At 53.3% G+C, this 56,705-nt stretch carries 56 protein-coding genes, 1 other RNA gene and 1 other annotated feature (1 of these 58 running past the window's edge); of the genes, 33 read left to right on the top strand and 24 right to left on the bottom strand.

Annotation, left to right across the window (positions count from 1 at the left end; translation table 11 throughout):
• Positions 1-129, top strand: the 3' end of a protein-coding gene (exaC, locus tag ACPUC8_RS21310) for an acetaldehyde dehydrogenase ExaC (RefSeq protein WP_494927266.1). The gene continues 1,392 nt to the left of window position 1, outside the view; only the last 129 of its 1,521 coding nucleotides appear in the window; the start codon falls outside the window, past its left edge; its stop codon occupies positions 127-129.
• A gap of 36 nt (positions 130-165) precedes the next feature.
• Positions 166-1,200: an alcohol dehydrogenase AdhP gene (gene adhP, locus ACPUC8_RS21305; RefSeq protein WP_197063315.1), complete on the top strand. Its 1,035-nt coding sequence runs from the start codon at positions 166-168 to the stop codon at positions 1,198-1,200.
• A gap of 109 nt (positions 1,201-1,309) precedes the next feature.
• On the opposite strand, the gene ACPUC8_RS21300 is transcribed toward adhP, so the two are convergent.
• The 8 genes from ACPUC8_RS21300 to ACPUC8_RS21265 all read right to left on the bottom strand — a co-directional run bounded on the left by ACPUC8_RS21300 (position 1,310) and on the right by ACPUC8_RS21265 (position 10,121).
• Positions 1,310-2,674, bottom strand: coding sequence for an MFS transporter (locus ACPUC8_RS21300; RefSeq protein ID WP_039330041.1), 1,365 nt, complete (start codon positions 2,672-2,674; stop codon positions 1,310-1,312).
• A 130-nt stretch (positions 2,675-2,804) separates the two neighbouring features.
• Entirely contained in the window at positions 2,805-3,692 is an 888-nt protein-coding gene (gene cyoE, locus ACPUC8_RS21295) for a heme o synthase (RefSeq protein ID WP_039330043.1), read from the bottom strand.
• Positions 3,693-3,705: 13 nt separating this feature from the next.
• The gene (locus tag ACPUC8_RS21290) at positions 3,706-4,035 is read right to left on the bottom strand and encodes a cytochrome o ubiquinol oxidase subunit IV (protein WP_034828092.1); all 330 of its coding nucleotides are present in this window, start codon (positions 4,033-4,035) and stop codon (positions 3,706-3,708) included.
• Positions 4,035-4,649 carry a cytochrome o ubiquinol oxidase subunit III gene (locus tag ACPUC8_RS21285; RefSeq protein ID WP_038648564.1) on the bottom strand — a complete coding sequence of 205 codons (615 nt, stop codon included), beginning with the start codon at positions 4,647-4,649 and terminating at the stop codon, positions 4,035-4,037. Before ACPUC8_RS21285 ends, ACPUC8_RS21290 begins: the two co-directional genes overlap by 1 nt.
• The gene (cyoB, locus tag ACPUC8_RS21280) at positions 4,649-6,631 is read right to left on the bottom strand and encodes a cytochrome o ubiquinol oxidase subunit I (protein WP_039330047.1); all 1,983 of its coding nucleotides are present in this window, start codon (positions 6,629-6,631) and stop codon (positions 4,649-4,651) included. The genes ACPUC8_RS21285 and cyoB overlap by 1 nt, the downstream gene beginning before the upstream one ends.
• A gap of 4 nt (positions 6,632-6,635) precedes the next feature.
• Positions 6,636-7,562 (bottom strand): cytochrome o ubiquinol oxidase subunit II, encoded by a 927-nt coding sequence (gene cyoA, locus ACPUC8_RS21275; protein ID WP_039330050.1) that lies wholly within the window; start codon positions 7,560-7,562, stop codon positions 6,636-6,638.
• Positions 7,563-8,001: 439 nt separating this feature from the next.
• Positions 8,002-9,489 (bottom strand): muropeptide MFS transporter AmpG, encoded by a 1,488-nt coding sequence (gene ampG, locus ACPUC8_RS21270; RefSeq protein ID WP_039330051.1) that lies wholly within the window; start codon positions 9,487-9,489, stop codon positions 8,002-8,004.
• A gap of 53 nt (positions 9,490-9,542) precedes the next feature.
• Positions 9,543-10,121, bottom strand: a complete 579-nt coding sequence (locus ACPUC8_RS21265) for a lipoprotein (protein WP_039330053.1) — start codon at positions 10,119-10,121, stop codon at positions 9,543-9,545.
• A 268-nt stretch (positions 10,122-10,389) separates the two neighbouring features.
• Between ACPUC8_RS21265 and bolA the strand changes: the two genes are divergently transcribed.
• The 9 genes from bolA to ACPUC8_RS21220 all read left to right on the top strand — a co-directional run bounded on the left by bolA (position 10,390) and on the right by ACPUC8_RS21220 (position 20,773).
• Positions 10,390-10,704: a transcriptional regulator BolA gene (gene bolA / locus ACPUC8_RS21260; RefSeq protein WP_039330055.1), complete on the top strand. Its 315-nt coding sequence runs from the start codon at positions 10,390-10,392 to the stop codon at positions 10,702-10,704.
• Between the two features lie 302 nt (positions 10,705-11,006).
• Positions 11,007-12,311 (top strand): trigger factor, encoded by a 1,305-nt coding sequence (gene tig, locus ACPUC8_RS21255; protein ID WP_039330057.1) that lies wholly within the window; start codon positions 11,007-11,009, stop codon positions 12,309-12,311.
• Between the two features lie 335 nt (positions 12,312-12,646).
• Positions 12,647-13,270, top strand: a complete 624-nt coding sequence (gene clpP / locus ACPUC8_RS21250) for an ATP-dependent Clp endopeptidase proteolytic subunit ClpP (protein ID WP_013508134.1) — start codon at positions 12,647-12,649, stop codon at positions 13,268-13,270.
• A 127-nt stretch (positions 13,271-13,397) separates the two neighbouring features.
• The gene (clpX, locus tag ACPUC8_RS21245) at positions 13,398-14,669 is read left to right on the top strand and encodes an ATP-dependent protease ATP-binding subunit ClpX (RefSeq protein WP_039330061.1); all 1,272 of its coding nucleotides are present in this window, start codon (positions 13,398-13,400) and stop codon (positions 14,667-14,669) included.
• A gap of 187 nt (positions 14,670-14,856) precedes the next feature.
• A complete protein-coding gene (gene lon, locus ACPUC8_RS21240; RefSeq protein WP_039330062.1) occupies positions 14,857-17,211 on the top strand; it encodes an endopeptidase La in 2,355 nt (784 codons plus the stop codon).
• Between the two features lie 213 nt (positions 17,212-17,424).
• The gene (gene hupB, locus ACPUC8_RS21235; RefSeq protein ID WP_034828113.1) at positions 17,425-17,697 is read left to right on the top strand and encodes a nucleoid-associated protein HU-beta; all 273 of its coding nucleotides are present in this window, start codon (positions 17,425-17,427) and stop codon (positions 17,695-17,697) included.
• A 237-nt stretch (positions 17,698-17,934) separates the two neighbouring features.
• On the top strand, positions 17,935-19,803 hold the full coding sequence (gene ppiD, locus ACPUC8_RS21230) for a peptidylprolyl isomerase (protein ID WP_494927265.1): 1,869 nt from the start codon (positions 17,935-17,937) through the stop codon (positions 19,801-19,803).
• Between the two features lie 140 nt (positions 19,804-19,943).
• Positions 19,944-20,267, top strand: coding sequence for a ComEA family DNA-binding protein (locus ACPUC8_RS21225; RefSeq protein WP_039330065.1), 324 nt, complete (start codon positions 19,944-19,946; stop codon positions 20,265-20,267).
• A 101-nt stretch (positions 20,268-20,368) separates the two neighbouring features.
• Complete coding sequence (locus tag ACPUC8_RS21220) at positions 20,369-20,773, top strand: acyl-CoA thioesterase (protein ID WP_039330066.1); 405 nt, start codon at positions 20,369-20,371, stop codon at positions 20,771-20,773.
• Between the two features lie 129 nt (positions 20,774-20,902).
• On the opposite strand, the gene queC is transcribed toward ACPUC8_RS21220, so the two are convergent.
• Both queC and ACPUC8_RS21210 read right to left on the bottom strand, forming a co-directional pair.
• Complete coding sequence (queC, locus tag ACPUC8_RS21215) at positions 20,903-21,598, bottom strand: 7-cyano-7-deazaguanine synthase QueC (protein WP_039330068.1); 696 nt, start codon at positions 21,596-21,598, stop codon at positions 20,903-20,905.
• A 26-nt stretch (positions 21,599-21,624) separates the two neighbouring features.
• Positions 21,625-23,340 (bottom strand): SgrR family transcriptional regulator, encoded by a 1,716-nt coding sequence (locus ACPUC8_RS21210; RefSeq protein WP_058972248.1) that lies wholly within the window; start codon positions 23,338-23,340, stop codon positions 21,625-21,627.
• Between the two features lie 93 nt (positions 23,341-23,433).
• On the opposite strand from ACPUC8_RS21210, the gene cof reads away from it, so the two are divergent.
• Positions 23,434-24,255 carry an HMP-PP phosphatase gene (gene cof, locus ACPUC8_RS21205; protein WP_039330071.1) on the top strand — a complete coding sequence of 274 codons (822 nt, stop codon included), beginning with the start codon at positions 23,434-23,436 and terminating at the stop codon, positions 24,253-24,255.
• A gap of 151 nt (positions 24,256-24,406) precedes the next feature.
• On the opposite strand, the gene ACPUC8_RS21200 is transcribed toward cof, so the two are convergent.
• Complete coding sequence (locus tag ACPUC8_RS21200; RefSeq protein ID WP_494927264.1) at positions 24,407-25,447, bottom strand: PLP-dependent cysteine synthase family protein; 1,041 nt, start codon at positions 25,445-25,447, stop codon at positions 24,407-24,409.
• 116 nt (positions 25,448-25,563) lie between these two features.
• Here ACPUC8_RS21200 and ACPUC8_RS21195 point away from each other — a divergent pair, with 116 nt between their 5' ends.
• The 5 genes from ACPUC8_RS21195 to amtB all read left to right on the top strand — a co-directional run bounded on the left by ACPUC8_RS21195 (position 25,564) and on the right by amtB (position 31,508).
• Complete coding sequence (locus ACPUC8_RS21195; RefSeq protein WP_039330073.1) at positions 25,564-26,025, top strand: Lrp/AsnC family transcriptional regulator; 462 nt, start codon at positions 25,564-25,566, stop codon at positions 26,023-26,025.
• Between the two features lie 24 nt (positions 26,026-26,049).
• Positions 26,050-27,819: a SmdA family multidrug ABC transporter permease/ATP-binding protein gene (locus ACPUC8_RS21190; RefSeq protein WP_039330074.1), complete on the top strand. Its 1,770-nt coding sequence runs from the start codon at positions 26,050-26,052 to the stop codon at positions 27,817-27,819.
• Positions 27,812-29,587 (top strand): SmdB family multidrug efflux ABC transporter permease/ATP-binding protein, encoded by a 1,776-nt coding sequence (locus ACPUC8_RS21185; RefSeq protein ID WP_039330076.1) that lies wholly within the window; start codon positions 27,812-27,814, stop codon positions 29,585-29,587. The genes ACPUC8_RS21190 and ACPUC8_RS21185 overlap by 8 nt, the downstream gene beginning before the upstream one ends.
• Positions 29,588-29,846: 259 nt before the next feature.
• Positions 29,847-30,185 carry a P-II family nitrogen regulator gene (gene glnK / locus ACPUC8_RS21180; protein ID WP_007886947.1) on the top strand — a complete coding sequence of 113 codons (339 nt, stop codon included), beginning with the start codon at positions 29,847-29,849 and terminating at the stop codon, positions 30,183-30,185.
• A gap of 33 nt (positions 30,186-30,218) precedes the next feature.
• Positions 30,219-31,508 carry an ammonium transporter AmtB gene (amtB, locus tag ACPUC8_RS21175; protein ID WP_039330081.1) on the top strand — a complete coding sequence of 430 codons (1,290 nt, stop codon included), beginning with the start codon at positions 30,219-30,221 and terminating at the stop codon, positions 31,506-31,508.
• A 70-nt stretch (positions 31,509-31,578) separates the two neighbouring features.
• Here the strand turns inward: amtB and tesB are convergent, their stop codons facing one another.
• Positions 31,579-32,442, bottom strand: a complete 864-nt coding sequence (gene tesB, locus ACPUC8_RS21170; protein WP_039330082.1) for an acyl-CoA thioesterase II — start codon at positions 32,440-32,442, stop codon at positions 31,579-31,581.
• 205 nt (positions 32,443-32,647) lie between these two features.
• Between tesB and ACPUC8_RS21165 the strand changes: the two genes are divergently transcribed.
• Positions 32,648-33,205: a YbaY family lipoprotein gene (locus ACPUC8_RS21165; RefSeq protein ID WP_039330083.1), complete on the top strand. Its 558-nt coding sequence runs from the start codon at positions 32,648-32,650 to the stop codon at positions 33,203-33,205.
• Between the two features lie 207 nt (positions 33,206-33,412).
• On the opposite strand, the gene ACPUC8_RS21160 is transcribed toward ACPUC8_RS21165, so the two are convergent.
• Complete coding sequence (locus tag ACPUC8_RS21160) at positions 33,413-33,724, bottom strand: MGMT family protein (protein WP_039330084.1); 312 nt, start codon at positions 33,722-33,724, stop codon at positions 33,413-33,415.
• Positions 33,725-33,901: 177 nt separating this feature from the next.
• Between ACPUC8_RS21160 and ffs the strand changes: the two genes are divergently transcribed.
• An RNA gene (gene ffs, locus ACPUC8_RS21155) (signal recognition particle sRNA small type) lies at positions 33,902-33,998 on the top strand.
• A 129-nt stretch (positions 33,999-34,127) separates the two neighbouring features.
• On the opposite strand, the gene hha is transcribed toward ffs, so the two are convergent.
• The 3 genes from hha to ACPUC8_RS21140 form a co-directional block, all read right to left on the bottom strand.
• Positions 34,128-34,346 (bottom strand): hemolysin expression-modulating protein Hha, encoded by a 219-nt coding sequence (gene hha / locus ACPUC8_RS21150; protein ID WP_034828137.1) that lies wholly within the window; start codon positions 34,344-34,346, stop codon positions 34,128-34,130.
• A 24-nt stretch (positions 34,347-34,370) separates the two neighbouring features.
• Positions 34,371-34,748 carry an Hha toxicity modulator TomB gene (gene tomB, locus ACPUC8_RS21145; RefSeq protein WP_021185827.1) on the bottom strand — a complete coding sequence of 126 codons (378 nt, stop codon included), beginning with the start codon at positions 34,746-34,748 and terminating at the stop codon, positions 34,371-34,373.
• A gap of 146 nt (positions 34,749-34,894) precedes the next feature.
• A complete protein-coding gene (locus ACPUC8_RS21140) occupies positions 34,895-35,248 on the bottom strand; it encodes a hypothetical protein (RefSeq protein WP_039330085.1) in 354 nt (117 codons plus the stop codon).
• 341 nt (positions 35,249-35,589) lie between these two features.
• On the opposite strand from ACPUC8_RS21140, the gene ACPUC8_RS21135 reads away from it, so the two are divergent.
• The 3 genes from ACPUC8_RS21135 to ACPUC8_RS21125 are packed head-to-tail and all read left to right on the top strand — an operon-like array spanning position 35,590 to position 37,982.
• The gene (locus tag ACPUC8_RS21135) at positions 35,590-36,246 is read left to right on the top strand and encodes a metal ABC transporter ATP-binding protein (RefSeq protein ID WP_039330086.1); all 657 of its coding nucleotides are present in this window, start codon (positions 35,590-35,592) and stop codon (positions 36,244-36,246) included.
• A complete protein-coding gene (locus ACPUC8_RS21130) occupies positions 36,243-37,082 on the top strand; it encodes a metal ABC transporter permease (RefSeq protein WP_039330087.1) in 840 nt (279 codons plus the stop codon). The genes ACPUC8_RS21135 and ACPUC8_RS21130 overlap by 4 nt, the downstream gene beginning before the upstream one ends.
• Before the next feature lie 21 nt (positions 37,083-37,103).
• Positions 37,104-37,982, top strand: coding sequence for a metal ABC transporter substrate-binding protein (locus tag ACPUC8_RS21125; RefSeq protein ID WP_494927263.1), 879 nt, complete (start codon positions 37,104-37,106; stop codon positions 37,980-37,982).
• A 44-nt stretch (positions 37,983-38,026) separates the two neighbouring features.
• Here the strand turns inward: ACPUC8_RS21125 and ykgO are convergent, their stop codons facing one another.
• The 4 genes from ykgO to ACPUC8_RS21105 all read right to left on the bottom strand — a co-directional run bounded on the left by ykgO (position 38,027) and on the right by ACPUC8_RS21105 (position 42,947).
• Complete coding sequence (gene ykgO / locus ACPUC8_RS21120; protein WP_008103894.1) at positions 38,027-38,167, bottom strand: type B 50S ribosomal protein L36; 141 nt, start codon at positions 38,165-38,167, stop codon at positions 38,027-38,029.
• Between the two features lie 14 nt (positions 38,168-38,181).
• Entirely contained in the window at positions 38,182-38,439 is a 258-nt protein-coding gene (locus ACPUC8_RS21115) for a type B 50S ribosomal protein L31 (RefSeq protein WP_494927262.1), read from the bottom strand.
• 150 nt (positions 38,440-38,589) lie between these two features.
• The gene (locus tag ACPUC8_RS21110) at positions 38,590-41,739 is read right to left on the bottom strand and encodes a multidrug efflux RND transporter permease subunit AcrB (protein ID WP_058972245.1); all 3,150 of its coding nucleotides are present in this window, start codon (positions 41,737-41,739) and stop codon (positions 38,590-38,592) included.
• A gap of 17 nt (positions 41,740-41,756) precedes the next feature.
• Positions 41,757-42,947 carry an efflux RND transporter periplasmic adaptor subunit gene (locus tag ACPUC8_RS21105; RefSeq protein ID WP_058972244.1) on the bottom strand — a complete coding sequence of 397 codons (1,191 nt, stop codon included), beginning with the start codon at positions 42,945-42,947 and terminating at the stop codon, positions 41,757-41,759.
• Positions 42,948-43,089: 142 nt separating this feature from the next.
• Here ACPUC8_RS21105 and acrR point away from each other — a divergent pair, with 142 nt between their 5' ends.
• Positions 43,090-43,728, top strand: coding sequence for a multidrug efflux transporter transcriptional repressor AcrR (gene acrR, locus ACPUC8_RS21100; protein WP_039330092.1), 639 nt, complete (start codon positions 43,090-43,092; stop codon positions 43,726-43,728).
• Positions 43,729-43,785: 57 nt separating this feature from the next.
• Here the strand turns inward: acrR and rsmS are convergent, their stop codons facing one another.
• From rsmS to priC, 3 genes are read right to left on the bottom strand one after another with little or no spacing between them, the layout of a single operon-like run.
• A complete protein-coding gene (rsmS, locus tag ACPUC8_RS21095) occupies positions 43,786-43,935 on the bottom strand; it encodes a pleiotropic regulatory protein RsmS (RefSeq protein ID WP_064511454.1) in 150 nt (49 codons plus the stop codon).
• Positions 43,936-43,943: 8 nt separating this feature from the next.
• Positions 43,944-44,189 (bottom strand): GlsB/YeaQ/YmgE family stress response membrane protein, encoded by a 246-nt coding sequence (locus ACPUC8_RS21090; protein WP_039330093.1) that lies wholly within the window; start codon positions 44,187-44,189, stop codon positions 43,944-43,946.
• A 51-nt stretch (positions 44,190-44,240) separates the two neighbouring features.
• Positions 44,241-44,753, bottom strand: a complete 513-nt coding sequence (gene priC, locus ACPUC8_RS21085) for a primosomal replication protein PriC (protein ID WP_494927261.1) — start codon at positions 44,751-44,753, stop codon at positions 44,241-44,243.
• A gap of 57 nt (positions 44,754-44,810) precedes the next feature.
• Here priC and ACPUC8_RS21080 point away from each other — a divergent pair, with 57 nt between their 5' ends.
• From ACPUC8_RS21080 to htpG, 6 genes are all read left to right on the top strand, one after another.
• Positions 44,811-45,191, top strand: a complete 381-nt coding sequence (locus ACPUC8_RS21080; RefSeq protein ID WP_494927260.1) for a DUF454 family protein — start codon at positions 44,811-44,813, stop codon at positions 45,189-45,191.
• A 153-nt stretch (positions 45,192-45,344) separates the two neighbouring features.
• On the top strand, positions 45,345-45,896 hold the full coding sequence (apt, locus tag ACPUC8_RS21075; protein WP_039330096.1) for an adenine phosphoribosyltransferase: 552 nt from the start codon (positions 45,345-45,347) through the stop codon (positions 45,894-45,896).
• Positions 45,897-46,182: 286 nt separating this feature from the next.
• Entirely contained in the window at positions 46,183-48,162 is a 1,980-nt protein-coding gene (gene dnaX, locus ACPUC8_RS21070; protein ID WP_494927259.1) for a DNA polymerase III subunit gamma/tau, read from the top strand.
• Positions 47,504-47,565: a sequence feature (DnaX frameshifting element), on the top strand. (Overlaps the previous gene by 62 nt.)
• A 52-nt stretch (positions 48,163-48,214) precedes the next feature.
• Positions 48,215-48,544: a YbaB/EbfC family nucleoid-associated protein gene (locus ACPUC8_RS21065; protein ID WP_031377860.1), complete on the top strand. Its 330-nt coding sequence runs from the start codon at positions 48,215-48,217 to the stop codon at positions 48,542-48,544.
• Positions 48,544-49,149 carry a recombination mediator RecR gene (gene recR, locus ACPUC8_RS21060; protein WP_007886897.1) on the top strand — a complete coding sequence of 202 codons (606 nt, stop codon included), beginning with the start codon at positions 48,544-48,546 and terminating at the stop codon, positions 49,147-49,149. The genes ACPUC8_RS21065 and recR overlap by 1 nt, the downstream gene beginning before the upstream one ends.
• Positions 49,150-49,307: 158 nt before the next feature.
• Positions 49,308-51,182 carry a molecular chaperone HtpG gene (gene htpG / locus ACPUC8_RS21055; RefSeq protein ID WP_039330105.1) on the top strand — a complete coding sequence of 625 codons (1,875 nt, stop codon included), beginning with the start codon at positions 49,308-49,310 and terminating at the stop codon, positions 51,180-51,182.
• Between the two features lie 104 nt (positions 51,183-51,286).
• On the opposite strand, the gene ACPUC8_RS21050 is transcribed toward htpG, so the two are convergent.
• A complete protein-coding gene (locus ACPUC8_RS21050; RefSeq protein WP_039330099.1) occupies positions 51,287-52,156 on the bottom strand; it encodes a LysR substrate-binding domain-containing protein in 870 nt (289 codons plus the stop codon).
• A gap of 190 nt (positions 52,157-52,346) precedes the next feature.
• Between ACPUC8_RS21050 and ACPUC8_RS21045 the strand changes: the two genes are divergently transcribed.
• The 4 genes from ACPUC8_RS21045 (at position 52,347) to ACPUC8_RS21030 (ending at position 56,484) form a co-directional block, all read left to right on the top strand.
• Positions 52,347-53,177 (top strand): DUF6024 family protein, encoded by an 831-nt coding sequence (locus tag ACPUC8_RS21045; protein WP_039330100.1) that lies wholly within the window; start codon positions 52,347-52,349, stop codon positions 53,175-53,177.
• A gap of 152 nt (positions 53,178-53,329) precedes the next feature.
• The gene (adk, locus tag ACPUC8_RS21040) at positions 53,330-53,974 is read left to right on the top strand and encodes an adenylate kinase (protein ID WP_039330101.1); all 645 of its coding nucleotides are present in this window, start codon (positions 53,330-53,332) and stop codon (positions 53,972-53,974) included.
• A 191-nt stretch (positions 53,975-54,165) separates the two neighbouring features.
• Complete coding sequence (hemH, locus tag ACPUC8_RS21035) at positions 54,166-55,125, top strand: ferrochelatase (RefSeq protein WP_039330102.1); 960 nt, start codon at positions 54,166-54,168, stop codon at positions 55,123-55,125.
• Positions 55,126-55,182: 57 nt separating this feature from the next.
• Positions 55,183-56,484, top strand: coding sequence for an inosine/guanosine kinase (locus ACPUC8_RS21030; protein WP_039330103.1), 1,302 nt, complete (start codon positions 55,183-55,185; stop codon positions 56,482-56,484).
• Positions 56,485-56,705 lie beyond the last annotated feature (221 nt).

Raw genomic sequence — 56,705 nt, 5'->3', positions numbered from 1 at the left:
CACGCGGCATTCGGTGGCTATAAGCAATCGGGCGTGGGACGCGAGACCCACAAAATGGCGCTGAGCGCCTATCAACAAACCAAAAATCTGCTGGTCAGCTATGGCACTGCGCCTTTGGGCTTGTTCTAAGTCCGCATCCGATCAAATGGAGAGAGAACGATGAATATGCAAATCAAAACCACCATGAAAGCTGCTGTCGTCAAAGCCTTCGGCGAGCCGTTAGTGATTGAACAAGTGCCGGTTCCACAAGTCGGGCCGGGCCAGATTTTGGTGAAAATCGCTGCTACCGGCGTGTGCCATACCGACCTGCATGCTGCAGAGGGTGACTGGCCCATCAAGCCCAACCCGCCTTTCATTCCGGGCCACGAAGGTGTCGGCCAGGTGGTGGCGCTGGGTGAGGGCGTGAAACATCTTAAACTGGGCGATCGCGTCGGCGTGCCATGGCTGTATTCAGCTTGTGGTCACTGTGAGCACTGTCTCGATAGTTGGGAAACGCTGTGTTTATCGCAGCAGAACGCGGGTTATTCAGTGAACGGCAGCTTCGCGGAATACTGCCTGGCGGATGCTAACTACGTTGGCATTATCCCGGAAAATATCGATTACAACGAAATCGCGCCCATTCTCTGCGCCGGTGTGACGGTTTACAAAGGCCTGAAAATGACCGACACCAAACCGGGTGATTGGGTAGTGGTATCGGGCATCGGTGGCTTAGGGCATATGGCGGTGCAGTACGCGGTGGCGATGGGGCTGAATGTCGCTGCGGTTGATATCGACGATGAGAAGCTGGCGTTTGCTAAGCGCTTGGGTGCCAGCGTGGTGGCCAATGCTAAGAACGTTGATCCTGCGAAAGTGTTCCAGGAAAGTTTTGGCGGCGCACACGGCGTGCTGGTAACGGCGGTTTCGCCTAAGGCCTTCGAACAAGCGATTGGTACCATGCGTCGCGGCGGGACCATGGTGCTGAATGGTCTGCCACCGGGTAAATTCGACCTGTCGATCTTCGATATGGTGCTGGATGGTATTACAGTGCGTGGTTCAATTGTTGGCACGCGTAAAGATTTGCAGGAAGCGTTGGATTTCGCGGGTCGTCATAAGGTGAAAGCGAACGTCGCGGTCGAACCACTGGTCAATATCAACGATATCTTTGCTCGTATGCACGCTGGCAAGATTGAAGGGCGTATTGTGGTGGATATGTCGTTGTAAGGATTGGCATGCTCTGGCATCCCGATGTCGCTATCGTGATGCCATTTAACCGAAGCGGCGCGATTTATCGCGTAATAAATTGCGTCGCTAAGGTTTGTTTTATCTCAAATTAACAGCTGGCGAGCAGCGCTTCGATTTCGACGCGGCTCGTCACTTTACTGTCTATTTTGATGTACGCGCTCTTCTCTTCCGGCACGATAAACACCGAAGAAACCCCCGGTTGTGCTTTCAGACGCTTCTCCAGGTTAGGGACTGCTAACACGTTATCACTTAACACCATACGCAGACTGCTGACATAGGGTGGCTCCTGCATCGACATCGCCACAAACAGCCACGCTGCTGCCACAATCGCACCCACCAGAAATACCGTCTGCGCATCAAAGTGGCCAAAGATCCAGCCGCCCATGCTGCCGCCAATCGCCACACCAATAAACTGGCTGGTGGAGTAAATCCCCATCGCGGTACCTTTGTAGCCTGGCGGTGACTCTTTACTGATCAGAGAGGGCAGAATCGCTTCCATCAGATTAAAGGCAAGGAAGAACAGCTGTACGCCAATCACCAGCGTCCAGAAATGACCCTCTGCACCCCAGAGTACAATTTCCGCGATCAGGATCATGGCAACACAGCCGACAAACACACGTTTCATGCGGCGTTTGACTTCGGCATAAATTATGAAGGGCACCACAGCAACAAACGCCACCAGCATCGTCACCAGATAAATCTTCCAGTGCTCAGAAGCCGGAAGGCCGGCTTGCTCAAACTGACCCGGCAGGGCGACAAAGCTCGACATCAGCAAAATGTGCAGGCAGAGAATGCCGATGTTCAGCTTTAGAAGCTTTGGATTGGCGAGTACCGCGCGGATGCTGCCTTTGACCATGCCTGATTCACGGTTCAATACGTGATTAGGCGCGTTGGGTACCACCAGCAGCGTAATGACGATGCCGAGTGTGGCAAGGATGGCAATCATCCAGAACAACGCATGTAAGCCCAGCGCATGGGTAACGATCGGGCCGACAACCATCGCAATAGCAAAGGTCACGCCGAAGCTGATACCGATAAACGCCATCGCTTTGGTGCGGTTCTGTTCACGGGTAAGGTCGGAAAGCAACGCCATGACAGCCGCGGCAATCGCGCCTGAGCCTTGCAGCGCACGGCCAAGAATCACCCCCCAGATGGAGGTGGTCATGGCAGCAATGACGCTACCGAGAACAAAGAGCAGTAATCCGCCAACGATGAGCGGCTTACGGCCGACACGATCGGAGAGCAGACCAAACGGAATCTGAAACACGGCTTGTGCCAGACCATAGATACCAATTGCCAGACCAATTAAGGTTTCACTGGCTCCCTGCAACGCCATGCCATAGGTGGTGAGTACTGGCAGGACCATAAACATCCCCAACATGCGCAGGGAAAATACTGTACCTAAACCCCATGTAGCCCGAAGCTCTACTGGCGTCATTTTATTGTCGTTCATGTTTACCTCAAAATTAAGCTGCGCCCATTTTAGGCAGCAGGGTAGGGCGGGTAAAACATTTGTTCTTAAGCAGTGGTAACAAAAAGAAAGGGCGCGAAATTCGCGCCCTTTCTGGATTTGCGGAGCTGTATTACCAGACGTACGTCAGTAAGTCTTTTGAGGCCGGTGTCATGAAATCAACCGACATCATCACGCTCAGTGCAGTGATAGCGACAATAGAGAACACGAACAGTTTACGCGCCCAAACTTTATCGTTTGAGGTTTTGTATCCTGAAAGTGCCATGCCAAGCCACCATACGCTCACTGCCGCAGCAACCACCAGATACTTGTAGCCGGCATAACCGCCAAGTGTCAGCATCAGGGTCGCAATCATAAACGCCAGGATATACAGCGTAATATGATTTTTAGCGACCGAAATGCCTTTCACCACCGGCAGAACCGGAATGTTGGCAGCCTGATAATCTTTGAAGCGGAAGATCGCAATCGCGTACGAGTGCGGCATCTGCCACAGGCTAAAGATAGCCAGTAAGATCAAGGCGCCAGCATCAAACTGGTTGGTGACTGCGCAGTAGCCAATCACTGGCGGCGCTGCGCCAGAAAGGCTACCAATCAGTGTGCCGTAGACGGAATTACGCTTCATGTAGAGGCTGTAAATGCCGACGTACACCACGAAGCCCATCACCGCCAGCCACATGGCCAGCGGATTAGCACCGAAATACAGCAGCGCAAAGCCAGCAATACCCAATGCGGTTGCATAAACCAGGCTTACTTTCGCCGAGATCAGGCCTTTGACCAGAACACGGTTCCGCGTTCTCTCCATCTTGATGTCGATATCACGGTCAATCACGTTGTTGAAGACACAACCTGATGCGACAACCAGTGATACGCCCACCAGCGAATAGAGAAACAGGGTGTAATCAATGCTGCCCTTGGAGGCCAGCAGGAATCCACCGATCACAGAAATTAAATTGCCGAAAATAATTCCTGGTTTTGTTACTTGCAGGTATTGCTTAATCATTACGTGTGACTCTTTAGTCGGCCATCATGTTGTAGTTGAGGTTCCACATGATCCACAGTGAGCCGACGACAACAATCAATATAATGAGTGCTGAGAAGACAATCGCCACCATGTTCCAGCCACCTTCTGACTTGCTGTCTAAGTGCAGGAAGTAGACCAGGTGCACCAGCACCTGAACCACTGCACACACCAGAACCACACCCAGAATTGTGCCGTGTGATGCGCCGCCATCCATTACCATCCAGAACGGAATACCGGTCAGGATGATAGAGAGGATGAAGCCGATCATGTAGGACTTCACGCTACCGTGAGAAGCGCCATGTTCGTTAACTGAATGACTCATTACATGGCTCCCATCAGATAGACAACGGTGAATACGCAAATCCACACCACATCCAGGAAGTGCCAGAACAAGCTCAGGCACATGATACGGGTGCGGTTGGTTGCAGTCAGACCACGTTTAGAGATCTGGAACATCATCACTGCCATCCAGATCAGGCCAGAGGTCACGTGCAGACCGTGGGTACCGACCAGCGTGAAGAACGCTGACAAGAAGCCACTGCGGTCAGGACCAAAGCCTTCCAGAATCAGGTGATGGAATTCATAGATTTCCATACCGATGAATCCGGCACCGAACAGGAAGGTCAATGCCAACCAGCTGATGACCGAACCCTTGTTCTGGTTGTTCATCGCAATCACTGCCATTCCATAAGTAATGGAGCTGAGCAGCAGCAGCGCGGTTTCAACCAGCACAAACGGCAGTTCAAAGATGTCTTTACCTGCCGGGCCACCGGCAGTGTTATTGACCATAACTGCATAGGTCGCAAACAGGGTTGCGAAGATAATGCAGTCACTCATCAGGTAGATCCAGAAGCCAAAGACTTTATTGGCTCCTGCATCGTGATGCCCATGCTCCGCATGGGCGTCGTGGTGGTGTTTTGCAGTTTCAGTTGACATTATTTCAGACCTGCTTTGCTGATTTCGTCAAAGTGCTTCTTCTCGATTTGCTCAACTTCAGCAACCGGAACGTAGTAATCCACGTCTTCATCGAAGCTCTTCACAATCCAGGTCACAATTGTGGCCAGGAAGGTAAGGCCAGCCAGCCACCAGATGTGCCAGATCATCGCGAAACCAAATACGGTCATGAATGCTGCGATAATCAGGGCTGCGCCGCTGTTTTTCGGCATATGAATTTCTTCATATTTTTCTGGTTGCTTGTAGGCTTCGCCTTTTTCTTTCATTTCCCAGAACGCATCACGCTCGTGGATATGAGGGATAACAGCAAAGTTGTAGAACGGTGGCGGTGAAGAGGTTGCCCACTCCAGCGTACGACCGCCCCACGGGTCACCGGTCAGATCGCGGTTCTGGTCGCGGTCACGCACAGAAACGTAGAACTGGGTAATCTGGCACAGGATACCGCATGCAATCAGTGCCGCACCGCCTGCTGCAACCACCAGCAGTGAGTGGAACTGAGGATCGATGTCCTGGCTGATACGACGAGTCATACCCATGAAGCCCAGCGCGTACAGCGGCATGAAGGCAACGAAGAAACCGATGATCCAGAACCAGAAGGCGCGGATACCCCATTTTTCGTTCAGGGTGAAGCCGAATGCTTTCGGGAACCAGTAGGTCACACCTGCCATACAACCGAACACCACACCACCGATAATGACGTTATGGAAGTGAGCAATCAGGAACAGGCTGTTATGCAGAATGAAGTCTGCACCTGGAACCGCCAGCAGAACACCTGTCATACCACCGATAGAGAAGGTGACCAGGAAGCCGATGGTCCACAGCATCGCTGAGTGGAACTCAACGCGACCCTGATACATGGTGAACAGCCAGTTGAAGATTTTCACGCCGGTCGGAATCGCGATGATCATCGTCATGATACCGAAGAAGGCGTTAACGTTCGCACCGGCACCCATGGTGAAGAAGTGGTGCAGCCAAACGATGAACGACAGAACGGTAATGGCGATGGTCGCCCACACCAGAGAGGTGTAACCAAACAGACGCTTTTTCGAGAAGGTCGCAGTGACTTCCGCGAACACACCGAAGACCGGCAGAACCAGGATGTATACTTCCGGGTGACCCCAGACCCAAATCAGGTTGACGTACATCATCATGTTACCGCCCATTTCATTGGTGAAGAAATGGAAGCCGAGGTAACGGTCAAGTGTCAACAGTGCCAGCGTAACGGTCAGTACCGGGAACGCAGCGATGATCAGGACGTTAGTACACAGTGATGCCCAGGTGAATACAGGCATTTTGAACAGGTCCATGCCCGGTGCACGCATCTTCAGAATGGTCACGAAGAAGTTGATACCGGTCAGTGTCGTACCGATACCGGAAAGCTGGAGACTCCAGATCCAGTAATCGACCCCGACGCCAGGACTGTATTCCGCGCCCGAAAGTGGCGGATAAGCCAGCCAGCCGGTCTGTGCGAACTCGCCCACACCCAGAGAAATGTTCACCAGGATCACACCGATCGCGGTAAACCAGAAGCTCAGGTTGTTCAGGAACGGGAAGGCAACGTCACGTGCACCGATTTGCAGCGGTACCGCGATGTTCATCAGACCTACCACGAAAGGCATCGCTACGAAGAAGATCATGATCACGCCGTGAGCGGTGAAGATCTGGTCGTAGTGGTGCGGTGGTAAGATGCCGGCTTCACCTGCGGAAGCCATGACTTGTTGGGTACGCATCATTACCGCATCGGCAAAGCCGCGCAGCAGCATGACGAAAGCCATGATGATGTACATGATACCCAGTTTTTTGTGGTCAATAGAGGTAAACCATTCTGACCACAGGTATTGCCACTTACCAAAGTAAGTAATCGCGGCAACCAGTGCCAGACCACCTAAGATGATTGCGGCAACCGTAACCACGATAATGGGTTCGTGGTAGGGCACTGCATCCAGTGTTAATTTTCCGAACATCGTATTATTCCTCGGCTCCCGCAGCAGCGGCGTGATTCATGTCCATGCCTTTGTGCTCTGACATGTCCATTTTCCCGTGGCTCATCATGAACTTATCAATAACCTGCTTGAACAGTTCTGGATTCGCAGTAGAGAAATATTCCACTGGGTGATTTTCGCTTGGCGCAGCCAGTTTCTCGAAATCATCCATGGTAGTCAGCGCGTTAGGTGCTGCTTTAACTTTAGCCACCCACTGCTGGAATTCCGCATCGTCTTTGGTTGCAATGGCTTTGAATTTCATGCCAGAGAAACCGCGACCGCTGAAGTTCGCAGAGATACCGTCAAATGTTCCTGGCTCATTGGCGATCAGGTGCAGTTTAGTCTGCATGCCCGCCATGGCGTAGATCTGGCTACCGAGCGTAGGAATAAAGAAGGAGTTCATTACGGAGTTGGAGGTGATCTTGAAGTTAACCGGAGTGTTTGCCGGGAAGGCAATCTGGTTAACCGTCGCAATACCCTGTTCTGGGTAGATAAACAGCCATTTCCAGTCCAGCGCGACAACATCAATTTCAACCGGCTTCACATCAGAGACCAGCGGTTTGCTTGGCTCTAAAGCGTGAGTCGATTTCCAGGTTAGCACACCGAGGAAGATGATGATCAGGATCGGGATGGTCCAGACCACGGCTTCCACTTTATTAGAGTGTGACCAGTTAGGGCTATATGTTGCATTAGTATTTGTTGCCCGATATTTCCAGGCAAAGAATACCGCCATGAAGACTGCCGGGATAACTACGATCATCATCAAGCCGAAAGCTGTCAGAATCAACGAACGTTGCTCCAGTGCAATCTGTCCTTTGGGATTTAACAACGCACTATCGCAGCCACTGAGTAATACAGCGCCTGCAATTAATGACAAAATCCCCAAACTTTTATTGTATTTCCTGAGTCTCATTTAACGACCTCAATGACAAAGGGCTCTATTGTCGTTTAAGTGTGCGCGCATTTTACGGGAAGGTTTATGCAGTGTAAACCAGCTTAAGGATGTGTCAGAAGGCTGTTGACACCTTTTGCTAAGGGTGTCACAGATGTTGCGGGGGGTGACAAATTATTAACTGCGACAAGCAGTTGGCGTCAATATAACAAAAACAGATGACAGAAACCGCAGAAAAATCAGGGAAAGCATAAACCGTACTTTTTATGCCCACTTATTTAACAATTATGCATCATTTGGGTGACGTGTTTACTACAAAGTAATTGCGCACCGGATTTTAATATTTCCCGAGGTTGTTAAATTAATGTTTCTTTTTCGCGATGAAAAAAATGCTATTCGTTAAAATAAGTTCGTTGTTAATTTTTAGCCAAATATTTAGGCGCTGGCAAATTAGGATCACTTAACTCAGATTGCGTGCTGACGTTTTTCTCAACGCCAGACAATCCAGTGTGACACCCAAGGCTACCGCAACCAGCGCGACAGCCATACCTGCCTCAAACAGCGGCGTCAGGGCTTCTCCCAGATGCCAGACACCTGAGGCGTTAAGCGCTAAAGCCAGCAGCCAGAGCACCAGTAAGCCACAACCCGCGCTGAACAGGCGCACTGTCCAACGATAGCCTTGCGGCCAGAGGCTGCGCATCACAAATTCCCCGTTTTGCTGTATGGCTTGTAACGTGCCACGGCAGACCCACAGCAGCAGCAGGCCTGGTACACCCGCAAACACGGTGAACGCATAGAAGGTCGGCCAGCCCCATAATTCCACCAGCCAGCCTGCGGCTGGGCCTACGTAGACGCGGCCAACCGCAGAAAGTGCGGAGAGTAAGGCGAACTGTGTAGCGGAGAAGGACTTGTTGCACAGCGTCATTAATAGCGCCACGAAGGCGGCCGTGCCCATGCCACCGCACAGATTTTCGATAAACACCGCACTCGCCATACTCCATAAATGAGGTGGCGTGACGGCCAGCAGCCAATACGCAAAGTTGGAGACGGCTTGTAGAATGCCGAAAATCATCAGCGCCCGGAACAGCGTCAGGCGTTGCATCAGTACACCGCCGTAGAGCGCGCCGACAATCGTCGCCAGCAGGCCGAGGGTTTTGTTGACCAAGCCGACATCACCCGCGCTAAAGCCGACGCCGCGAATCAGGAACGTGGTAGTGAGTGACGCGGCAAAGGCATCACCCAGCTTATAAAGGATGATTAAAGTAATCAGCAGCCAGGCGTTATTGCGCAGAAAGAAATCTTTTAGTGGGAAGGTCACGGCCTGGCGCAGTGAATGAGGCTCACGCGCAGGGACCTCTGGCTCTTTCGCCAGAAGAGTCGCGATCAGACCGGGCAGCATCAGGAGTGCCATTAACCAGTAGGTGGCTTGCCAGCCGAGATAGCGATCCGCCATCCATAGCGCCAGGCCACCGGAAATCAACATCGCCAGGCGATAGCCCAGAACAGTAATCGCTGCGCCGCTGCCACGCTCTTCGGGAGGCAGCACGTCGGTTTTCCAGGCATCAAAAACAATGTCCTGTGAGGCGGAGCAAAATGCCACCAGCACCGCTAAGGCGGCCAGCAGAGTAAGATCACGCGAAGGTTGCATAAAGCCCATCGCAACGATGCCCGCGATCAGCGCCACCTGCGTCAGCAAAAGCCAGCCACGGCGACGTCCAAGAAACGGCGGGGTATAGCGATCCATCATCGGCGACCACAAGAACTTAAAGACATAAGCCTGGCCGACAAGGGAGAAGAAACCGATGGTTTTCAAATCGACGTTCTCTACGGTCATCCACGCCTGCAAAGTACCGGCTGTCAGTGCCAGCGGCAGGCCAGAGGCAAACCCCAGCAACAGCAAAACGGCAGCGTTACGTTGGGTGAAAATGCGTAGATAGTGAGAAGTCATAACCAACCTGAAATGAAGCCCGGCCAGAGTGACCGGGCAAAATAGCTGAGGAATTAACGGGCGTTCTGTTTAATGAAGTTATGAACGCTGGTGTCCTGCGCCATATCAGCAATGACATCACTCAGTGTTGAGTTAACCGCATTGGTGATTTTCGCGTTAGTGGCGGTAAATGCGCCTTCAACGCTGTAGGTCTGACGGTAGTTTTTCACCTGCTTGTTACCGTTTTTAGCGGTAGCAATAATAGAGATATCAGCCTTGGTGGTGATGCTGTAGCGCACGTTGCCTTGTGTCACATCAGCGTACAGACCATTGACGACAATCTGCAGGTCGACCGCACCGTTTGGTCCAATCATATAACCGCGCGCAGTCATCTGCTTTTCCAGCACTTCTTGCAGCAGGAAGCGCAGATCGCGCGAAGGCGTCAGCGTCACCAACTGACCATCGCGGTTCACTTTGGCTAATGCCTGATCTGAACGCTGGTCGGCACCGTTTACACTGATGGTGGCACCCATCAGGCTGGGATCCTGCTGTGGTAACTGGATCTTAGGTTGGATATTTAAGGTGGTATTATTGCTGGCGCAGCCGGCCAAAATGAAAGCAGCCAGCAGAGGGAATAACAGTTTTTTCAACATACTCATTCTCGTTAGCATATGGGTTGGTTTGCAAAACTGCGGTCATCATAGCATTGCGTGACGGCGATGAAAGCCCCGTACCAGTGGAAATTGATTGTAAAGGCTTTTTTCAGACAGACAGAGAATCAACTTGGTTGACCTGCCTGCTGAGCCCGTTAAGATGCGCAGCATAACGAGCTTTTTTTCCTGCCCCTGTGCGGAATGGGTAAAAAACCTACTAATATTTAATCAGATGGGGCACAGCGCTCGCCGTTGAGGAGTGTTAAAAATGATTCGCGAACAAATAGAAGAAAAGCTGCGTAAGGCGTTCGAACCTGCACATCTCGAAGTGCATGATGAGAGCTACCGTCATAACGTGCCCGCCGGTTCTGAAAGTCACTTTAAAGTGGTGATTGTCAGTGACCTGTTTACCGGCCAGCGTTTCCTGCAACGTCACCGCGCCATTTATGGTGAATTGACGGAAGAGTTAGCAGGTAGCGTGCACGCGCTGGCATTGCATACCTACACGCAAAAAGAGTGGGATGGATTGCAAGATACTGTACTGGCATCCCCTAATTGTCGCGGTGCGGGCACCCTGGCATAAGTCATGAATTTCCTCTCTCAAAAACGGCCTGCGGGCCGTTTTCTTTTCATCTATTACCCCTAAACGCGATCTGCGGCGCAAAAAAGCAGCAAAACCGCTAAAAAGTGGTGAGTTTGCAGCCTCGACTCATTCCAGCGATGCCGCTATAATGCTGCGTCTATTTTTCCGGAATGTCTTCGGGACGCTTCTGGTAACAGGGATTAGGTTCTGCCTGCAGAGGCCGTCCCGGTTGTTGGATACGGCGCATTACTAATGTGTGGTGTCTGAAGTTGACCGAGCACGTGATTTTTTGAGGTAACAAGATGACAGTTTCAGTAGAAACCACTCAGGGTCTGGGCCGTCGCATTTCGATTACTGTTGCAGCTGACAGCATCGAAAGCGCAGTGAAGAAAGAACTGGTGGAAGTGGCTAAGAAAGTCCGTATCGACGGTTTCCGCAAAGGCAAAGTGCCAGCAAACATCATTTCTCAGCGCTACGGTGCTTCTGTTCGCCAGGACGTACTGGGCGAGCTGATGACGCGCAACTTCGTTGACGCCATCATCAAAGAGAAAATCAACCCAGCTGGCGCACCAAACTACGTGCCAGGTGAGTATAAAGAAGGTGAAGATTTCACCTACGCGGTAGAGTTCGAAGTGTATCCAGAAGTTGAGCTGAAAGGCCTGGATGCTATCGAAGTTGAGAAACCCGTTGTTGAAGTAACTGACGCTGACGTTGATACCATGCTGGAAACCCTGCAGAAGCAGCAGGCGACCTGGAAAGAGAGCGATGCAGCAGCCACTGCTGAAGATCGCGCGACCATCGATTTCAGCGGCTCTGTAGACGGTGAAGAGTTCGAAGGCGGCAAAGCGTCTGACTTCGTACTGGCGATGGGTCAGGGTCGTATGATTCCTGGCTTCGAAGAAGGTGTTGTTGGCCATAAAGCGGGCGAAACCTTCACTATCGACGTGAAATTCCCAGACGATTACCACGCTGAAACCCTGAAAGGGAAAGATGCTAAGTTCGAAATCGTGCTGAAGAAAGTAGAAACGCGTGAGCTGCCAGAACTGACTGAAGAGTTCATCAAGCGCTTTGGCGTTGAAGATGGTTCAGTCGCCGGTCTGCGTGCAGAAGTGCGTAAGAATATGGATCGTGAGCTGAAAGGCGCTATCCGTAACCGCGTGAAGTCTCAGGCTATCGACGGTCTGGTTGAAGCGAACAACATCGACGTACCTGTTGCGTTGATCGACAGCGAAATCGACGTGCTGCGTCGCCAGGCTGCACAGCGTTTTGGTGGCAACGAGAAACAAGCACTGGAACTGCCACGTGAACTGTTCGAAGAGCAGGCAAAACGCCGCGTAGTGGTTGGCCTGCTGTTGGGCGAAGTGATTCGCATCAACGAGCTGAAAGCTGACGAAGACCGCGTTAAAGCGCTGATCGAAGAGATGGCTTCTGCATACGAAGATCCGCAGGAAGTGATCGAGTTCTACAGCAAGAACAACGAGCTGATGAACAACATGCGCAACGTTGCGCTGGAAGAGCAGGCTGTTGAAGCGGTACTGGCGAAAGCCAAAGTGACCGACAAAGCAACCAACTTCCAGGAACTGATGAACCAGACCTCAGCGGCCTGATTCGTTAGTTAACCGAAAGTGCGAAGCCCGCGACTGAAAAGTCGCGGGCTTTTTCTTTTCTGGCGGAAACCCAGCAGATTTGTTCTCTATTTGCTTAATTAATCGGCAAATTGTTCGCTAAGCTCTTTTTCCGTATTAGCGAATGGGCAAAAGGTTGTTATGCTTGAAACAACTGGGCAGCATCCCCAGATAGAGGGAGCATGCATGAAAACAGTGAGACTGGCTGATTAACCGTCCTGTTATGTCGGAGTGAGGGGGCAGCGCATAGTTTTTCTGACGCGCCTCACGTAATATCGGTACAGAATGTTGCCAATGAAATTTATCAGGAGACGGTAATGTCATACAGTGGCGATCGTGAATTTACTGCACCGCACATGGCGCTGGTGCCAATGGTGGTCGAACAAACCTCGCGTGGCGAGCGTTCTTACGACATCTACTCCCGCCTACTCAAAGAGCGTGTGATCTTCCTGACCGGCCAGGTTGAGGATCATATGGCCAACCTGATCGTGGCGCAGATGCTGTTTCTGGAAGCTGAGAATCCTGAAAAAGACATTTATCTCTACATTAACTCCCCTGGCGGTGTGATCACTGCTGGGATGTCGATTTATGACACCATGAAATTCATCAAGCCGGACGTCAGCACCATCTGTATGGGTCAGGCTTGCTCGATGGGTGCGTTTCTGTTGACCGCAGGTACCAAGGGCAAACGCTTCTGTCTGCCTAATTCCCGCGTCATGATTCACCAGCCGCTGGGCGGCTATCAGGGCCAGGCGACGGATATTGAAATCCATGCGCGTGAAATTCTGAAAGTGAAACAGCGTATGAATGAGTTGATGGCTGAGCACACTGGCAAATCGCTGGAGCAGATCGAGCGCGACACTGAACGCGATCGTTTCCTCTCCGCCAGCGAAGCGGTAGAGTATGGCTTAGTCGATTCCATCCTGACGCATCGCCAATAAGACACATCTGCCTGGCCCTTACGCTATAGTTAACGGGGCAGGCAGGTGAGTTGAATGAATATCGGCCGTTGATGTGCGGCCAATGCCGTACACCAAATTGGGTCTGAGAACGAAAAGAGGTTAGCTGATGACAGATAAGCGCAAAGACGGTTCAGGTAAGTTGCTGTACTGCTCTTTCTGCGGCAAAAGCCAGCATGAAGTCCGTAAGCTGATTGCCGGGCCGTCAGTGTATATTTGCGACGAATGTGTTGATTTGTGTAATGACATCATTCGCGAAGAGATTAAAGAAGTCGCTCCGCACCGTGAACGCAGTGCGCTGCCAACGCCGCATGAGATCCGCCATCATCTTGACGATTATGTTATCGGCCAGGAAAAGGCGAAAAAAGTGCTGGCCGTGGCGGTGTACAACCACTACAAACGTCTGCGCAATGGCGACACCAGCAACGGTATCGAGCTGGGCAAAAGTAACATTCTGCTGATTGGTCCTACCGGTAGCGGTAAAACCTTGCTGGCTGAAACGCTGGCACGTTTGCTGGATGTGCCGTTCACCATGGCGGATGCCACCACACTGACCGAAGCCGGTTACGTGGGGGAAGATGTTGAGAACATCATCCAGAAATTGCTGCAAAAGTGCGATTACGATGTGCAGAAAGCACAGCGCGGTATTGTCTACATCGATGAGATTGACAAGATTTCTCGTAAGTCAGACAACCCATCGATCACCCGTGACGTATCAGGTGAAGGCGTACAGCAGGCACTGCTGAAGCTGATCGAGGGCACCGTGGCGGCGGTTCCACCACAAGGTGGACGTAAACACCCGCAACAGGAATTCCTGCAGGTTGATACCTCTAAAATCCTGTTTATCTGCGGTGGCGCTTTTGCAGGTCTCGACAAAGTGATTTCCCAGCGTGTCGAAACCGGCTCCGGCATTGGTTTTGGCGCAACGGTTAAAGGTAAGTCACAGAAAGCCAGCGAAGGCGAGTTGCTGTCGCAGGTTGAGCCAGAAGATCTGATCAAATTCGGTCTGATTCCTGAGTTCATTGGTCGTCTGCCTGTGGTGGCGACGTTGAGCGAACTGAGCGAAGAAGCCCTTATTCAGATCCTACGTGAACCGAAGAATGCGCTGACAAAACAGTACCAGGCACTTTTCAATCTGGAAGGTGTTGAGCTGGAGTTCCGCGACGAAGCGTTGACCGCTATCGCCAAGAAAGCGATGTCACGTAAAACCGGTGCGCGTGGTCTGCGTTCAATCGTTGAAGGCGCACTGCTGGAAACCATGTACGACTTGCCATCAATGGAAGACGTCGAAAAAGTGGTGATTGATGAGTCAGTGATTGACGGTCAATCTGAGCCGATGCTGATTTACGGTAAGCATGAAGCCCAGGCTTCTGGCGAATAAATAAGCAATTGCACCATGTGGTTATCTTAAAAAGGGGAAAATGTTTTCCCCTTTTGTTTTTCTCTCACCCGTGACATTGAATGTCGACCAAGCATCCCCATATACTCAATATCCTGTGGGTTTAACTGCAAAACCTCTATTGCGCGGTACCCATCACCTGGCGGACATTAAACTAAGAGAGAGCTCTATGAATCCTGAGCGTTCTGAACGCATTGAAATCCCCGTGTTGCCATTGCGCGACGTGGTGGTTTATCCGCACATGGTAATTCCGTTGTTCGTTGGTCGGGAAAAATCGATTCGTTGCCTTGAAGCGGCGATGGATCATGACAAGAAGATCATGCTGGTTGCCCAGAAAGAGGCTTCAACGGATGAACCTGGTATTAACGATCTCTTCTCAGTAGGGACCGTCGCTTCTGTATTGCAGATGCTGAAGCTGCCTGATGGCACGGTTAAAGTACTGGTTGAGGGCCTGCAACGCGCACATATCACCACACTGGCTGATAATGGCGACCACTTTGTTGCTCAAGCCGAATACCTGATTTCGCCTGAAATCGAAGAGCGCGAGCAGGAAGTGCTGGTGCGCACGGCGATCAATCAGTTTGAAGGCTACATCAAGCTCAATAAAAAAATTCCCCCTGAGGTTCTGACTTCACTCAACAGCATCGACGATGCGGCGCGTCTCGCCGACACCGTAGCAGCGCATATGCCGCTGAAGCTGGCGGATAAACAGTCCGTGCTGGAGATGTCCGACGTGAATGAGCGTCTGGAATATCTGATGGCGATGATGGAATCAGAAATCGATCTGCTGCAGGTTGAGAAACGCATTCGCAACCGCGTGAAAAAGCAGATGGAAAAAAGCCAGCGCGAGTACTACCTGAATGAGCAAATGAAAGCCATTCAGAAAGAGCTGGGCGAAATGGATGATGCGCCGGATGAATACGAAGCGCTGAAACGTAAAATTGATGCGGCAAAAATGCCGACCGAAGCGCGCGAGAAAGCCGAAGCTGAACTGCAAAAGCTGAAAATGATGTCGCCGATGTCTGCAGAAGCCACGGTGGTGCGCGGCTACATCGACTGGATGGTTCAGGTGCCGTGGGTGGCGCGCAGCAAAGTGAAAAAAGATCTGCTGAAAGCGCAAGAAACGCTGGATACCGACCATTACGGTCTGGAACGCGTGAAAGATCGCATTCTTGAGTATCTTGCGGTTCAGAGTCGCGTCAGCAAAATCAAAGGGCCGATTTTGTGCCTCGTCGGACCGCCAGGCGTGGGTAAAACCTCTCTGGGTCAGTCGATTGCGAAAGCAACCGGTCGTAAGTATGTGCGTATGGCGCTGGGTGGCGTGCGTGATGAAGCGGAAATTCGTGGACATCGTCGTACTTACATCGGTTCTATGCCGGGCAAACTGATCCAGAAAATGGCGAAAGTCGGGGTGAAGAACCCGCTGTTCCTGTTGGATGAAATCGATAAGATGTCCTCTGACATGCGTGGTGACCCGGCTTCAGCGCTGCTGGAAGTGCTGGATCCAGAACAGAACATTGCGTTCAACGATCACTATCTGGAAGTGGATTACGATCTTTCGGATGTGATGTTTGTGGCGACCTCAAACTCCATGAACATCCCGGCTCCGCTGCTGGACCGTATGGAAGTGATTCGTCTTTCTGGTTACACCGAAGATGAAAAACTGAACATCGCCAAACAGCATTTACTGCCGAAGCAAATTGAGCGTAATGCGCTGAAAGAGAAAGAGATCAGCGTTGACGATAGCGCCATCATCGGCATTATTCGCTATTACACCCGTGAAGCGGGCGTACGTAGCCTGGAACGTGAACTCTCCAAGCTGTGCCGTAAAGCGGTGAAAACACTGCTGATGGATAAATCCAAGAAAAGCATCAAAATCAACGGCGACAACCTCAAGGACTTCCTTGGCGTGCAGCGCTTTGATTATGGTCGCGCAGACAGTGAAAACCGCGTGGGTCAGGTGACTGGCCTGGCATGGACGGAAGTGGGCGGCGATCTGCTGACCATTGAAACCGCCTGTGTGCCAGGTAAAGGCAAGCTGACTTACACCGGCTCACTGGGTGAAGTGATGCAAGAGTCTATCCAGGCGGCGCTGACCGTGGTTCGCGCACGTGCGGATAAACTCGGTATCAACGGTGATTTCCATGAGAAACGTGACATCCACGTGCACGTGCCGGAAGGTGCGACGCCGAAGGATGGCCCAAGTGCGGGTATCGCGATGTGTACGGCGCTGGTCTCCTGCCTGACAGGTAACCCCGTGCGCTCCGATGTGGCGATGACCGGTGAAATCACCTTGCGTGGCCAGGTACTGCCGATTGGTGGCCTGAAAGAGAAGCTGTTGGCAGCGCATCGCGGCGGCATCAAAACTGTGCTGATCCCGGATGAAAACAAGCGCGATCTGGAAGAGATTCCACAGAACGTGATTGCGGATTTAACCATCCATCCGGTGAAGCGTATTGAAGAGGTGCTGAACCTGGCACTGGAAAATGCGCCTTACGGCATGCAGGTTGCGACGGCAAAATAGTGATTAACGGCAAAAACCGTTAAAAAGCGAAGCTGGCAGGCCAAATGGTGCTTGCCAGCTTTTTTTTGTGCCGCTACTTTAGGTGGCTGCTGGATCAACGATTAAGATGAATACCGTTGTCTCAGCACCACAGGCTTGATATAACTGGCTGCGCGTTCGCACCGGGCGGGAAGCGCGGGTGCGATGTGAATAATAAAAGAGGGGATGAATAGAGTGAATAAGTCACAGTTGATCGACAAAATTGCTGCAGACGCTGACATTTCTAAAGCAGCAGCGGGACGTGTGTTAGATGCATTCATGGGCTCAGTTTCTGACGCGCTGAAAGGCGGGGATGAAGTAGCACTGGTTGGTTTCGGTACTTTCTCTGTACGTGAGCGTGCTGCTCGTACAGGCCGTAACCCACAAACGGGTAAAGAGATCACCATCCCGGCTGGTAAAGTTCCGGGCTTCCGTGCAGGTAAAGCACTGAAAGACTCAGTCAATTAATGACCGCTGACACATCCATTGAAGCATTTTCTTCTATGGATTGAGGACGAAAAAGCCGTTCTCATGTAACATACGGGCACATCATTTTTGATGTGCCTTTTTTATTCTTGATGCGCGACGATAGCCTGAGGCTGTTGTCTCCGCATGGTTGCCAACTGCCAGCCTGAACAGCAGTTGCACGATGATGACATCGTGTTAAAGCTTTACATTCACACTACAGCGGAGTGTTGTCATACCATGATGGACAATTTACGCGCGGCGTCGAATCATGTCGTGCTCAAGATTATTCTGGGATTGATCATCCTGTCTTTCGTACTGACCGGGGTGGGCAACTACCTGATCGGCGGTGGCAGCGACTATGCCGCCAAAGTTAACGGTCATGAGATTAGCCGTGCCGAACTGGAACAGGCTTATAACAGCGAGCGTAACCGTCAGCAGCAGCAGCTGGGCGATCAATTCTCGCAGCTGGCCAGCAATGAAGGTTATATGCAGCAGATGCGCCAGCAGGCGTTATCTCAGCTTATTGATCAGGCGCTGCTCGATCAATACATCAAAGATCTGAAAATTGGCATTAGCGATGATCAAATCAAACAGGCGATCTTCAATCAGAAAGCCTTCCAGACCAACGGTAAGTTTGACAACGCCAAATACAACGCCCTGATCAACCAGATGGGCTTCAATGCCGATCAGTATGCGGAAGCGCTGCGCAAGCAGTTGGCGACCCAGCAGTTGATCAATGCCGTGGCCAATACCGATTTCATGCTGAAAGGCGAAACCAGCAAATTAGTTGATCTGGTGTCTCAGCAGCGTGATGTGCGCCAGGCGGTGATTGATGTTAACGCGTTGGCGGCGAAGCAGACGGTCAGCGATGACGAAATCAATCAATACTATCAGCAGCATCAGAACAGCTTTATGGCGCCTGAACAGTTCCGCGTCAGCTACATCAAAATGGATGCAGCCAGCATGCAGGAACCGGTCAGCGATGCTGAGATCCAGAGCTGGTTTGATCAGCATAAAGCCGATTACTCCCAGCCGCAGCGCAACCGCTTTAGCGTAATTCAGACCAAAACTGAAGCTGATGCTAACGCGGTATTGGAAGCGCTGAAAAAGGGTGAAGACTTCGCGACCCTGGCGAAAAGCAAATCGATTGACCCGATCTCAGCGCGTAAAGGCGGTGATATGGGTTGGCTGGAACCGAGCACGACGCCAGATGAGCTGAAAAATGCCAATCTGACGCAGAAGGGCCAACTGTCCGGCGTGATCAAATCCTCGGTCGGTTTCCTGGTGGTGCGTCTGGATGATATCCAGCCAGAACAAGTTAAACCGCTGGCGGAAATCCATGATGCTGTCGCTGATAAAGTGAAGCAGGAAAAAGCGGTTGATGCATTCTACAAGATGCAGCAAAAAGTCAGTGAAGCGGCCAGCAACGATAACGAATCCTTGGCGGGTGCAGCACAGGCTTCCGGTCTGAAAGTGGTGGAGACCGGCTGGATCACCAAAGACAACGTACCGGCTGAACTCGATTTTGATCCGGTTAAGCAGGCGATTTTCAATGGTGGTCTGGTAGGACAAAACGGTGCGCCGGGTAACAACTCTGACATCATCAGCGTTGATGGCGATCGCGCCTTCGTGTTGCGCCTTAGCGAGCACAAACCTGAAGCGGTGAAACCACTGGATCAGGTGAAAGCGCAGATTACCGACTCGCTGAAGCATGACAAAGCCACCCAGCAGGCAAAAGCACAGGCCGACAAACTGTTGGTTGATCTGAAAGCCGGTAAAGAAGATGCGCTGAAAGCGGCAGGTTTGACCCTGAGCGCCAGCAAAACCTTTGACCGTAATGCCCAGGATCCTGTTGCACAGTCAGCCTTTGATTTGCCACAACCCGCAGACAACAAACCGTCCTGGGGCGTGAGCGAAGATATGCAAGGCAACGTGGTGCTGGTTGCGCTGGATAAAGTCAGCCCGGGTAACATGCCGCAGCCGCAGATCGATCAGATGGTGCAGGGCGTGACGCAGAATAACGCACAGATTGCGTTCGAAGCGTTGCTGGAAAACCTGCGCAAAGACGCCAAGATTAAGTACGGCGCCGCTGCACAAAACCAGTAAGCCTCACAAAAAAAGTGAATCTACTGCAATAACACAAAGGCCGCTTCTGCGGCCTTTTCCATTTCTGATATTGCCCTTTTGAGCGTAAATGCTCGCTGTGACACTCTGCTGTGGCTGTCAAACACAAGGAGAAACACAGCATGGTAAAATCAACTTTTCGCGCTTTATGTGTCACGCTGGCACTCGGTGGCGCGCTCTATACCGGCGGATTAGCGGCGGCGGAAAGCCCCAGTGAGACGCAAGCGACCCAGGTCTCCACGCCGAAAGAAGGGCAGATCAGCATCAATCAAGCCACAGCTGAACAGCTTGCTGCTGGCATGAATGGCATCGGCCTGAAGAAGGCACAGGCCATCGTCGATTACCGTGAGCAGTACGGTCCCTTTACCTCCATTGAGCAACTCAAAGAGATACCCGGCATTGGCAACGCGTTGGTCGAGCGTAATGTCAGTCGGTTGAAATTGTGAGGCGGCTCGCGACTCTGAAGGATTGATAAGACCCTGCTTCAGGCTGTGCTATGCTCAACAGGTCATACCAGTTGTCATTCTCAGCCTGAACAGGAGCAATAATGCAAACCACAATTAAAGTGCGCGGCTATCATCTCGACGTATACCAGCATGTGAACAACGCGCGTTATCTGGAGTTTCTTGAAGAGGCGCGTTGGCAGTGGCTGGAAGATGTTGATGCTTTTCACTGGCTGATGGAGCAGAAACTGGCGTTTGTGGTGGTAAATATCAACATCAACTATCGTCGCCCAGCGGTTTTGGGCGATGTACTCAATATTGAAAGTGAAGTGTCACAACTGAACGGGAAAAGCGGCATCATTTCTCAGCGTGTGCTGCTAGCCAGCGATAACTCGGTGGTGGCTGACGCGGCGCTGACCTTTGTCTGCATCGATTTACGCACGCAGAAAGCGGTGCCGATGGAAGGCGAGTTGCGTGATCGGCTGGCGGCGCTGATGCTGGTCAGTTAAGTGGCTGGTGGTAACGCCGTCTGGGTGCGAGTTGTCAAAAAGGGCACACTGTCTGGAGCCTTGGCGCCCCACCATCCTTAGGGTACGCATTGAATTGATGCGCACCAGGATAATTCGGGCACCGATCTCTTAACGTAATCCGCTCTTCTGCTTCATCGCCGCCATCACTGCGGAAGCATTCGCCTGATAATCGGCTAAACCACGGGCGCGTAAATGACAGGCGGCGCATTCGCCACAGCCATCGCCCTTTACCCCATTGTAGCAGGTCAGGGTTTCTGCGCGCACCAACGGCAGCTGCTGCCAGTAATCCGCTAACGCCCAGGTCTCCGCCTTGTTCAACCACATCAGCGGGGTTTCAAAGCGAATATTACGCGCCATACCGAGGCTCACCGCATTGTTCAGCGCTTTGACAAATTCATCACGGCAATCAGGATAGCCAGAAAAATCCGTTTCACACACGCCGGTGATGACGGCTTCCGCTTCGACCTGATAGGCATAAATCGACGCCAGGGTCAGGAACAGAATATTGCGGCCCGGCACGAAGGTGCTCGGCAAACCGCTGGCGTTAGGATCGTAAGTGGGCACCGGGATGTTATCACGCGTCAGGCTGCTCACCGCCAGCTCGTTGAGTAAGGTAACATCCAGAACTTTGTGCGCGCGGGCGCCCAGCTTGTGCGCGAGTTCTGCCGCGACTTCAATCTCTTCGCGATGGCGTTGGCCATAATCGAAGGTGACACAGTGCACTTCATCGTACTGTTGCAGTGCCTGAATCAAACAGGTGGTGGAGTCTTGTCCGCCACTGAATACGACTACGGCTCGTTTCATTTTATTTTCCCCAAAAATCAGTGCGTCTATGGTACTGGCTCAGGCGCAGGCTGAACAGTACTGGCTGTCGCGGGAGGTGGAATCCAGGCGCGGGTGAAATCAAACCAGCCCAGCGTATTGAGTTGAATACCCTCTACGCCTGGCGGTGCAAATACCTGATAGCGGTAGTTAAACAGCGGCAGAAGATGTCCACCTCGCATTAGCTGTTGAAAAAGTTGATGGGTCAGCGCTGCGCGTGCTTCTGGACTCGGCTCATGGGCGATAGCGCTGAGGGGGGCCTGCAATACCGTTGCGCGCAGCGGAAGCCAGACCGGATCGTTCTCTAACCAGTTCACTAAAGTGAACAGCGGCGCATCGCCGATCAAACGGTCCCCCATCACCACATCCGCCTCGCTGAGATCAATATCGTCATGCCAGCTTTTAACATCATGAAAAACGCAGGTCAGAGTGCATCCCTGTTGCGCCAGGAGCGGGACCAGCGCTTGAGCCATCACATGTAACTCAATGGGGAGATGGTAATGCAGCGTCAGTTTTTCCGGTAGTGCGACGTGGCTCGCCTCTTCTAATGGCACGGGCCAGCCAGGCAATAACTCGTGGCTGGGGGTGATCAACCCTTCATCCAGAGGAAGTTGTTGAATCACACCGCTGATCTGGATTAAGGCAATCAGCGCTTTGGCCTGGGCAGCACTTAAGTGAGCGGAGATGCGTGGTGCCAGATAACAGAAGCCAAGGCTAATGCTGCGATCGACAGGACGCAGTGCATCCAGTTCGTCGGGATCGCCAATCGCAATCTGCACCGGATGACGGCAGCTGGTACCCAGGCCGTGCGCAAACAGCTGCGGGGTGATCCAGTATTCCACCACCTGAATCAGAGGGCGCTGCAGATGCCAGCGCGCGTGGCTCTCCAGCCGCACCAGATCGTCAGTGAAATGCGTCAGTTTCCAGGGGCCGCTCCCCACATCCACTGCGTCGGGATGTGGGAGCAGGCAGAATTGATGTGCTAACCGTTGTGGTAGCCAGTAGTCGCTCTGGTGCAACTGAATACGCAGTGCTAATGGATGCGGTGCCTCGATATGCTCGATGGAGGCCAGCAAGCGGCGACCCACCTCCGTTTGCCTGATCTGCTGCAATTGTGTGGCGAGTTGAGCTGCATGGATCGGTTCATCGTTATGCCAGCTGAGTTGTGGACGCAGCCAGAAATACCAATCGCGCCCGCTGTCGTCGTGCTGCCAGTGATGAGCGAGATCGCCTTCAACATCGTTACCTGCAAAACGGGTAAGCCCTGAAAAAATTTGCCGCAGAAGATGTTGCTCGGCCCGCCCAGTCAGGCTGAGTGGGCGCAGTGGCTCCATGGCACGATAGTAGGGAATACGCAGCACCGGCGCCTGGTTTTGCCATTGTCCGCCCATCAGAGGACGCAGCATTTTGACCAGCCGTTCAGGGTGAAGATCCAGTACCTGCAGGGCCTGTACCGCTTCCCCTGCTTCGAGCTGCTGGGCTAACAGTTGCTGACGCAGCTGTTCTGGCGAGACCAGAAATGACAGCTTGCCCTGTTTGCCGCGTCCCGCCTCGCCCTGCCAGCGTAACCAGCCCGCATCTTGCCACTGGCGCAGCAGGGTGCGCACATGGCGCTCGCTGCAAAAGCAGTGTTGTGCCATCGCAGTCACACTGAGCCGCTGTGGTTCGCCTTGGCTCAATTGCCACAGACGCTGGAATTGATTAACCCGATGAAGTTCGCGCATCAGTAAACCCGGAACAGTTTTCTAAAAGTATTCACTATTAGTTCCGTAATTACCAGGCGATAGTGGAACCCTTATTCAGACTGGAGAATCCGCATGGCCCGCCTCGCAGCATTTGATATGGATGGCACGTTGTTGCTGCCAACGCACCGGTTAGGTAAAGAAACGATCGACACCCTGCATACCCTGCATCAGCGTGATGTCACCATTGCTTTTGCTACTGGCCGTCATTTGATGGATGTGCAGGTTGTGCGTGAACAAATCACCTTGCCCGCCTGGCTAATCAGCGGCAACGGTACACGTATTCACGATCTGGATGGGCAACAATTATTTGGCTGCGATCTGCCGCCATCGTTGGCAGAAGAGGTGATTCACACCCACTGGCAAACGCCTGCCTCAATTCACATCTTTAACGATGAGGGCTGGTTTACCGATAAGCCGTTACCTTCTGTGAGAGCTGCGCACGTGATGAGTGGCTTCCACTATCAACTGCGTGATTTACGCCAGATGTCGGCGCATGAAGTCACCAAAGTTTGCTTTATCGCACCGCATGAGGAACTGCTGGCGCTAAAAGTGGAATTGCAGGATGCGCTGGGCGAGCGCGCGAATATCTGTTTCTCGGCGTGGGATTGCCTCGAAGTGCTGCCGCTGGATTGCCACAAAGGTGCCGCGCTGGCTCACTTGTGCCAGCATTTATCGCTGTCGATGGCGGATTGCATGGCGTTTGGTGATGCCATGAACGATCGTGAAATGCTGGAACGAGTGGGTAAAGGATTCATTATGGGCAATGCCATGAATCAGCTCAAAACATCATTGCCCCATTTACCGATTATTGGACATTGCGAGACACAGGCGGTGTCTCACTACTTAAATCACTGGATGACCACACCACACCTCGATTATTCCCCCGAATGCTGAGGTTTACAGTGAACCGGACAGGATGTCCGGTTTTTTATTATCCCCGTCATACTTCGAATTGCAGATGCGTTGGCTTCACTCGTTTACCCGAATCACTTACTTCAGTAAGCTCATCGGGATGCTCTCGTTTGCCGCCTTTCTGAAATCCGAATTATTTAGGGGATATTTCACGCAGCCACGGTTGAATGTCGCCCACGTTTTGTGCCACCCACTCTGGGTTGTAATAGGTATCCGGATAGCGCTCGCCGCTGTCACACAGCAGTGTCACCAGTGAACCCTGTTGGCCCTTATCCCGCATATGTTGCGCGACCTGCAGCATGCCCCAGAAATTGGTGCCTGTAGAGGCGCCAGGGCGACGCCCCAGAATTTTCTCCAGTTGCAGCATTGCCGCCACCGTTGCGCCATCGGGCACTTTTATCATCTCGTCGATCACATCGGGTAAAAATGAGGGTTCCACACGCGGGCGACCTATGCCCTCAATCAGGCTACCGCGGTCGCTGCGTAGAGCGCTGTCACGACTGTGCCAGTAGTCAAAAAATACCGAGTGTTCAGGATCAACCACCAGCAGACGCGTATCGTGGCCCTGATAACGGATGTAACGGCCCAGCGTTGCGGAGGTGCCGCCAGTGCCCGCGCTCATGATCACCGTATGCGGAACGGGGTGGGGCTCATGCGCCATCTGGCGAAAGATACTTTCTGCGATGTTATTGTTACCGCGCCAGTCTGTAGCGCGTTCCGCATAGGTGAACTGATCCATAAAGTGGCCGTTCAGCTCTCGCGCCAGACGTTCTGACTCGCTATACAACTGGCAAGGATCGGCCACGAAATGGCATTCACCGCCGTAAAAGCGGATCAGCTCAATTTTGCGCTTAGCGGTGCTGGCGGGCATCACGGCGATAAACGGCAAGCCCAACAGGCGGGCGAAATAGGCTTCTGACACCGCAGTGCTGCCGGATGAAGCCTCAATGATCGGGGTATTTTCCTTGATCCAGCCGTTAGCCAGGCCATACAAAAACAGCGAGCGTGCCAGGCGATGTTTCAGGCTGCCACTCGGATGAGTACTTTCATCTTTAAGATAGAAGCGAATGCCGGGATACGCTTCCAGCGTAAAGCGAATGAGATGAGTATCCGCAGAGCGTTGAAAATCGGCATTAATTTCATTGATGGCGTGGCGAACCCAAGGCGTTTGCATGTGACATTATCCAGAATAATTATTGTGCACAGTGTAAGGCACAGGCAGGAAAATTAGGTTGCTTTAATCGGGTTATAATGGCTCGATAAGAGAAAAATTTTCTCCCGGAGCGCCGAATGCTAGATAAAACTGACCGTACACTGCTGGCGATGTTGCAACAGGATTGTACGTTATCGCTGCAGTCGCTGGCAGATGCCGTGAATCTCACCACTACGCCGTGCTGGAAACGCCTGAAAAAGCTGGAAGATGATGGCATTATTCGTGCGCGCGTGGCATTGCTCGACGGCGAAAAAATTGGGCTGTCACTCACCGCGTTTATGTTTGTGAAGACGCAGCAGCACAGCAGCGAATGGTTTCATCAGTTTGTCGCCGTGGTTCAGCAAATGCCAGAGGTCATGGCGTTTTACCGTATGGCGGGAGAATACGATTACCTGTTGCGCATCCAGGTGGCTGATATGAAAAGCTATGATGCGTTTTATAAACGTCTGGTGAATGGCGTACCTGGCCTGATTGATGTGACCTCAAGCTTCGCCATGGAAGAGATAAAATATACCACCGCCTTGCCGGTAGCGCCCTGATCGGGCAGAGAAAGAGAGTTTCTTGTGCGATTATTTAGCCAGTTAAGTTGGTATTTTCTACGCGAGTGGCGGCGATATCTGGGTGCCGTCAGCTTGCTGATTGTCATTGCACTGCTGCAACTCTTACCACCGCATGTGGTAGGGGTGATTGTTGACGGCGTGACGCAACATACCTTAAGCAGCGGTAAAATTTTCATGTGGATCGGCGTGATGCTGGCCACTGCGGTTATTGTCTATCTGCTGCGCTATGTCTGGCGCGTGCTGCTGTTCGGCGCTTCTTATCAACTAGCAGTAGAACTGCGCGAAGACTTCTATCGCCAGTTAAGTCGCCAGCATCCAGCCTTCTATTTGCGCCACCGTACCGGCGATCTGATTGCTCGTGCCACTAACGATGTTGACCGCGTGGTATTCGCGGCAGGCGAGGGCGTGTTGACGCTAGTGGATTCGCTGGTGATGGGGCTGGTGGTGCTGGCGGTGATGAGCACGCAGATCAGCTGGGAGCTGACGCTGCTGGCGCTGATCCCGATGCCGATTATGGCGATAGCGATCCAGAAAGATGGATCGCGCCTGCATCAGCGTTTTAAAGTCGCGCAGGCAGCCTTCTCCAGCCTCAACGATCAAACTCAGGAAAGCCTCACCAGCATTCGCATGATCAAAGCCTTTGGTCTGGAAGATCATCAGTCGCAGCAGTTTGCTGATATTGCCAGCGACACCGGCAAGAAAAATCTGCATGTGGCGCGTGTTGATGCGCGCTTTGATCCGATCATCTATATCGCGGTGGGCTTCTCTAATCTGCTGGCTATCGCGGGCGGTGGATGGATGGTGTGGCATGGCAGCCTGACGCTGGGCCAGCTCACCAGTTTTGTGATGTATCTGGGGCTGATGATTTGGCCGATGCTGGCGCTGGCGTGGATGATCAATATTGTCGAGCGCGGGAGCGCCGCGTGGAGTCGTATCCGCGCACTGCTGGCGGAAGCCCCAGCGGTGGAAGACGGGCAAAAAGTCTTGCCCGCTGAACCGGGTGTGATGCAGGTCGCCATTCGTGAGTTTCGCTATCCCGCCAGTTCTGGCGCGGTGCTTAGCCACCTCAATTTCCAACTGAAGCCGGGACAAATGTTAGGGCTGTGTGGCCCAACCGGCTGCGGTAAAAGTACGCTGCTGAGCCTGATTCAGCGCCACTTTGATATCGACCAGGGCGATATTCGCTATCACAACCTGCCACTGAACCAGCTACGGCTCGACAGCTGGCGTAGCAAATTAGCGGTAGTGAGCCAGACACCGTTTCTGTTCTCCGATACGGTGGCGAACAATTTGGCACTGGGCCGACCTAATGCCACCCAGCAAGAGATCGAGTACGTGGCGCAGATGGCCTGTGTGCATGATGACATTCTGCGCCTGCCACAAGGTTACGACACCGAAGTCGGTGAGCGCGGAGTGATGCTCTCCGGCGGCCAAAAACAGCGTATTGCGATTGCGCGCGCGCTGCTGCTGAATGCCGAGATCCTGATTCTGGACGATGCACTCTCTGCCGTTGATGGCCGCACCGAGCATGAAATCTTGCATAACCTACGGCAGTGGGGCAAAGGCCGCACGTTGATTATCAGTGCGCACCGTTTGTCGGCACTGACCGAAGCCAGTGAGATTCTGGTGCTGCAGCAGGGCGCTGTTGCACAGCGTGGCGATCACGACAGCCTGGTGAGCAAAGAGGGCTGGTATCGCGATATGTACCGCTATCAGCAACTGGAAGCGGCACTGGATGAGGACGATGTGGCGGAGGGATCAAATCATGGCTAAATCACCTCGTTTGTGGCCAACGCTCAAACGCCTGTTGGCTTACGGCAAACCCTGGCGAAAATCCCTGTGGTTAGCGGTCGGCATGCTGTGGATTGCCGCTGCCGCCGAAGTCACCGGCCCGGTATTGGTGAGTTATTTCATTGATAATCTGGTGGCGAAACATCAGATGCCGTGGGCCATCGCCATTGGCTTGTTGGTGTGCTTTGTGTTGCTGCAACTGCTGGCGGCGGGCTTACACTATTTTCAGGCGCTGCTGTTTAACCGTGCCGCGATTGGCGTGGTGCAACAACTGCGCGTCGATGTGATGAACGCTGCACTGCGTCAGCCCTTAAGCGCCTTTGATACCCAACCAGTGGGGCAAATCATTTCCCGCGTCACCAACGATACCGAAGTGATCAAAGATCTCTACGTCACGGTGGTGGCAACTGTTTTACGCAGTGCCGCGTTAATTGGTGCAATGCTGGTGGCGATGTTCTCACTCGACTGGCGCATGGCGTTGGTAGCGATCGTGATCTTCCCGCTGGTGTTAACGGTGATGCTGATCTACCAGCGCTACAGTACGCCGATCGCGCGCCGGGTGCGCAGTTATCTCGCCGACATCAACAACGGCTTCAATGAAGTGATCAACGGCATGAGTGTGATCCAGCAGTTCCGCCAGCAGGCGCGCTTCGGCGAGCGCATGGGGGAGGCGAGCCGCTCGCACTATCTGGCGCGCATGGAAACGCTGCGTCTGGATGGCTTCCTGCTGCGTCCGCTGCTGAGCCTGTTTTCAGCGATGATCCTGTGTGGGTTGCTGATGCTGTTTAGCTTTGCCACGCCGGGCGTGTTTGAAGTTGGGGTGCTTTACGCCTTTATTACTTATCTTGGCCGCCTGAATGAACCTCTGATCGAGCTGACGACGCAGCAGTCGATGCTGCAGCAGGCGGTGGTGTCCGGTGAACGTATTTTTGAGCTGATGGATGCCGCACAACAAGGTTACGGTGCCGATAACCAGCCGCTGGCCTCAGGCCGTATCAAGCTGCACGATGTCAGCTTTGCCTACCGTGATGACCGCGATGTGCTGAGCCATATTAATCTGGACGTACCGGCGCGGGGCTTTATCGCCCTGGTCGGGCATACCGGTAGCGGTAAGAGTACCCTGGCGAATCTGTTAATGGGCTACTACCCGGTAACGCGCGGCAGTATTGAGCTGGATGGCCGCCCATTACCGCAACTCTCCCATGAGGCACTGCGGCAAAGTATCGCTATGGTGCAACAGGATCCGGTGGTTCTGGCTGATACGCTGTTGGCGAATGTACGTTTGGGACGCGATATTCCTGAAGAGCAGGTGTGGCAGGCGCTGGAAACCGTGCAGCTTGCCCCTTTAGCACGTGCAATGTCAGAGGGCATTCACACGCGCTTAGGGGAGCAGGGCAATAATTTGTCGGTGGGACAGAAACAGTTGCTGGCGCTGGCGCGCGTGCTGGTGTCGTTGCCACAGATTTTGATTCTGGATGAAGCCACCGCCAACATTGATTCCGGTACCGAGCAGGCGATTCAGCATGCTTTGCGTGCACTGCGTCAACACAGCACGCTGGTGGTGATTGCGCACCGTCTCTCCACCATTACCGAAGCGGATCAAATCCTGGTGCTGCATCGCGGCCAGGTTGCCGAGCGCGGTACGCATGCGCAATTGCTGGCACAACAAGGTCGTTATTGGCAGATGTATCAATTGCAACAAGCGGGTGATGAACTCGCGGCGAGCATCCCCGTACAAGCTGAAGGGTGATTTGCACCTTTTTTGCGCAGATTTATCAGATTGTTCTGTATTGATGCACTCCTTTGAGGCTGAAAGCACCAAAGGAGTGCAATATTGCAACACCTTTCTTAACCCCATCCTCCAGATTGAGCTACCCATCACATAACGAAGCGCTATCCAGCGCCTCTATGCCACTGACTTCCGCACTTTTTTCATTTATGGCACAGCGTTTGCTTATATCTCTGCGTGTCCGCGAGACTCACTCAATTTATTATCCGGAGGGGAACGTATGAAGCTGGTTACCGTGGTAATCAAACCATTTAAGCTGGAGGACGTGCGTGAAGCCTTATCCTCCATTGGCATTCAGGGATTGACTGTTACCGAAGTGAAGGGTTTTGGTCGCCAGAAAGGTCACGCAGAGCTTTACCGCGGTGCCGAGTACAGCGTGAACTTCCTGCCAAAAGTAAAAATTGATATCGCGATTGCGGACGATCAACTCGATGAAGTGGTGGATGTCATCAGCAAAGCCGCTTACACCGGCAAAATTGGCGACGGCAAAATCTTCGTCGCAGAACTGCAGCGCGTTATTCGTATTCGCACCGGCGAGACCGACGAAGCAGCACTGTAACTGGGGCTCTGAATTGTGATGGGATGGAAAGAAATGAATAAACTGATGACTAAGTTAGGCCTCACCAGCCTGGCACTGTTACCGTCTCTGGCCATGGCGGCAGCACCTGCCGTTGCGGACAAAGCGGATAACGCCTTTATGATGATCTGTACCGCACTGGTGCTGTTCATGTCGATTCCGGGCATTGCCCTGTTCTACGGCGGTTTAATTCGCGGTAAGAACGTACTTTCAATGCTGACTCAGGTCGCAGTGACTTTCTCACTGGTGTGCGTACTCTGGGTAATTTACGGTTATTCGCTGGCCTTCAGCGAAGGCAACGCCTTCTTCGGTAACTTCCAGTGGGCGATGTTGAAAAATATCGAGCTGAAAGCGGTGATGGGTAGCTTCTATCAGTATATCCACGTTGCGTTCCAGGCTTCATTCGCCTGTATTACCGTGGGCCTGATTGTGGGTGCACTGGCAGAACGTATTCGCTTCTCTGCGGTACTGATTTTCGTGGTGGTATGGCTGACGCTCTCTTATCTGCCAATCGCACACATGGTCTGGGCAGGCGGTCTGCTGGCTCAAGATGGTGCGCTGGACTTCGCAGGCGGTACCGTTGTACACATCAACGCCGCGGTAGCCGGTCTGGTGGGTGCTTACCTGGTGGGCAAACGTGCTGGCTTTGGTAAAGAAGCCTTCAAACCACACAACCTGCCAATGGTCTTCACCGGTACAGCGATTCTGTATGTTGGCTGGTTTGGTTTCAACGCCGGTTCAGCCTCTTCAGCGAACGAAATTGCTGCACTGGCCTTCCTGAATACCGTTGTAGCGACTGCAGGTGCGGTGCTGTCATGGGTGTTCGGTGAGTGGGCAATGCGTGGCAAGCCTTCTCTGCTGGGTGCGTGTTCTGGTTTCATCGCGGGTCTGGTTGCTATCACCCCAGCTTGTGGTTATGTCGGTGTTGGCGGCGCGCTGATTATCGGTCTGGCCGGTGGCCTGGCAGGTATCTGGGGCGTAACTACCCTGAAAAAATGGCTGCGTGTGGATGACCCATGCGATGTGTTCGGTGTACACGGTGTGTGCGGTATCCTGGGTTGTATCCTGACCGGTGTGTTCGCCTCCTCTTCACTGGGTGGTGTGGGCTACGCTGAAGGCGTGACCATGGGCCATCAGGTTTGGGTACAGCTGTTCAGCTGCGGCGTGACCATCGTCTGGTCTGGTGTGGTTGCCTTCATCGGCTTCAAACTGGCAGATATGATTGTTGGCCTGCGTGTTCCAGAAGATCAGGAACGTGAAGGTCTGGATGTGAACAGCCACGGCGAAAACGCTTACAACCAGTAAGTGCCGGGCTGCTGAAGAGCAGTGCGCTAAAACAATAAAAAGCATAAGGGGCGATAATATCGCCCCTTTTTTATGCCTCACGTTGGCGCATCACGCCCTCTTGCACCGTGGTAGCGACGAGGGTGCCATCCTGCGTATAGAACTCCCCTCGCACAAAACCGCGCGCACCGGATGCGGAGGTGCTCACCACGCTGTACAGCAGCCATTCTGAGAGGTCGAAGGGGCGATGGAACCACATAGAGTGGTCTATGGTCGCCACTTGCATATCCGGTTCCAGGAAGCCTTTGCCATGCGGTTGCAGCGCCACCGGCAGGAAGTTGAGATCGGAAGCATAACCCAGCACATATTGGTGAATGCGTTGATCACTCGGCATCTGACCATTGGCACGAACCCACACCTGACGCAGCGGCTCATCGACCCGGCCTTTTAACGGATTGTGAATTTGCACCGGACGAATATCCAGTGGGCGCTCAGCAAGAAACTTCTCTTTGAGTTTAAGCGGCAAATGTGCGGCAAGTTTTTGCGCCAGATCTTGCTCAGAAGGTAAGTTATCCGGTCCGGGCACTTGCGGCATGGTGTTTTGATGCTCAAATCCCTGCTCTGGTGCCTGGAATGAGGCGGTCATGTAGAAAATCGGGTGGCCATTCTGCACCGCGCTGACACGGCGCGCACTGAAGCTTTTGCCGTCACGCAGGGTTTCAACGTCATAGATGATGGCTTTCTGGCTGTCACCGGGGCGCAGGAAGTAGCTGTGGAACGAGTGGATGATGCGTTCTTCTGGCACGGTTTGTTTTGCCGCATACAGCGCCTGTCCGACGACCTGACCGCCAAACACCTGGCGTAGACCGAGGTCTTCACTTTGGCCGCGGAACAGACCCTCTTCGAGTTTTTCCAGATTTAGTAAGTTAAGCAGGTTGTGCAGTGCCTGGCTCATAGTCGATTCCTCAATATTCCCGATCGCGCCAGTTTGAAAGATCCGACCAGTTTCCGTCAATGATTTTGCCGTGATTTCAGCGGGCTGGCGGTGCATTTAGGCGCAATGCGGATTTTTGTGCCAGAATTAAGGTCAATCGGCGGTTGAAAAGCTACCCAACAAATTTAGCGCCGACAATCATAGTGTTCACAAGGAGACGACATCGATGAAACTCTGGCATGTTATTAGCGGCATTACCTTGGCTGCAGCAATCACGGGCTGTGCCGATCACAGTAAGCCAGTAGCGACCCCAACACTGGGCTCCGCCGTTGCGGGACAGCAGGCCGCCATTGCGCAGCCTAACGTTAGTGGTTCGGTGTATATTCGCCAACGTATTGCGCTGCCGCCGGATGCGGTGCTGACGGTGACGCTGTCTGATGCATCACTGGCTGACGCGCCATCGAAAGTGTTGGCACAGCATGTGGTGCGTACTGAGGGGAAACAGGCGCCATTCCAGTTCGTGCTGCCATTTAATCCGGCAGATATTCAGCCGAACGCACGCATTCTGCTGAGTGCGGCCATCGCCATTGACGGCAAGCTGGCATTTATCACGGACACCGTGAAGCCGGTGATTAATCAGGGCGGGACTAAAGCAGAGCTGTTGCTGGTGCCAGTGACCAATATGGCGATGCAGACGCAGCCTGGCGCGGCAACCACAGTGCCATCCACGTCGCCGACGCAGGTGGTGCCTTCAGCATCGGTGCCTGCGCCAACCAGTATGTAAAAACTGATGGGGACGTGAGAGTGTGCGGACAGGCAACACTGTTACGTAAAGACGCTGTCTCGTCCCTGATCGCTCGGCACACGCCATCCATGGCGTGTGACGCTTTACTCCACAGTGTTGCCTGCCCGCACTTCGAAAATTGTGCGCGCGGTAGAATCAATTTCGCAACGCCTGCGGACATGGGTGTCGCATATTTCACCGCTACGCTTAATACTTCCAACGATACTTACCCAGCTCGATTTCACCCGCATCGCTGACTTCAATGCCTTCGGCTTCTAATGCATCACGTTGACGGAACAAATCATCGCCCTGCAGGGAAATACGGCCGTAGCGATTAATCACCCGGAACCAGGGCAATTTGCTGCCCTTGGGCAAACGGCGGAGCACGCCTCCGACTTGTCGTGCGGCACGCGGGGAACCTGCCAATAGCGCGATATCCCCATAAGTCGCGACTTTGCCTTCAGGAATTGCGGCGATGATTTGCCAGACGCGTTCAGAAAAATTGCTTGTATCGCTCATGCGCATACCTGTTAAGCGAGGAAAGGCTGACTTTATCACGCACAAGGAGAGGGAAGCTGTAGTATTACTGCGCGGTTGTTCAAGAAAACAACGGTCACCCGGCCTGCGCTTGCAATTGCCGGGGGCTTACTTGATAATGCCTGCGCTCTCGAAATGAGGGCTCGTCAATGGGGGCCCTGTTGGTTCTCCCGCAACGCTAACTTGTGAACTCGGTCAGGTCCGGAAGGAAGCAGCCGCAGCAGGCGACGCGTGTGCCGGGATGTAGCTGGCAGGGCCTCCACCATTTCTACTCCCCAAAAAAATCCCAACAATTACAGCGCACAGCATCACGCTGGCACTCCTTTGCCTGGGGATCTCTTCCTGAATAAAACGAAAGCGTAATGTAACGAGTGGCAGTAAAGCGTTAGCGGACGAACTTCCAGACAGAGACCGGCACTTTATCGTAAAGCTTATTCATGGTCAGCTCGGCTAAACGATGATCGGCTGCTGAATAAAATACCGCGAGTTCATTGTCAGATAATTCGTACTTGTTTTTTTCGATCACCCGTTCGAGGGTGTCGATTGAGCGACAACGGCGAAGTCGCATCAAATAATCTGTTTTGGTTAAGGCTTGGTTGCTCATAAATAAACCGGTCTCACTCTGATGCTAAAAGGAATGGCTGGGTTGTTGGAGAAAAGCGCACTCTTCGGCAAACAGATTAAATAAGCGTCTTGCTGAACGTTGCCACCGTTGAAGATCCTGAGTATTGATTCCATAACTACTAAACAGCATAAAGGTATCGTCAAGATATTCATCGATTTGCGTAATCAGCGCTTCATCTTCAACGTGCTTAATTTTGTAATTCATCGTGAAAGACGCGATATGCTCAATCAAATCGTTGAGCTGTAAATTGCTCTCCGAAGTAGGATCATTAACCCAGCCGTGGTGGCTGTCGGTTAGGGTCGCCATACTTTCGTCAAACAGGTTCTCACACAGGAATTTAAGCTGGGCAATATCATGCCGTTTTGGTGAGTATTCGTCCATCTTTTTCCCCTCCAGAGCTTGCACAGTTACCGCAGCGCGGCGAGATTTGGAAAAGCTATCAGGAAGCGATCACGAATAAAATGAATTCAGCGACTCCTTAAATATAATCCACATTCATTAGTTTTGCTCACCTCAATTACCAAATATTACAATTCGTCGGCAGGCGAGGGGCGCGTATTGTCAATCACTGAAAACACCAGCGCGCCGGGCGCTATGTGGAACAAAACTTCTTCACGTTGGGTTGAGGTTTCTTTTAAATCCAGGCAAGGATTAAATAAATCCCACGAAAAATCGTAAAGCATTTTAAATCGATTCTGGTCGTGCGGTTGAATAGAAATAATCTTAAAACTGCCAGGAACTAATTGCGCATTTTGAGAATACCACTGTAAATCACCTGCCAGTGCTTCGGCTATTTTGAGAATATTCCCCTGGATAATAGCCTGTAACTTCTCGCAATCGTCCTCATCCACAGCAATATTACAATGAATAATAGACTGCATTCTGCATCCAGTAAAAAAGAAACATGATTCTATCATTGGGGTTCCGCGCCAACTTTGCAATACATCAATAAACAGAATACGCAATCGTTGCGATGGGTTTTTTCACTTAATCAATTCAGGGCCACGGATTAGCGCAGACAAGCAGGGGAATGGTTAACTTTTGAAACACTTTCGACCGGGCGTAGCGAGGGGGCGATCGGATATGATGTTTGTTATGTTATAACATTTTGGTTGTCACCCATGAATCACAGCGGACTACTCTTCTCGCTCGGCGGTCGCCTGATGGTCGCCTTACTGCTCATCGCCTTTTTAGCCTTAGCTATCTATTGGGGAATGCAAAAATGATGCATTTCAACCGATTGCAGGCTGGCTACCAAGGTCAGGCCGTGACGCCGGTGGTGACCGGCGAACTGGCAGCGGGCAGTATGACGGCGCTGGTGGGTGCCAATGGCACTGGAAAATCCACGCTATTAAAAACCATTGCGGGTCTGTTGCCGCCGGTTGCTGGCACCTGTGAAGTTCAGGTTCCGCGCAAAGCATTGGGTTGGTTGCCGCAGCGCAGCGAATTAGAAACGCGTTTTCCTCTCACCGTCTATGAGTTAGTGGCGATGGGCTGCTGGCCGCGCTGTGGTTGGTTCGGCGGCATCAACCGTGCTTTGCGCCTGGAAATCGATGCCGCGCTGGATGCGGTGATGATGCGTGAGTTTGCCGATGCTCAGCCCTCGACGCTTTCTGGCGGTCAGTTGCAGCGCGTACTGTTCGCCCGTTTGATGTTGCAGCAGAGCAAAGTCTGGCTGCTGGATGAGCCTTTTAATGGCATTGATACGCAGACCGTGGCGTTACTGATGTCCATCCTCGAACAGCAACAGAAACTCGGCACGACCTTGCTGGTGGTGCTGCACGACCGCCCATTAGTGGCGCGCCATTTTAACGATGTGTTGTCGCTCGACGATGCAACCTCCGCTCAAACTCCACTGCTGCGTAGGGTGGCTTCGTGACCTTGATTCAACCCTTTATCGAATTTGGTTTTATGCGCCGCGCCCTGGTGGCGTGTGTGGCCTTAGCGCTGAGCGCTACACCGCTCGGCGTTTTTCTGTCATTGCGTCGCATGAGTCTGGTGGGGGATGCGCTATCCCATGCGGTGTTACCTGGCGCGGCGATTGGCTACCTGGTGTCTGGATTATCGCTGGTGGCGATGGGCATCGGTGGATTGATTGCAGGCCTGGCGGTGGCGCTGCTCTCTGGCGCCGTCAGCCGCTATACCCCACTGAAAGAGGATGCCAGCTTCTCGGGCTTCTATCTCGGCTCGCTGGCCTTGGGCGTCACGCTGGTTTCGCTGCGCGGCTCAAGCGTCGATCTGCTGCACGTGCTGTTTGGTTCGCTGCTGGCGGTCGACAACGCGGCCATCTTATTGGTTGGAGGTATTGCGGCTTTCACCTTACTGATGCTGGCCGTGATTTTTCGTCCGCTGGTGATCGACGCCTTCGATCCTGATTTCCTGCGCGCGCAGGGCAAGTGGAGCGCGCCTGTGGTGCACGGCATCTTTCTGATGCTGGTGGTGCTCAATCTGGTGGCCGGTTTTCAGGTGCTCGGCACGCTGATGTCGGTGGGCTTGATGATGTTACCCGCAACCAGCGCCCGTTTCTGGAGCCGTCATCTGGCCTGCATGCTCGGTATCGCCATGCTGCTGGCGATGGTCGCCGCGCTGGTGGGACTGATCCTTTCCTGGCACTTCTCGCTGCCCGCCGGACCCGCGGTGGTGCTGAGTGCGGCCGTACTGTTTTTGCTTTCTGTTTTGACAGGACCATGTGGTGGCCTGCTGCGCCGCCGATAATCAAACTATAAGGGGATATGAATGAAAAAGTTAACGTTAAGTCTGGCCATTGGCACCCTGTTTATCAGCCCATTGACCATGGCGAAAACGGTCGATGTAGTGGCGAGTTTCACCGTGCTGGCAGATATCGTCAAGCAGGTGGGGGGTGAACATGTCAACGTGAAGTCACTGGTGGGCCCGAACGGCGACCCGCATACCTTTGAACCGACTCCGCAAGACAGCCAGGCGTTGTCTAAAGCTAACGTGGTGTTTGTCAGTGGCCTCGGCATGGAAGGCTGGATGGATCGTCTGATCAGCGCGTCAGGTTATAAAGGCACCATCGTCGTGGCATCAAACGGTGTGAACACGCGCAAAATGGAAGAAGACGGCAAAACCGTTACCGATCCTCACGCATGGAACAGCATGCAGAATGGCGTGATCTACGCGACCAACGTCATGAACGCACTGATTAAAGCCGACCCAGAAGATGCGGCTGATATCCGTAAAAGTGGTGAAAGCTATATTCAACAGTTGCAGAAGCTGGATAGCTGGGCGAAAAGCGAATTTGCTTCCGTACCTAAAAGCAAACGTAAAGTCCTGACCAGCCACGATGCCTTTGGATACTTTGGTCAGCGCTATGGCGTGAGCTTTATGGCACCGGTTGGTTTCTCAACGGAAGCAGAAGCCAGCGCCAGCGATGTGGCCTCCATCATCAAACAGTTGAAAGCAGAGCACATCAATACCTACTTCATGGAGAATCAGACTGACCCACGTCTGGTGAAACAGATTGCCAGCGAGACCGGTGCACAACCGGGTGGTGAGCTGTATCCAGAAGCGCTGTCCGAAGCGAATGGTCCAGCGGCAACGTATGTTGATGCGTTCAAACATAACGTGGAAACCATCGTAAAAAGCATGAAGTGAAAAAAAGGCCGGGGAGCATCCCGGCCAATTATCACGACACTTTCCTACCTTTTTTTCTTTCTTCCCTGAACCGCCTTAAAGCGCGGATTCGTTTTGCAGATCACGTAAATGCGGCCTTTACGACGCACGACTTTGCAATCTTTGTGACGAGTCTTGGCAGACCGTAATGAACTTAATACTTGCATGGATGTAACCCCGATTAATTGCTGCGCGTCAGGAAGCTACCAAAACGCTTATTGAAGCGTGCAGCGCTGCCCTCTTTGGTGAGATCTTTTTGCTTACCGGTGTAATGAACGTGCGACTTGGATGAGACATCCAGCGTCACGTAAGGCAGCACTTCACCTTCGAACTCAATGGTGCGTTCGGTTTTAATGGTGGAGCCGATTTTGAAGTACTCGTCTACCGAGGTGTCATGGAACACCACAGGGCGGTAAAGCGGATGGATATTCGGTTTCATAACTGTGGTCTCATGTAATGTTATACTATAACAATAATATGAACCTGCAGAGAATTGATTGCAACCGTGATTGCAGTATGGGTATTCATCAGGCAGGAGAGCGCAGCAATAAAAAAGGCCGCTTACGCGGCCTTTTCAACAGGTTAAAACTTAGTGCTTGTGTTCGACCGGATGGCCTTGTTCGATATCCGCTTTGTTCTTACCGAAGCGGCGACGCACCACCACGAAGAACACCGGAACGAAGAAGATGGCCAATGCTGTTGCCGTGACCATACCGCCCATTACGCCGGTACCGACGGCGTTCTGTGCTCCAGAACCGGCACCGGTGCTGATCGCCAGCGGCAGTACACCGAGGATAAAGGCCAGTGAGGTCATCAGAATTGGACGCAGACGCATACGCGCGGCTTCCAGCGTTGACTCCACCAATCCTTTCCCTTCCTTCTCCATCAAATCCTTAGCGAATTCAACGATCAGGATGGCGTTCTTCGCCGACAAGCCGATAGTGGTTAACAGCCCCACCACGAAGTAGACGTCGTTACTGAGTCCGCGCAAGGTGGTGAAGATCAACGCACCGACCACACCGAGCGGTACCACCAGCATAACCGAGAACGGAATCGACCAGCTCTCATACAGCGCCGCCAGACACAGGAACACCACAATCAGCGAGATGGCATACAGGGCAGGGGCCTGGTTACCGGACAGACGTTCCTGATAGGACATACCGGTCCAGTCATAGCCAATTCCGGCAGGCAGTTTACCTGCCAGCTCTTCCATCAGGTTCATGGCATCACCGGAACTCTTGCCTGGTGCAGCCTGGCCGAGGATTTCCATTGATGGCAAGCCGTTATAGCGCTCCAGACGTGGCGAACCGTACTGCCACTTCGCCGAAGAGAAGGCGGAGAACGGCACCATGGTGCCTGAGCTGTTACGCACGAACCATTTGCTGATGTCGTCTGGCAGCATGCGCGAGTCGGCTTGGCCCATCACGTACACTTTCTTCACACGACCGCGGTCGATAAAGTCGTTAACGTAAGAACCACCCCAACCGGCGCCCAGCGTGGTGTTGATGTCAGACAGCGACACACCTAATGCCTGTGCTTTTTCCTGATCGATAATCAGTTTGTACTGTGGGGTATCTTCCATACCGTTCGGACGCACGCCCACCAACGTATCCGGATGTTGGGCAATCATGCCAAACAACTGGTTACGCGCGGCGGTCAACTTCTCGTGCCCCAGGTTACCCTGGTCAGTCAGCATAAAGTCGAAGCCGGTGGCGTTACCCAGTTCGATAATCGCTGGCAGGTTGAACGGGAAGACCATCGCATCTTTAATCTGACCCAGCGCTTTCATTGCACGTCCCGCAATCGCAGGCACTTTCAGACTGGCGTCACCACGCTCATCCCAAGGCTTGAGGCTGACGAACGCAATACCGGTGTTTTGACCACGACCGGCAAAGCCGAAGCCGTTAACGGTAAACACCGAGTTAACGCTGTCTTTCTCTTTATTGAGGAAGTAATCCGTGACTTGATCCAGCACTTTCTGGGTACGTTCCTGGGTTGCACCAGCAGGCAACTGTGCCTGCGCCAGTAACAGACCCTGATCCTCTTCCGGCAGGAACGAGGTAGGCAGTTTCAGGAACAGGTACGCCATACCGACCACGATCACCAGATAGATCACCAGATAGCGACCGGTGCTGCGAACGATATGACCTACGCTATCAACATAGTGGTTGGTGCTCTTATCGAACAGACGGTTAAACCAGCCGAAGAAACCGGTGGTTTTACCGTGATCGCCTTTCTTAACCGGTTTCAGCATGGTGGCACAGAGTGCTGGCGTCAGAATCAACGCCACCAGGACTGACAGCGCCATGGCCGAAACGATAGTGATTGAGAACTGGCGATAGATAACACCGGTTGAACCGCCGAAGAAGGCCATCGGGATAAATACCGCTGACAGCACCAAGGCGATACCGACCAATGCACCCTGAATCTGCTCCATCGAACGCTTGGTGGCTTCTTTAGGCGGTAAGCCCTCTTCGACCATTACGCGCTCAACGTTCTCGACCACCACGATGGCATCATCCACCAGCAAGCCGATGGCGAGCACCATCCCGAACATCGTCAGGGTGTTTATCGAGTAACCGAAGGCGCTGATGATGGCAAAAGTACCCAACAGAACGACCGGCACGGCGATGGTTGGAATCAAGGTCGCGCGGAAGTTCTGCAGGAACAGATACATCACCAGGAACACCAGCACAATCGCTTCAAACAGCGTTTTCACCACTTCGAAGATGGAGATCTTCACAAATGGCGTGGTGTCATACGGATAAACGGTTTTCATACCGGCAGGGAAGAAGGGCTGCAGTTTAGCCAGCTCATCTTTCACCGCTTTGGCGGTATCCAGTGCGTTCGCACCAGTGGCCAGCTTAATACCGATACCGGATGCAGGTTTACCGTTGTAACGTGCGATGATCTCGTAGTTCTCACCACCCAATTCGATCTTCGCGACGTCACGCAGGCGCACCTGTGAGCCATCCTGATTAACCTTCAGCAAGATATTACCGAACTCATCCGTGGATGTCAGACGTGTCTGCGCAATGATCGAGGCGTTCAACTGCTGGCCCGGAACCGGCGGCGTACCCCCTAACTGGCCTGCAGCAATCTGGGTGTTCTGGGTCTGCAACGCACTGATGACATCAACCGGTGTCAGTTGATAGTTATTCAGCTTGTGCGGATCAAGCCAGATACGCATCGCATATTGCGCACCAAATACCTGAGTATCACCGACGCCAGGCGTACGGCTGATCGGGTCTTTGATGTTAGAGGCAACATAGTCAGAGATGTCATTCTGCGTCATGTTGTCGTTATCGCTAACAAAACCGGCCACCATCAAGAAGCTGCTAGAGGATTTTTTTACCTGAATCCCCTGTTGCTGAACTTCTTGCGGCAGTAACGGCATCGCCAGTTGCAGTTTGTTCTGCACCTGAACCTGCGCGATATCGGCATCAGTGCCCGACTGGAACGTCAACGTCAGCGTCAGGGTACCTGACGAGTCACTGCTCGACGCCATGTACATCAGGCCATCGATGCCGTTCATGTTTTGTTCGATAACCTGGGTTACCGAATCCTGCAGCGTTTTCGCATCCGCACCCGGATAAGTCGCCTGAATTTCAACTGCCGGTGGCGCAACATTGGGATATTGCTCAATCGGTAAGTTGATAATTGCTAAAGTACCCGCCAGCATGATGATGATGGCGAGCACCCAGGCAAAAATGGGGCGATCAATAAAGAACTTAGCCATGTATCAGTGGCTCCTGTTTAGGACGATGATTTAGCAGACTGTGTTTCCGGTGCTGCTTTGGCATCATCTTTGACTTCTTGTGGTGTCACCTGCGCACCTGGCTTGGCACGCTGAAGACCGACGGTGATCACGCGATCGCCTTCTTTCAGGCCATCCGTCACCAGCCATTTGTCACCAAATGCCTGATTCGCCGTAATATTACGCACTTCAACTTTGTTATCTGCGCCCACGACCATCGCCGTTGCCTGACCGGTTGGGGTGCGAGTCACACCTTGCTGCGGAACCAGCAGTGCGGTGGGGTTAGTCCCTTCATCCAGACGCGCACGCACAAACATACCTGGCAGCAGGCGGTGGTCCGGGTTCGGGAAGATGGCACGCAGCGTGATCGAGCCAGTGGTTTCATCCACGGTCACATCAGAGAATTCCAATGTGCCTGGTTGAGTGTATGCGCTACCGTTTTGCATTAGCAGGGTGACGTTGGCTTTTCCGTCATTCTGCTTCAGCTGACCTGACTCCAGTTCTGCGCGCAAACGCAGGAAATCATCACTGGATTGGGTCACATCGACATACATCGGATCAAGCTGTTGCACGGTCGCCAGGGCAGTGGTTTGTCCGCTGGAAACTAAAGCACCTTCAGTGACTGAAGATTTACCAATGCGTCCGCTGATAGGCGAGGTCACTTTGGTATAGGCCAGATTGATACGTGCGGTCTCAACATTCGCTTGTGCAGCCTGAACAGCAGCGGCAGTCTGTGCAGCGGTTGCGGCGGCGGTGTCATAGTCCTGCTGGCTGATGTACTTGGTACCCAGCAGCGGCTTATAACGCTTGATGGTTAACTGCGCGACGTGCGCGTTGGCTTGTGCCTGCGCTAAATCGCCTTTGGCGCTGTCGTAAGCGGCCTGATAGGTAGCGGGATCGATCTGATACAGGGAAACGCCTGCTTTGATATCCGTACCTTCCTCAAAATTACGCTTCAGAATAATGCCTGAGACCTGAGGGCGCACTTCTGCCACTCGGAAAGCCGACGTACGGCCAGGCAATTCGGTAGTGATCTTCAAGGGCTCGTTTTTTAACGTCACAACACCCACTTCTGGGGGCTGCTGCTGGGCGGCTTGCTGGGATTTATTATCATCACATCCTGTTAACACAAAGCTGCCTGAAAGCATCAGGACGGCCGCCAGAGGGGCTAATCCTCTGTTTTTATTCATAAATAAACCTCTAGTGTCCGATATCAAATGATCAATGGATCACAAACCGATAAACCCATTGCTGCGTTAAAACACGGGTCGTGCTATGGTACATACATTCACAAATGTATGTAAACTTGCCAGTTTGTAAAAAAAGTCCTCTATGGCACGAAAAACCAAAGCGCAAGCACTTGAAACTCGGCATCAAATTCTGGATGCCGCTTTAGCACACTTCTCTGAACACGGTGTGGCTGCCACATCCCTGGCAGATATCGCAACAGCGGCCGGCGTAACGCGCGGTGCTATTTACTGGCATTTTAAAAATAAAGCCGATCTCTTGCATGAAATCTGGCTGCGTTGTGACGCTGGGCTTGATGATGTGGAACTTGAGTATCAGACAAAATACCCGGGCGATCCACTTTCTGTTATCCGTTCGATGTTGATCTATATCCTTGAAGCCACAGCAAAGGATCCACAAAGACGCGCATTAATGGAGATTATCTTCCATAAATGTGAATTTGTTGGCGAAATGTCGACGTTACAGGATATGCGTCAAAGTTTACTGTTGGAGTGTTACGACCGAATTGAATTAGTGCTACGTGAATGTATTGAAGTCGGGCAGTTACCGGCCGGTCTGAATACGCTGCAGTCAGCTCGGCTGATGTGCGGATACATTAATGGCATGATGGAAAACTGGCTGTTCAACCCGCAGGCATTTGATTTGGCTGCGGATGCGCCGCAGCTGGTGGATGCCTTTATCGATATGCTGCGGTTGAGTTCAACGCTTTCAACTCCCCGTTGATGGGCTGGATTCGGTGTCGTCGCGACGGCCTTCAGGCCGCCATCGGATCAGGCGCGCTTAATTTTCTGCTGCCAGCTTCTGTTGATAATCACGCTGTACAATCGCCAGAGCCGCCAGCACGGTAGCGGTTGGCACCTGGTTCTCTTCCAGCAGTTGAATTAAATCCACCGCCAGTTTGATCTCGTCTGATGCTGTTTCCAGTGACATTCTCTCTCCTAAATGCGTAATTTTGCCGCCACCAGCAGCATCAATATTGATCCAATCAGCGCCACAGCAAAGCCCGCAGGATGCAGGGTGCCCAGATCGCCGGTGGTAAAGTAAGTCGCTATATAGCCACCGATAAGTGCGCCGATCACCGCCAATACCAGCGTCGGCACAAAGCCGCCAGGCCGACCGGGAAACATCATGCGTTTTAAACCGCCAGCGGCAATGCCAATCGCAACCCAGAAGATAAGCGTCATGATTTTCCTCCTTTTATCGTTAGGAAAAGTATAGAGGAAAGCGGATGCTGATTATCGTGTTGAGGATGACAATTCCAGTTTATGCAGCGCCGAACGACAACGTGCCAGACGCTCGTGCAGCACTTCAACTTCACGAATGAGTTGCTGCTGCACGCTCAGCGTCTCGGCTTTAGCCAGATGTTGTTCACGCTGTTGAATCATCGCTAATAGCCGGGTTTCATAGCCCAGATACTCTTCACGCTTCTGCTGGCGCGGATCGACGCGTGGACGTTCTCGTGAGGTGCGTAGCTGTTGGCTTTGGCATTCACGCTGTAACGCGGCAATCTGGTCCAGCACCTTCTCCGCCAGCCATTGGCGACGAGCAACATCGGTTTCCACCGCGAACAGTTGCGCGACATTTTGTTCCAGCTCAAGAAGATAGTCGGCTAAACGTGTACCTTTACACCGGAATAACTGTGCGTCGAAACGCGGCTGACGGCATGCACCATCGCGCTGCTGCGCAATCTGCTGGCGCAGTTTGTCGACAAGGGTAAGTAAGCGCTGTTGTGCGGGCGGTTGGGGCATCACTCTGATTCCGACTGTGTTAACGTAGCGCAGTTCCGATTTTATCAGGCATCAGGCATGCAGCGAATTTTACTCATCAGCCTCGGTTGGCTAGCGATTGTGCTGGGTACGCTGGGCATTGTATTACCTTTACTGCCCACCACGCCATTTGTGTTGCTGGCGGCATGGTGTTTTGCCCGTTCCTCGCCGCGCTTTCATCACTGGCTGCTGTGGCGCTCACCGTTTGGCCGTTACATTCGCCACTGGCAACAGCATCGCGCGATGCCGCCGGGCGCGAAAGGCCGCGCCATGTTGCTGATTATCGTCACCTTTGCCGTCTCTATCTATGTCGTCAACATGTTGTGGGTGCGGATTGTGCTCGGTGTCATGTTGTGCGCGCTGTTACTGTTTATGTGGCGCATTCCGGTAGTGGCAGAAAATGCTGACACGCGCGAATAAGCGCGTCAGGGTTGCATTTAACCGGGTATTTGCATAGATTTGGGCATCTTCGTGCGTGGCTTCCCTGTTTAAATGTCTTCGCTTAACCCGGTCTCCGGGTATTGGCGCTGTCAGAAGCTACGCGTATTAGATATTTTTCCAGGCGTAACACTTATGACCGCAACTGCTCAGCAGCTTGAACTCATCAAAAACAGCATCAAAAGCATTCCTGACTACCCTAAGCCGGGCATCCTGTTCCGCGACGTCACCAGTTTGATGGAAGACCCTCAGGCGTATGCCGCATCGATCGCCATCCTGGTTGAGCGCTATCGCGACAAAGGCATCACTAAAGTGGTGGGTACGGAAGCGCGTGGCTTCCTGTTTGGTGCACCTGTCGCGTTAGGTTTAGGCGTGGGTTTTGTGCCGGTACGTAAGCCAGGCAAACTGCCGCGTGAGACCTTCAGTGAAAGCTATGAGCTGGAGTACGGCTCTGATGCGCTTGAGTTGCATAAAGACGCGATCAAGCCAGGTGATGTGGTGCTGGTGGTTGACGATCTGCTGGCGACCGGCGGTACGCTGGAAGCCACGGTTAAGCTGATCCGCCGTGCCGGTGGTGAAGTGAAAGATGCCGCCTTCGTGATCAATTTGTTCGATCTGAGCGGTGAAGCACGCCTGACGGCGATGGGTATCGACTGCTTCAGCCTCGTGAATTTCCCCGGCCACTAAGGCCCGTGCGCCGCTCCTGTAGCGGCGCCATTCATTGCGCCCCCCTTATCAATGCACTGTGGTACATCCCGCGATAAATCGCGTCGCTACCGAAGATACGCCCTTGCCAATGTGACTTCAGCGCAAAGTATGTCGGGTATAGGCATATCCTGTTGTGGCTGTTAGACTACTGCCCATATAAACAGGGTTTTGCGAAGCTGCATTTTCCCCCTTTGTCTGTGGCGGAACCCGGTTCACTTAGCCGCACCGCTGTGCCAACTCAATAAAATCCAGTGATTGAATCCACATGAGCTATCAGGTACTTGCGCGAAAATGGCGTCCCCAGGCTTTCGCTGACGTAGTCGGTCAGGAACATGTGCTGACTGCGCTGGCCAACGGGCTGTCACTGGGACGAATCCATCATGCTTATCTCTTTTCCGGTACTCGCGGCGTAGGGAAGACCTCGATCGCGCGTCTGCTGGCGAAAGGCCTTAACTGCGAAACCGGCATCACCTCCACGCCTTGTGGTCAATGCGACAACTGCCGTGAAATCGAGCAGGGTCGTTTTGTCGATCTGATTGAGATCGACGCCGCTTCACGCACCAAAGTCGAAGACACGCGCGATCTGCTGGATAACGTGCAGTACGCACCGGCGCGTGGGCGTTTCAAGGTTTACCTGATCGATGAAGTGCACATGCTATCGCGTCACAGCTTCAACGCACTGTTGAAAACGCTGGAAGAGCCGCCTTCGCACGTTAAATTCCTGCTGGCGACTACCGATCCGCAAAAGCTGCCGGTTACTATTCTGTCGCGCTGTCTGCAATTCCATCTGAAAGCACTGGATGTTGAACAAATTCAACAGCAGTTAGCGCACGTGTTGCAGCAGGAGCAGATTGCCGCCGAGCCGCGCGCACTGCATCTGCTGGCGCGTGCCGCAGACGGCAGTATGCGCGATGCGCTCAGCCTGACCGACCAGGCGATTGCCATGGGGCAGGGCAGCGTGACGCGTGAAACCGTGGCGCAGATGCTGGGCACGCTGGATGATGAGCAGCCGCTGGCGTTGATTGAAGCTTTGGTTGATGGCCAAGGCGAGCAGGTGATGGCGCTACTGAACCAGGCGGCCTCGCGTGGTGTTGAGTGGGAAGCGCTGCTGGTGGAGATGCTGCGTCTGCTGCACCGCGTGGCGATGGTGCAACTTTTGCCGAGTTCGCTGGGCGAAGATGACCTTAATCAGGCACAGCGCCTGCGCGACTTAGCCCGCGTCTTACCGCCGGCCGATGTTCAGCTCTATTACCAGACCCTGCTGATGGGACGTAAAGACCTGCCGCTGGCGCCGGATCGTCGTTTAGGCGTCGAGATGACGCTGCTGCGTGCGCTGGCTTTCCACCCACAGGCCACCATTGCCGAACCGGTCGCCCGCCCCAGCTTGATTCCGCAGGCCGCGCCACAAGCGCCCGTTGCGCCATCGGCTCAGGCCGCGAAAGCCGCCCCTGCTGCACAGCCGCAGATGGCACCGCCTGTGCACGATGCGCCACCCATGGCCGATGACTACCCGGATATGCCTCCGGCACCCGAACATTTGTCTGACTCCACCAGTCAGCTACTTCAGGCGCGAACGCAGTTGCTGCGTCAGGGAGCCGGCAAAGCAAAAAAGAGTGAGCCGGCAGCGCGTTCCGCGCGGCCGGCGAATCCGGCGCTGGAACGTCTCGCCAGTGTCACTGAACGTGTGCAGCAGCGCGCTACAGAACCGGCAGTGAAAACCCCGGCCAAACCGGAAGCCTATCGCTGGAAAGCACAGCAGACGGTGGAAGTGAAAGCTGAGCCGGTCGCTACGCCAAAAGCCTTGCGTTCCGCGCTGGAGCATGAGAAAACGCCTGAGCTGGCGCTGCGTCTGGCAGAAGAAGCCCAGCAGCGCGATGCCTGGGCAGCAGAAATTGCCGCACTGACGCTGCCCAAACTGGTGCAGCAAGTGGCGTTAAATTCGTGGAAGGAAGTGGGCGAAACCAGCGTCACACTGCATCTGCGCAGCAGTCAGCGCCATCTGAATTCGGCGTCTGCCAGGCAGGCGCTGGCCGAGGCGCTCAGTCAGTCAGCCGGTCAAACGGTTGAACTGACCATCGTTGAAGACGATAATCCCGCGGTATTGACGCCACTGGAATGGCGTCAGGCCATTTATGAAGAGAAGCTGGTGCAGGCGCGCCAGTCGATCGAAAGCGATACTCATATTCAGACCCTGCGTCGATTCTTCGATGCCGATCTGGATGAAGAGAGTATTCGACCCGTTTGAACACCCGCTGTCGCAGCTTGTTTGCGTGCAGCCCCAGCAGAGAGAGAAGACTATGTTTGGTAAAGGCGGATTGGGCAACCTGATGAAGCAGGCCCAGCAGATGCAAGACAAAATGGCCAAAGTTCAGGAAGAGATCGCCGCGCTGGAAGTGACCGGTGAATCAGGTGCTGGCTTGGTGAAAGTGACCATCAATGGCGCACACAACTGCCGCCGTGTCGAAGTCGATCCTAGCTTGCTGGAAGATGACAAAGACATGCTGGAAGATTTGATCGCAGCTGCGTTTAACGATGCGGCACGTCGCATCGACGAAACGCAGAAAGAGAAGATGGCGTCAGTCTCTTCTGGCATGCAGCTGCCACCTGGCTTCAAGATGCCGTTCTGATGCAAACCAGTCCACTGCTTGAATCTTTGATGGAGTCACTGCGCTGCCTGCCGGGTGTTGGCCCGAAGTCGGCGCAGCGCATGGCTTTTCAGCTGTTGCAGCGCGATCGTAGCGGTGGCATGCGTCTGGCGCAGGCGTTGACCCGTGCCATGTCGGAAATCGGCCACTGCGCCGATTGCCGCACCTTCACCGAGCAGGAAATCTGCACCATTTGCGCCAATCCTCGTCGTCAACAAAACGGTCAGATTTGCGTGGTGGAAAGCCCTGCCGATATCCACGCCATTGAGCAGACCGGCCAGTTTGGCGGCCGCTACTTTGTGCTGATGGGCCATTTGTCACCCTTGGATGGCATTGGTCCGCAGGACATTGGCCTGGATCGGCTGGAGCAGCGGCTGGAGCGTGAAACCCTGACGGAAGTCATCCTCGCCACCAACCCGACGGTGGAAGGGGAAGCCACAGCTAACTACATCGCTGAACTGTGCGGACAATATGGCGTTGATGCCAGCCGCATCGCGCACGGTGTGCCAGTGGGCGGTGAGTTGGAAATGGTCGATGGCACCACGCTGTCGCACTCGCTTGCCGGACGTCACAAGATTAAATTCTAATCACTTGCCGATGTCTTCACGGACATCGGCTTGAATTTCTCCTCATCATCCCCATTTCCTTCTCAACCTATACCCAAAATAATTCAAGATGCAGCCAAAGCGCCTGCGGCTTGAAGTATGAAGGGGGTATGATCAACCCTGATTTAGTTGAGGTAGCAATGACCATGAAAGGACAAGAGACGCGTGGCTTCCAGTCAGAGGTAAAACAACTTCTGCACCTGATGATCCACTCCCTCTATTCAAACAAAGAGATTTTCCTGCGTGAGCTGATCTCCAACGCCTCCGATGCCGCCGACAAATTGCGCTTCCGCGCACTGTCTACGCCAGATCTGTATGAAGGTGATGGCGACCTGCGCGTGCGTATCTCGGTCGATAAGGACAATCGCACTCTGACCCTGAGCGACAACGGCATCGGTATGCGTCGTGATGAGGTGATTGAGAACCTCGGCACCATTGCTAAATCGGGCACCAAAGCGTTCCTCGAATCCATGGGCTCCGATCAGGCGAAAGACAGCCAGTTGATCGGCCAGTTTGGCGTGGGCTTCTACTCTGCCTTCATCGTGGCCGATAAAGTTACTGTGCGCACCCGTGCTGCCGGTGCTAAAGCCGATGAAGCGGTGTTCTGGGAGTCAGCGGGTGAGGGTGAATATACCCTGGCTGAAATCGAGAAGGCCGATCGCGGTACCGAAATTACGCTGCACTTCCGCGCAGGCGAGGATGATTTCCTTGATGCATGGCGCGTGCGTAATGTGATCAGCAAATACTCCGATCACATCGCCTTGCCGGTTGAAATCGAAACCAAAGACGAAGAGAACGACACCACCACCTGGGAGAAGATCAACAAAGCTCAGGCGCTGTGGACGCGTAACAAGTCAGAAATCAGCGATGAAGAGTACAACGAGTTCTACAAACACATCGCCCATGATTTCAGCGACCCGGCGATCTGGAGCCACAACCGCGTAGAAGGTAAGCAGGAGTACACCAGCCTGCTGTATATTCCGCAGCGTGCGCCGTTCGACATGTTCAACCGCGACAGCAAGCACGGCCTGAAACTCTACGTGCAGCGCGTATTTATCATGGACGATGCCGAGCAGTTCATGCCGAACTATCTGCGCTTCGTGCGTGGCCTGATCGATTCCAACGATCTGCCGCTCAACGTCTCCCGTGAAATCCTGCAGGATAGCCGCGTGACACAAAGCCTGCGAGCCGCGCTGACCAAGCGTAGCCTGCAGATGCTGGAAAAACTGGCAAAGGATGATGCTGAGAAATATCAGCAGTTCTGGAAAGAGTTCGGTCTGGTGCTGAAAGAGGGTCCAGCAGAAGACAACACCAACCAGCAGGCGATTGCCAAGCTGCTGCGTTTTGCCACTACTCAGAGTGAAGGCGCAGAGCAGACTATTTCGCTCGAAGATTACCTGAGCCGTATGGTGGAAGGGCAGGAGAAGATTTACTACATCACCGCGGACAGCTATGCCGCCGCGAAGAGCAGCCCGCATCTGGAACTGTTCCGCAAAAAAGGCATCGAGGTATTGCTGCTGTCCGATCGTATCGACGAGTGGATGATGAGCTACCTGACCGAGTTCGACGGCAAGTCCTTCCAGTCTGTGAGCAAGGCGGATGAATCGCTGAGCAAACTGGCGGATGAAGAGACCGAAGAGCAGAAAGAAGCGGAAAAAGCGCTGGAGCCCTTTGTTGAGCGTGTGAAAACGTTGCTCGGCGAGCGCGTGAAAGAGGTGCGTCTGACGCATCGTCTGACCGACACCCCAGCGATTGTCACCACTGATGCCAATGAAATGACGACTCAGATGGCGAAGCTGTTTGCGGCGGCGGGTCAGGAAGTGCCGGATGTGAAGTACATCTTCGAGATCAACCCCGAGCATACGCTGGTGAAACGTGTGGCGGATACCCACGATGAGGCGCACTTTGCTGAATGGGTTGAGCTGTTGCTGGATCAGGCGTTGCTGGCAGAACGCGGCACGCTGGACGATCCGAACCAGTTTATACGTCGTATGAACCAGCTACTGACGGCGTAATCGGGCGCGATGCTTGACCAGGTCGGCATGAATGCCGACCCTACACAAGCCAGTGCGTTTGGTATGAAATGAATTCGTAGGGTCGTCATTTATGACGACCTTTTTTAATGCAGTGCCTGGTCCCGCAACCAATCCCGGAACAAGGTGATCTCGGCATCATGCTGCCGCGACAGCTTGGTCATCATCCAGGTGGCACGATCCGCGCGCACAAAGCCTAAAGGCGCAATCAGCGTCCCGTCACTCAACTCCTGCCTTACCAGCAAACGCGGTGCCATGATCACACCCAAGCCATTTCTCGCCGCCTGAATCCCTAACGTCAGATTATCGAAATGCTTACCAACCCAAAAATTGCCGCGAGCACCGCTGGTTTTCGCCCATTCCGCCCAGGCGTGCAGGCGCGTATCGGCATGCAGCAACGGCAGCGAAGCCAAATCCTGCTCGCTTTGAAAACGTGCTGCGAACTGAGGCGCACAGAGCGGACCAATGTAATCATCGCTGATCAGCGTGGCATCGATATCCTCATCCGGCGTTTGCTCATAGCTGAGAATCAGCAAATCGGTATGCTCGCTGCGCAGATGGTCGATTTCGCCCAGCGGCTGAAACTGGACTTCGATATCCGGATAGCGTTGATAAAAACTGCTAATACGTGGGATCAGCCATTGCGCGAGGAAACTCGGTGCGCAAGAGACGCTGAGGTGATGGCGCATGCCGGTGCGAATACTTTCGCAGGTCGTCGAGAGTTCACTAAAGGCTTTCTGACAACTCACCAGCAAACGTTCGCCGTGTGAGGTTAATTTGACACGTCCATTGGTGCGCACAAACAGAGGCTTACCCATCCAGCTTTCCAGCTGTCGAATCTGATGACTGATGGCGCTATGAGTCACATGCAGACGCTCGGCCGCAACGCTGAAACTGCTGTGCAGGGCTGCCTGGTGAAAATAGTGCAGTGCACGTAACGACGGAAGCGCGGTCATACTCATCCCCTGTGTAAAAACCTAACAGGGATTGTCAGTTTATATCATTTTAATGTCCAGCCGCATTGGCCTAACCTTTCCCCCAGATTCTGGCGGGTTGACGGAAGGCCTTCTCTGTGTTTAACGCGGCTAATGTGCCCCTCAATTCGCGACCACACACAGCATCATAATAATAGAGAAACCTCTCGCGATGGATCACCAACATGCTACTGCCAGGGCGGCGGCAGCGCGCGATCGACTTCGCGGCTTGCTATCCCGTCATTACCGGCTGGAAAATTACGACCTCTTTTTTGCACCCTCTCTGCATATTGCACGGGTGCTGCTCTCACAGCTATTCCTGCGTCAGGAACAGGCACGCAACCAAACACGCTATGCCTCGCACTATCCCGTTAGCGAACTCAGCGTACTGCCTTCATTACCCATGATGGCCGGCAATATCGCCTTTATTGAGCACGTAGATATGCAACAGGGCCGCGTGCGAACACTGGCTGAGTGCCAAAGCCAGGGCGTGACGGATGCATCCGAATCCTTTGCTACCTTGCTACACAAACGTTTAGTGAGCGATGCGCGTTTGTTTGTGACGCGTCTTGACCGCCACGCGGCATTGAGCAGTGACCTGGTGCTTATCGCCCTGAAAACCAACGATTTCAGTACGCTGGTACGCAGTGAGCTGCGCTTGTTCGAGCAGGGACTGGCGTTTGGTGAGGCGTTGGATCAGGCGCTGATATTAATGGAAAATAGCGACTGGCGGCCGTTTAACATCGCAAGCGTGGATAACATCACACTTGATGCCCCCGTTGAGCTGCAATCGATTCAGCAACACGGGCTGCCGTTCGCGCTGTTCCCGCTACCTGCAGGCCTGAAGCTGGCCGAATTACCGCAGGATATGCAGCTGTTGCCGACTCAGCAGCGTCTGCGGTTGCATGCCAGCGTACGCGGCAGCGTCAATAAGAACCAAAATATGACGCCGACACTGAAAAAACGCCTAAAAGAAGTGTTAAGCCTTAGCCGCAATTCCTAAAAATGGGCGCTCCGCTGGTGTTGGCTGTCAAAGCAGGTCAAAGTGAAACCTTTCATCGGAAGCGCGCCCGTTTCCTTGTGGTGCGCGGGTCATAATGGTATGTTCTTGGCCTTCTCAGATTGATCAATGCGATTCGCAAGGGGAATTACGCAATGCGTATTATTCTGCTCGGGGCACCGGGCGCAGGTAAAGGCACTCAGGCTCAATTCATCATGGAGAAATACGGTATTCCGCAAATCTCCACCGGTGACATGTTGCGTGCGGCAGTAAAAGCAGGCACCGAACTGGGCCAACAGGCGAAAGCCATCATGGATGCCGGTAAACTGGTGACTGACGAGCTGGTGATTGCGCTGGTTAAAGAGCGTATCGCGCAGGAAGACTGCAAAAACGGTTTCCTGCTCGATGGCTTCCCACGCACTATCCCGCAGGCTGACGCCATGAAAGAAGCAGGCATCAACGTGGATTTCGTGCTGGAGTTTGCTGTACCGGACGAACTGATTGTGGATCGTATTGTGGGACGTCGCGTACATACGCCGTCTGGCCGCGTTTATCACGTCACTTACAACCCACCCAAAGTGGAAGGTAAAGACGATGTGACCGGCGAAGAGCTGACCACGCGTAAAGACGACCAGGAAGAAACCGTGCGTAAGCGTCTGGTGGAATACCATCAGCTGACTGCACCGCTGATTGCTTACTACAGCAAAGAAGCAGCAGACGGTAACACCCAGTATCACAAGATCGATGGCACCCGTAAGGTTGCTGAAGTGAGCACGCAACTGGCCGGTATTCTCGGTTAACCCGACATACTTCAATGTGCAGGCGCGTTGGCTGCTCTCGTTTGCCACCTTCCTGCCATTTGAATGATTAAGGGTTGTGCTATAAAGGGTCGGTTGTCCGGCCCTTTTGCAGCAATTGCTTTCCCCTCCCACGATTTCCGCTACAATTTCCCTCGATTTTGACCCATTCGTTTCGACATCAAGGAAATACAATGAGGCAAGAAAAGCCCGGGGTTTTGCTGGTTAATTTAGGCACACCAGATGCACCCACTACACCAGCTGTTAAGCGCTACCTGAAACAATTCCTTGGCGACCCGCGCGTGGTGGATACGCCACGTTGGTTGTGGTGGCCGATCCTGAATTTTGCCATCCTGCCGTTCCGATCGCCGCGCGTCTCCAAACTCTACGCGTCCGTCTGGATGGAAGAGGGCTCGCCGCTGATGGTGTTCAGTAAACGTCAGCGAGATGCGCTCGCGCAGCGGCTGGATATGCCGGTTGAGTTGGGGATGAGCTACGGCCAACCGAGTCTTGACGGTGCGGTGCAGCGTTTGCTGGCGCAGGGCGTCACACAACTGATTGTGCTGCCGCTCTATCCGCAGTTCTCCTGCTCCACGGTCGCTGCAGTGTGGGATGGCCTGGCCGCCAGCTTCAAACCGCTGCGTTCGTTGCCAAGCGTTGCCTTTATCCGCGATTATGCAGAGCATCCTGCCTACATCGCGGCACTGAAAGCCTCGGTAGAGCGCTCCTTTGCGCTGCACGGCGAACCGGATCTGTTGGTGCTCTCTTATCATGGCATTCCGCAGCGCTTTGCGGACGAAGGCGATGATTATCCGCTGCGTTGTAAAGACACCACGGATGCGCTGGCCGCCGCGTTGGGCATTGCGCCGCATAAAATCATGATGACGTTCCAGTCACGCTTTGGCCGTGAGCCGTGGTTAACGCCGTACACCGACGAAACCATGCAAGGTTTGCCAGCCAAAGGCATCAAGCATGTGCAGGTAATGAGTCCAGGGTTTGCCGCAGACTGTCTGGAAACACTGGAAGAGATCAGCGAGCAGAACTGTGAGTTCTTCCTGCATGCGGGCGGCGAGAAGTTTGAATATATTCCTGCGCTCAACGCCGATGACGAGCACATCGAGATGATGGTACAACTGGTTAACGCACGCCGATAAAGTGATGACAGAGAGTGTGATATCATTCTCTGTCAGATTTCCCTTACGGCAGCCACGATGAAATTTCCCGGCAAACGCAAATCCAAACACTATTTCCCCGTCAACGCGCGCGACCCGCTGCTGCAAGCCACGCCTCAAGAGCAGGAAGAGGGCAGTTGGGTGGCCGGTATCGACCAAACGCTGGTGGATATTGAGGCTAAAGTCGATGACGCTTTCTTACAGCGCTATGGCTTGAGCGCCGGTCATTCACTGGTGATTGACGATGCCACCGCCGAAGCCTTGTATGACGAACTGATGCGTGAAGGGCTGATCAGCCATCAATTTGCCGGTGGCACCATCGGCAATACGCTACACAACTACTCTGTTCTCGCGGACGATCGTTCGGTGCTGCTTGGCGTGATGTGTAATAACATCCAGATTGGTGGCTACGCCTATCGCTATCTGTGCAATACCTCCAGCCGTATGGATCTCAATTATTTGCAAGGCGTCGATGGCGCGATTGGCCGCTGCTTTACGCTGATTGGCGAGCAGGGCGAACGCACCTTTGCCATTAGCCCCGGCTTGATGAACCAACTCAAGGCTGACAGCATTCCAGAAGCGATGATTGCCGGTGCTTCAGCACTGGTACTGACCTCATATCTGGTGCGTTGCCAACCCGGCGAACCGATGCCTGACGCGACGCTGCGCGCCATTGAATACGCGAAAAAGTATAACGTGCCGGTGGTGTTGACGCTGGGCACCAAATACGTGATTCAGGATAACCCTGAGTTCTGGCGTGATTTCCTGCGTGACCACATTTCGATTGTGGCGATGAACGAAGAAGAGGCCTTTGCCTTAACCGGTGAACAGGATCCGCTGCTGGCATCGAACATGGCGCTGGATTGGGTGGATCTGGTGCTGTGTACCGCCGGACCAACCGGCTTGTATATGGCGGGTTTCACCGAGGAAGCATTCAAGCGTAAAACCAACCATCCGCTGCTGCCGGGAGCGATTGCCGAGTTCAACCAGTATGAATTCAGCCGTGCGATGCGACACCAGGATTGCCAGCAGCCATTGCGTATTTTCTCGCATATAGCGCCTTACATGGGCGGACCCGAGAAGATCATGAACACCAACGGTGCGGGTGATGGTGCGTTAGCGGCGCTGCTGCACGATATCACCGCCAACAATTTCCATCGCCAGAAAGTCCCGAACTCCAGCAAGCATGCGCGCGAATATCTCACTTATTCGTCGCTGGCGCAGGTATGTAAGTATGCGAACCGGGTGAGTTATCAGGTGCTTAATCAGCACTCTCCACGCCTGACGCGCGGCCTGCCGGAAAGGGAAGACAGTTTAGAAGAGTCGTATTGGGATCGATAATGAAACCGGTGCGCATCAATGCGCACCCTTCGTGATTGAATTTCCAGGGTCGCCATTTATGGCGTAATGCTTGTCAGTTAAGGACTCAGGCTGCTTATTGATAAGTGGCCTGTCTTTTCTGTGCGGGCTCTGCCGCCTCTGCTGCCCCCTCTGGGCCGTCCTCGCGCCGCTAAAGCGGTACCTTCGACTTCCACGTCGTGCCGGACGGACCGTTCGCGGAT

Source organism: Pantoea sp. CFCC18177 (assembly GCF_059412425.1).
This window is presented reverse-complemented; position numbering and strand designations above follow the sequence as displayed.

Bases quoted from the DNA above. Each gene is read 5' to 3' on its own strand.
- tomB (WP_021185827.1), bottom strand. From the start codon at position 34,748: ATGGACGAATACTCACCAAAACGGCATGATATTGCCCAGCTTAAATTC.
- ACPUC8_RS21165 (WP_039330083.1), top strand. From the start codon at position 32,648: ATGAAACTCTGGCATGTTATTAGCGGCATTACCTTGGCTGCAGCAATC.
- cyoE (WP_039330043.1), bottom strand. From the start codon at position 3,692: ATGATTAAGCAATACCTGCAAGTAACAAAACCAGGAATTATTTTCGGC.
- recR (WP_007886897.1), top strand. From the start codon at position 48,544: ATGCAAACCAGTCCACTGCTTGAATCTTTGATGGAGTCACTGCGCTGC.
- ACPUC8_RS21225 (WP_039330065.1), top strand. From the start codon at position 19,944: ATGGTAAAATCAACTTTTCGCGCTTTATGTGTCACGCTGGCACTCGGT.
- amtB (WP_039330081.1), top strand. From the start codon at position 30,219: ATGAATAAACTGATGACTAAGTTAGGCCTCACCAGCCTGGCACTGTTA.
- cyoB (WP_039330047.1), bottom strand. From the start codon at position 6,631: ATGTTCGGAAAATTAACACTGGATGCAGTGCCCTACCACGAACCCATT.
- queC (WP_039330068.1), bottom strand. From the start codon at position 21,598: ATGAAACGAGCCGTAGTCGTATTCAGTGGCGGACAAGACTCCACCACC.
- ACPUC8_RS21285 (WP_038648564.1), bottom strand. From the start codon at position 4,649: ATGTCAACTGAAACTGCAAAACACCACCACGACGCCCATGCGGAGCAT.
- acrR (WP_039330092.1), top strand. From the start codon at position 43,090: ATGGCACGAAAAACCAAAGCGCAAGCACTTGAAACTCGGCATCAAATT.
- clpP (WP_013508134.1), top strand. From the start codon at position 12,647: ATGTCATACAGTGGCGATCGTGAATTTACTGCACCGCACATGGCGCTG.
- ACPUC8_RS21185 (WP_039330076.1), top strand. From the start codon at position 27,812: ATGGCTAAATCACCTCGTTTGTGGCCAACGCTCAAACGCCTGTTGGCT.
- apt (WP_039330096.1), top strand. From the start codon at position 45,345: ATGACCGCAACTGCTCAGCAGCTTGAACTCATCAAAAACAGCATCAAA.
- tesB (WP_039330082.1), bottom strand. From the start codon at position 32,442: ATGAGCCAGGCACTGCACAACCTGCTTAACTTACTAAATCTGGAAAAA.
- tig (WP_039330057.1), top strand. From the start codon at position 11,007: ATGACAGTTTCAGTAGAAACCACTCAGGGTCTGGGCCGTCGCATTTCG.
- ACPUC8_RS21195 (WP_039330073.1), top strand. From the start codon at position 25,564: ATGCTAGATAAAACTGACCGTACACTGCTGGCGATGTTGCAACAGGAT.
- dnaX (WP_494927259.1), top strand. From the start codon at position 46,183: ATGAGCTATCAGGTACTTGCGCGAAAATGGCGTCCCCAGGCTTTCGCT.
- ACPUC8_RS21080 (WP_494927260.1), top strand. From the start codon at position 44,811: ATGCAGCGAATTTTACTCATCAGCCTCGGTTGGCTAGCGATTGTGCTG.
- adk (WP_039330101.1), top strand. From the start codon at position 53,330: ATGCGTATTATTCTGCTCGGGGCACCGGGCGCAGGTAAAGGCACTCAG.
- lon (WP_039330062.1), top strand. From the start codon at position 14,857: ATGAATCCTGAGCGTTCTGAACGCATTGAAATCCCCGTGTTGCCATTG.
- clpX (WP_039330061.1), top strand. From the start codon at position 13,398: ATGACAGATAAGCGCAAAGACGGTTCAGGTAAGTTGCTGTACTGCTCT.
- ACPUC8_RS21065 (WP_031377860.1), top strand. From the start codon at position 48,215: ATGTTTGGTAAAGGCGGATTGGGCAACCTGATGAAGCAGGCCCAGCAG.
- ACPUC8_RS21045 (WP_039330100.1), top strand. From the start codon at position 52,347: ATGGATCACCAACATGCTACTGCCAGGGCGGCGGCAGCGCGCGATCGA.
- ACPUC8_RS21030 (WP_039330103.1), top strand. From the start codon at position 55,183: ATGAAATTTCCCGGCAAACGCAAATCCAAACACTATTTCCCCGTCAAC.
- ACPUC8_RS21110 (WP_058972245.1), bottom strand. From the start codon at position 41,739: ATGGCTAAGTTCTTTATTGATCGCCCCATTTTTGCCTGGGTGCTCGCC.
- ACPUC8_RS21050 (WP_039330099.1), bottom strand. From the start codon at position 52,156: ATGACCGCGCTTCCGTCGTTACGTGCACTGCACTATTTTCACCAGGCA.
- cyoA (WP_039330050.1), bottom strand. From the start codon at position 7,562: ATGAGACTCAGGAAATACAATAAAAGTTTGGGGATTTTGTCATTAATT.
- adhP (WP_197063315.1), top strand. From the start codon at position 166: ATGCAAATCAAAACCACCATGAAAGCTGCTGTCGTCAAAGCCTTCGGC.
- ACPUC8_RS21290 (WP_034828092.1), bottom strand. From the start codon at position 4,035: ATGAGTCATTCAGTTAACGAACATGGCGCTTCTCACGGTAGCGTGAAG.
- bolA (WP_039330055.1), top strand. From the start codon at position 10,390: ATGATTCGCGAACAAATAGAAGAAAAGCTGCGTAAGGCGTTCGAACCT.
- ykgO (WP_008103894.1), bottom strand. From the start codon at position 38,167: ATGCAAGTATTAAGTTCATTACGGTCTGCCAAGACTCGTCACAAAGAT.
- priC (WP_494927261.1), bottom strand. From the start codon at position 44,753: ATGCCCCAACCGCCCGCACAACAGCGCTTACTTACCCTTGTCGACAAA.
- ACPUC8_RS21220 (WP_039330066.1), top strand. From the start codon at position 20,369: ATGCAAACCACAATTAAAGTGCGCGGCTATCATCTCGACGTATACCAG.
- hha (WP_034828137.1), bottom strand. From the start codon at position 34,346: ATGAGCAACCAAGCCTTAACCAAAACAGATTATTTGATGCGACTTCGC.
- rsmS (WP_064511454.1), bottom strand. From the start codon at position 43,935: ATGTCACTGGAAACAGCATCAGACGAGATCAAACTGGCGGTGGATTTA.
- htpG (WP_039330105.1), top strand. From the start codon at position 49,308: ATGACCATGAAAGGACAAGAGACGCGTGGCTTCCAGTCAGAGGTAAAA.
- ACPUC8_RS21265 (WP_039330053.1), bottom strand. From the start codon at position 10,121: ATGTTGAAAAAACTGTTATTCCCTCTGCTGGCTGCTTTCATTTTGGCC.
- ACPUC8_RS21115 (WP_494927262.1), bottom strand. From the start codon at position 38,439: ATGAAACCGAATATCCATCCGCTTTACCGCCCTGTGGTGTTCCATGAC.
- ACPUC8_RS21090 (WP_039330093.1), bottom strand. From the start codon at position 44,189: ATGACGCTTATCTTCTGGGTTGCGATTGGCATTGCCGCTGGCGGTTTA.
- glnK (WP_007886947.1), top strand. From the start codon at position 29,847: ATGAAGCTGGTTACCGTGGTAATCAAACCATTTAAGCTGGAGGACGTG.
- ACPUC8_RS21160 (WP_039330084.1), bottom strand. From the start codon at position 33,724: ATGAGCGATACAAGCAATTTTTCTGAACGCGTCTGGCAAATCATCGCC.
- ampG (WP_039330051.1), bottom strand. From the start codon at position 9,489: ATGACTTCTCACTATCTACGCATTTTCACCCAACGTAACGCTGCCGTT.
- ACPUC8_RS21140 (WP_039330085.1), bottom strand. From the start codon at position 35,248: ATGCAGTCTATTATTCATTGTAATATTGCTGTGGATGAGGACGATTGC.
- ACPUC8_RS21105 (WP_058972244.1), bottom strand. From the start codon at position 42,947: ATGAATAAAAACAGAGGATTAGCCCCTCTGGCGGCCGTCCTGATGCTT.
- ACPUC8_RS21300 (WP_039330041.1), bottom strand. From the start codon at position 2,674: ATGAACGACAATAAAATGACGCCAGTAGAGCTTCGGGCTACATGGGGT.
- ACPUC8_RS21125 (WP_494927263.1), top strand. From the start codon at position 37,104: ATGAAAAAGTTAACGTTAAGTCTGGCCATTGGCACCCTGTTTATCAGC.
- ACPUC8_RS21210 (WP_058972248.1), bottom strand. From the start codon at position 23,340: ATGCGCGAACTTCATCGGGTTAATCAATTCCAGCGTCTGTGGCAATTG.
- hemH (WP_039330102.1), top strand. From the start codon at position 54,166: ATGAGGCAAGAAAAGCCCGGGGTTTTGCTGGTTAATTTAGGCACACCA.
- ACPUC8_RS21200 (WP_494927264.1), bottom strand. From the start codon at position 25,447: ATGCAAACGCCTTGGGTTCGCCACGCCATCAATGAAATTAATGCCGAT.
- ppiD (WP_494927265.1), top strand. From the start codon at position 17,935: ATGATGGACAATTTACGCGCGGCGTCGAATCATGTCGTGCTCAAGATT.
- cof (WP_039330071.1), top strand. From the start codon at position 23,434: ATGGCCCGCCTCGCAGCATTTGATATGGATGGCACGTTGTTGCTGCCA.
- ACPUC8_RS21135 (WP_039330086.1), top strand. From the start codon at position 35,590: ATGATGCATTTCAACCGATTGCAGGCTGGCTACCAAGGTCAGGCCGTG.